Genomic DNA, 57,671 nt, shown 5'->3' with positions numbered 1-57,671 from the left:
GATCCTGGAATGCCAGAGGGCTTCCTTTCTACCTTAGAAGAAATGGAAAGTATTGTAAAGGATATAGACTTTATAATAAACACCCATTGCCACTACGATCATACAGGAGGAGATTATCTCTACGAGGATCACTTCCATGTACCTGTTATAATTCATAATGCAGAGGTAGAGGTCTTAAGGAGAGGTAGTGATATTACACTTGCTCCACTCTTCAACAGTAAGATGGTTCCTCCAAGGGAGGTTATACCCTTAGAGGAGGTTTTAGAGGAGTTAAGGAGGTGCAATATCGAGGTTGTAGAAACTCCTGGCCATACCAAAGGCAGTATATCTTTAATATGTGGCAACTATCTGATAACTGGAGATACCCTATTTGCCCATGGTGTAGGTAGGTGGGATTTTCCCACTGGAAACTTAGAAGAGTTAAAATCTTCAATTTTAAAACTCCAGAGGATAATTGAGGAGAGAGGTATATCTAAAATACTACCTGGACATGGAGAGGATGCCTATACTCACAACCTAGATATAAAATCTTTACTACTGGGATTGTAGTTTTAAAGGTAGAGAAAACCTCTCCCTATGAGATGAGACACCCTTAAACATTCAGGAACTTTACTTTTCAATCTCGTTTTTTTAATAATCAACTCTAAGGTTTTTCTCTCTATTCCTACGTACTGGAGATATATATCATCAAATTTTTCAGGCTTTGGTAAGGAACGTAATATAGATATCCTGCTTTCATAGTCTTTAAAGTATTTCATCAGAGCCCTCTCTATTTTTTCATAGTCTGGCAGGTTGTTCATTACAGCAACCACTGGAATATTAGTTTTCTCATATATCTTGTGAATATCTGCAATATTAAAGCCTCCAAAGGTTATACCATCTAAAAATATTACATTTATCTTTTTTTCATGCTTTCCCTTTACAATCTCAACGATCTTTTCTGTAGAATCCATACCGTCCTTTTCAATTCTTTTAAAATAAACACCATCCAATATTCTATTACCCCTGTAGTAGGTACCTATTAGGAGTACCTCTTTACTCTCCTTACTGAAGGGCCCATCATCTATTCCTAGTACTCCTATTTCATCCTTAATATGGATCATAACTTTAACCTTAAAAGTGTTGTCGATATATCTTAAGTGATTGATGTTTAAAAATAATATTCAAAAACTTTTAATAAAAATAAAAATTTCAATAATTTATAAAGGAGTAAACCATAGGTGAAAATAAATCACCATGTTCTTTCTGGAATATCTGGGATATATGGAGATAAACTTGCTAATCCTTTTTTTTTTACTTAGAAAGATTTTATTGGCTCTATTATCATGTAAAAATCATGGCCAGCAAAAAATTGACGCTTTCTAGATGTCGAGGAATTCTAATAAGAAAATAGGAGTTATAATTTTTTAATTTTTATTTTATTTTTAAAAATAATATTAATAATCTTAATTTCATTAAAATAATAATATAGTAATTAAAAATTCTCAACTTAATAGTAATAGTAAAAAACAGAATGTAATAAAAACAAAAAGTAATAAAATAAAGAAAAATAAAATATCCTAAGAAGAAGGGTTGATAAAAATCATACTTTGCTTTTCTAGTGCTCAAGATATCCCAAAGAGATATAAACAATTTTATTTATTAGCACTAACTCTTTTTTATTGATATTATTATTAGATTAAATTTTAATTGAAAAAACATTAACTAAACACATAAAAAAGGAAGTGAGTTATTAACTATATCTATCTCTAAAATGTTTTTTCTTGAACATAAGATAAGATTAGAAAATTCTACCATGATATAAATAATATTTACCGTTGTAGTTAAAGGATAGTGTTAATCATGGTGGGAGGATTATATTCCTTCCTCAATAACTAGGAGAGTAGAAAGTAAAATCGATTTTGAAATATATAGAGGTATTTTATTTTAAAAACAGTTTCTCATTAATTTTTTATAAATATATTATTATTTTTTATTTTATTCAGAATTTTTAGATAGGAACTAACATCTACTATTGTTCTGTTAAACAAACTCTCCTAACTCCTCCAACTTTACACCTACCTGTTCTCCAGTTCTCATATCTCTTACTAACACCATCCCCTTCTCCAACTCCCTCTCACCCACAATTACAACCTTTTTAATCCCAAGGGCGTTGGCGTAGTTAAGTGCCTTGTTCAACCTCCTGTTCATCAGATCTACCTCTACAACCTTCCCCTTTCTCCTAAGTTCATCTGCAATCTGTAAAGATCTCTTCAATAAACCCCTATCCTTCTTAACAGGTACTATCAGTATAACCTCCTCCTCTACCTCAAAATCAGGGATATTCAACATTATCCTGTCAAACCCATAGGCAAAACCAACTGCAGGTGTAGGCTCCCCTCCAAAGAGTTCTATGAGGTTGTCGTATCTACCCCCACCACATACCTGCTTAGCCCCCTCCCTCTTCCCGTATATCTCAAATACCATACCTGTGTAGTAATCCAATCCCCTCGCTATCCCGAAATTTATAACTACATCCTCCTTCTTTACAAACTCTAGTATCTCCTCTAAGTTCTCTAAAGCCTGGAGTGATAGAGGATAGTCTTTTAATACCTCCTTTACCTCTCCCAGTATCTCCCTATCTCCCTTAAATTTCAATAAGGTGAATACTGTATCTTTTAACTCCTGGGAGGTCTCTATACTCTCCAAGTAATCCCCAAGTCCCCTGTAATCCTCCTTATCTATTAATCTCCTTATATTCAACTCCTCCTCCTCCGAGATGTTAAACCTCTCAAATACTCCCTTAAGTACCCCTAAATGTCCTATATGAGTCTCGTACTCCAAACCTACAGCATCTAAGCCGTCCATGGCAAGGTTTATAACCTCCCCATCTGCTATGGGATACTTACTACCTATCAACTCACAGCCCATCTGCCAAAACTCCCTGTACCTCCCAGCCTGAGGGTTCTCGTATCTAAAGCAGTTTGCAAAGTAGTAGAGTTTTAAAGGTTTAGGGTAGTTTTTAAGTTCATTTAGATAGAGTCTAACAACAGATGATGTGATCTCAGGCCTAAGGCCCATCTCCCTACCTCCATGATCCTTAAATACAAAGAGTTGTCTCCTTATCTCCTCCCCAGTCTTCTTAGACAGTAGTTGAAAACTCTCAAAGGTAGGTGTAAGTATCTCCTTGAAGTTATAACTCTCAAAAACCTTCCTAAGTTTTTCCTCTACGATCCTCCTCTTCTTCATCTCCTTAGGTAAAAAATCCCTCGTCCCCTTGGGCCTACTAAACATCCTTCCACCTTAAAAAAAGAAAAATAGTTATCATTTACTGTTATTTACGATCTTGTTAATGTCCTCCTCCATTATATGCCCCTTTACAACAACCTTAACATCCTTTACCCCATCTATCTTCTTAACCTCCTCCTTTGCCCCCAACGCCATTCCCATTACACTCATACATGCAGGGTTTGTAGGTATCAACTCAAAGGAGACGTTGTTCTCCTCGTCTATCTCTACGTTCTTTACCAACCCCATATCTACAATACTTATCCCCATATGAGGGTCTATAACCTTTTTTAGAGCATTTATTATATCCTCTTTAGATACCATAATTTTCACCTAAATTTTATTATAATAATGATTATTATTTTTATTTTAATATTTATTACTTTAAGGTGTAAGTCTATGTCTATCCCTTGGGAAGAGAACACACTCCCTGATGTTCTTCTGTCCCCCCAACACCATCATAAACCTATCTGCACCTAACCCCCAACCTGCATGAGGTGGCATCCCGTATCTAAAAGCCTGAAGATAACTCTCGAAACTCTCAGGATTCAAACCCATCCTCTTAATACTATCCACCAAGAGATCGTATATGTGGTTTCTCTGGGCACCTGAGGCGATCTCCAGATCTTTATACATAAGATCGAATGCCTTACAGAGTTTTGGATCTTCCTCCTTTGGTAAGGTATAGAAGGGCCTAATGTCTCTGGGCCAATCAGTTATAAAGTAGAACCCCTCCATATACTCCCCTAACGCCTTCTCCCCTGCCCTTGAAAGATCCTCTCCCCATTCCATCTCCACACCTTTGGCGTTTATAATATCAACAGCCTCGTCGTATGTAAGTCTTGGGAATGGAATATCTGGTATCTTTAGATCTATATCCAATACCTCCATTTCCCTCTTACAGTGATCCTTTAAATGAACAAGGGTGTTGTATACCACCTTCTCGAGCATTTCCATGGCACCCTTATCATCTGAGAAAGACATCTCACAGTCTATAGATACCGCCTCGTTTAGGTGTCTCCTTGTGTTGTGCTCCTCAGCCCTAAATATAGGTCCTATCTCAAATACTCTATCAAAGCCTGCAGCCATCAACATCTGTTTGTACAACTGGGGACTCTGACTTAAGAATGCCTCCCTCTCAAAGTAGGATATTGGAAAGAGTTCTGTACCTCCCTCTGTAGCACTTGCCACAAGTTTCGGTGTATTAACCTCTATAAAACCCTCCTGATAGAAGGTGTTTCTTACAACTCTCAACATCTCAGATCTTAGTTTAAAGAGTGCAGTTATCTTAGGTCTTCTAAGATCCAAAAATCTGTTATCAAGTCTTGTATCTAAATCTGCAGGTACCTTCTCTGAGGGATCCAGTGGGAGGGGAGACTTAGCCCTGTTCAGCACCTTGATCTCTATAGGTATTATCTCACATCCCCCAGGAGCCTTCTCGTTTGCCACCACCTTACCCTTAATAGCAACTACATCCTCCCTTCCAAGGGATTTTCCTATCTTGAATACCTCCTCAGGAACCTTCTGCTTTGGAATGACTACCTGTATCATCCCCTCCCTGTCTCTCAGTATTATAAATACCAACTTACCTAACTTCCTTATGGAATTTACCCATCCCATTACTATTACTTCCTCTCCATCCATCTCTCCATCTATCTCACTTGTATAGTGTGTCCTCCTCCAGGTGCCTAAACTATCCACATTCACATCCATGTTATTCCTCCTTACAGGTATCTTATCATATCCTTGTTAAACTTCAACTTTGGGATCCTCAGAGAGCCTGATTTGTTTATTCTCTTGGAAAGTTTGCTACATAACATATTTACAGGACTCCCTAACTTCCCATAATACTTAAAACCATTCTTGTTGTTTTTCTTAAGTACCTTTAAAAACTCCTTGGGGTTATCCCTGTCAAATTCTTCAACTATTAGATATGCGTTGCCCAATTCCCAGGGAAAATGGGAATCACTTCCTACACCCATGAGCATGTTGTTTATTTTGGCGTATTCGTAGGCCAGTTCGTTAGGCCTGTTGTCTTCACATCTGCTGTTAAAGACCTCTACAATATCTACCCTTTTTTTAAAATCTTTATCGTTAAGTATGTTGTATCTACAGAGGGACCTAACCCTCTTTTCATCAAATGGATGGGGCAGATATATCAACCCTCCCTGCTCCTTTACCTTATCCATGGCCTCAAAGATATCTCTGTCTTTTACAGTTTCATTTAAAAATAGGCCTATAAATTCACCTCTATCTGTAGATATCTCCTCTCCAGGTATTCCAAAATCTGTTTTTGTAAGTTTGTTGTGATCACATATCATAGGGAGTATTCCCATCTTTGAGCATAACTTCTTCAGCAATCTTATGGGATTCAGGGAACAACTGGAGTTTATAGTGTGGACATGCATATCTACTTTCATTTAATTTTCACCGTTTAATCCCTATTAATGTTTTTAACTTTTATATAAGATTATAAAAAGTTGATTATTACAAAAGATTAAATTTTTATTATTTTAATTTAACCTTAGAAGGGATGTGTTGATGAAAAACTTAATAGGATATTAATATTAAAATATTTTTATGGACTGTATGATTTCTGTATATTATTCTTTATTTTCATAAGCCTGTTGTAAATCAAAAATAAATTAAAGAGAACAACTGACTAAAAATGAAGTATAATTTAACATATAAATCTATCTCTCTGTTTTTTTAAATGTGGGATCTTCAAAAGGTATAACGGTGAGATTTTACTTTTTTACCGTATTAACTCTTTACTGTAGCCATGAATATAATAATTTTAAAATTTATAAAAATATAATAAAAAATAAAAAAAGTAAATTTCTTAAGAAGAATTAATAAAATTCTACACATTTTCTGTTGTTCTAAGGATAGTTGAAGAGGTGAAAATAGATTTTGTTTTTTTTACCTGTATTAATTTCTTTATTAGGTTTTATTCTTATTATATTATATTCCTTATTAAGGTTCTCAATGGTGTTGTCTAGTAATAAATAATTTTTGTTAAATCTTTTTCTCCTTTTTTAATAAATTTTAATAAAACCAGAGTTTTATTCAAACTTTTTTACTATCTTATCTACCTTACTATAGATATCCCTTAGATCTTTATCGTCCATTCTCAGGAATTTTTTATCCTCCAGTAGCACCTCTCCATCTACAATTACAGTATCTACGTCATTCCCATTTGCAGAATATACTATATTGGATTTTATATTATGTACAGGCCTAAGATGAGGACTCGTAAGATCTAAAAGCACCACATCTCTATTTTCAAACCCTATAGATTCACTGTTAAATGCCATACGTAGGACAGTATCTACATCCCCCACTCTAGGATCCCATCTGTGTGCCTTATGGAGTAGTGCACAGATCTTCATTTCCTCCAACATATCTAAGTTGTTGTTGCTAGCAGGTCCATCTGTCCCAAGGGATAGAGATACACCCTCTCTTAACATCTCCACAAGGGGCATAACCCCTCCACTGGCAAGTTTCATATTACTCCCTGGACAGTGGACTACCTTTACCTTATACTTCCCAAGTCTCTTTACCTCCTCCTTTGTAACCCATACACAGTGGGCAGTTATAAGATTGTCTCCCAAAATCCCTATACTCTCCAGGTACTCCACAGGCCTCATTCCCATCTTATTCTCCATCTCTACAACTTCATACCTTGTTTCAGATAGATGGGTATGTATAGGGACGTTGTACTCCTGGGATATCTCTTTACACCGAATATATGTATCCTTTGAACATGTGTAAGGAGCGTGAGGAGCTACAACTGGTTTAATCTTCTTCTCTTCAATATATTCTCTTATAAATTTTTCACAGTTACTTAGAAGTTTATCCAAGTCCTTACATTGAGGTGTGCCAAAGTCTATTATGGGAAAGCCTATAGATCCCTTTATACCTACCTCCTTAGTAGCCCTAACTATCTCCTCAGGAAAAAAGTACATATCGTTAAATGAGGTTACACCAAATCTTAACATCTCTAAACATCCAAGTAGCGCCCCATAGTACACATCCTCCCCTGTTAGTTTAGCCTCATTAGGCCATATCTTCTCCCTTAACCAGTTTTGTAATATCATATCATCTGCTATTCCCCTTAGGAGAGTCATAGGTATATGGGTGTGATTATTGCTTAATCCAGGTATTGCACATTTCTTATCTCCGTTAATTATTTTTAGATCTTTTTCATTTAAGTTGAATTTCTCTAGGAGGTTCCTGCCTCTATGTAATGTTATCTTTCTACCATCTTCATCTCTTCTGATAAGTATATCTATATCTTTATAGACGTTTAAATTAGTGTCTACAGCGTAATCTAGGTCTTTAATAAGTATGTCCATTGTTATCACCGCTATACTCTTACTAAAATAATTTTTTGAGAAGAATGGGGGATACGTAATCTTATTAATCGTAATTATAATTTTCAGTTCTCAAAAAATATCTAATAAAAATTAATTTATAAAATAATTACAAATAAATATTTATTTCAGTTGTATAAATCTGGATAATTTCCCATTCTCTACCACTAAACATTAAAAGGAGAGAAAAATTTTCTATTTCTTTCCAACTATAACTCTTAATGTCCTAAATATCACGAGAAAATTCTCACATCTTATCCTGTTTTTAGGATTGTCCCACAAAAGTTTTAAAGTTCTTTTTTACTAAATTAATTTTTAATCTTTATAATAATTTTAATTTTATTATCTTTTTTAATAACTCTTTTAATGGGAACAAAATTAAACTATCTCTAATATCTTGGACATATTCATTTAAAATTATTTATTAAAAACATCTTAAAACAGTACCAACTTTAGAGAGGCAATTTATTATAATATTATTAAAATTAATATCAATATCCAGCGATAAGTGGGATAAATATGGAATCTTTTCTAACAGATACTCAGATAAAAGTACTTAAACTACGGAGAAAAGGTTTGACCTTAGAAGAGATAGCCAATTTAATGAACACCACTAAGGCAAATATATGTATGATAGAGAAGAGGGCAAGGGAAAATATCGAAAAGGCAAAAAATACCTTAAAAATATATGAGAGTATAATTGCTCCTTTACGACTGACTGTTAAAGAGAATACTGACGTATTTCAAATTCCTAAAATGATATATGAAGAATGTAATAAGTTGAATATACATGTAAAGTATAACTCCTTGGAATTGGTAGATCTCATATATAGAAATATGAAAGATAATATAGAGAGAAGAATAGTTAAAAAACCTTTTATTGTAAGTGTCTCGGAAGATGGGGATATATTTTTCTTAGACTGTAAAACTCTACAGGAAGAATGAGGTGATAGTATAATAGGAATAATAGGAGGGACGGGGATATCTTCAGTTCTAAGGAGGGGTAAAGAAGAGGTAATAAACACCAAGTACGGGAAGGTAAAGGTGTTGATAGATAGGGAAGACAGTGTAGTACTCCTATTTAGGCATGGTTTAAACCACAGTATTCCACCTCATAGGATTAACTACAGGGCAAATATCTACGCACTTAAGATGTTAGGAGTAGAGAGGATATTAAGTATAAACTCTGTTGGCTCTTTAAAGGAGCATATTAAACCTGGGACGTTTTTCATACCTCAGGACTTTATGGAGTTTACTAAAAATAGAATATCCACATATTACGACGGTGAGGATGGCAAGGTAGTTCATATAGATCTTTCAGAACCTTACTGTCCAGAGGTTATGAACATTTTAAGGGATGTACTGGATAGGAGAGGTTATCCCTACAATGAAGGGGTATATATCTGTACAGAGGGACCAAGATTTGAGACGAAATCTGAGATAAGATTCTACAGGACCCTTGGGGATGTAGTAGGTATGACAGGCTATCCTGAGGTAGCACTGGCAAAGGAGTTGGGATTATGCTACGCCTCACTTTGTACAGTGACAAACTACGCTGCAGGGATATCTAAGGATAAACTAACAGTGGATGAAGTTTTTGAAGTTATAAGAAAGGTGGAGGAGAAGTTAATAGGGATAGTGGAGGACTTTATAGAACACGCTCTTAGTAGGGAAAAAAACTGTCAATGTGCAAAGGTTTTGGAGTATTGTACTGTGAAATAAAATTTTTATTATTTTTATCTTATTTTAATTATTATAATTATTTTTATAAGATTTAAAAACTAAGGTAATAGGATGAAACTGGGAAAATTTAAAGTTGATGAAATATACTGTGGAGATGCCTTAAAGTTAATGAAAGATCTGCCATCCGATTCCATAGATTTAATAGTAACTGATCCACCTTTTGCCATTGATTTTAAAGCAAGACGTAGTAATTACAACAGAAGTGAGGAAAATGTCTTAGAGGGTTATAACGAGATCCCTAAGGAAAAATACTACGAATTTACACGAACTTGGATGGAGGAGGCGTACCGTGTTTTGAAGAGAAGTGGAAGTATGTATGTTTTCTCTGGATGGACTAATTTAAAAGATGTTCTAAATGCATTGGATGATGTAGGTTTTATAACAATAAATCATATTATATGGAAGTATCAATTTGGAGTATTTACAAAGAGAAAATACGTAACAAGTCATTACCATATACTTTTTGTAGTTAAAGATGAGAAAAGATACAAATTCAATAAAATCGAGCATTATCCAGAGGATGTATGGATCATCAACAGGGAGTACTGGACTGGAAAGATAAAAACACCTACAAAACTACCGATAGAACTTGTAAAAAAGATAATTCTGTTCAGTAGTGATGAGGGAGATATAGTTTTAGATCCCTTCCTAGGTTCAGGTACTGTGGCAGTGGTATCTAAAATGTTGGGAAGACACTACATTGGATTTGAGATAGTACCGGAGTACTACGAATTTGCCAAAAAAAGACTATCCAATGTCCAGATAAATCTATTTAAATGGATAAATGGTGAAGGACGGGAGGATAGAGATGGTTAATTGGGATTTTCTTTTAGATATTACAAAGAGATTAGTTGAGATTGGAAGGGAAAAAAGGGAAACACCACCTGTTTATGAAGTGGAACCCTTTAAACACTACTTTGACAGGGAGGGGAATTTAAAATACGATGAGTTAGATGAGTACGACGGTAAATTTACAAGACGAGAGATTTTAACTAGGTATTTGTTGGTAAATGTTGTACTGGATCAGGGACCTGATATAGTTGGAGTTAGGGAACTACTTAAGGAGGTAACTACATCCCTTTATCGAAAAGAAATAAGAATATTTCATAGACCTACAGATTTTTTCAACGAATTAAATATCTCTATAGATGAGATGATATCTAAACATAACTCTATTAAAGAGATTCGGGCAGAAAAATGGGCCTTGGAAAATAAATCATCACCTAGTAAGTACAATCTATTTTTTACCCAGTCTATGCGTGGTATAGTATCCACTAAACAGGTATTGGACTATGCTATACATAGATGGGGAGTACCTTTAGCTATGTTCTTACTGTTAGAGAAGGATTTGAATTCAAAGTGTGAAAGTTCTCCACAGGTATTAGTTGATCATCTAGAATCCCATTCCTCTGCTGAAATTATGTCCCAACAACTAAAAGATAACGAGAGATACGGCCTCGGTAGTGCAATTGGTTATAAAGGTTGCCATCTATTTGCTAAGTTATACGTAAGTACTTTTGGACTTGTGAAACATAGAAAGGATGATAAGGGGTGGACAGGTATCTCATACGAGGTACCTTTAGATAGTAATGCAGGGCGAGTCCTCTTTAGAACAGGTTTTCTTTTGGAGTTAGCCACTTTGAAGGATTATGAAAAGTGGAATGTAATTCAGAAGGGGAAGGGCAAAGGTGGAGTTAATTATATTCGGGTAACTAATATCCGTGGTAAAAAGGTAAAGGGAATCTCAACTGATTCAGAGTTTTTCCATGATTACTTGGTTGTAGTTCGAGAATATTTGAAAATGGGGAAACCTCGATCTATGGAGATACAAAGAGTGCCAAATCTCCTTATTTATAAACTGAATAAAGATGGATATGACTTCTCTGTGGGAGACTTCGATGACGGACTGATGTACATAGGTACTAAATACTGTTATAACCATGATGAGCCAAAATGTGAAGATTGTCCCCTTAATGATGTATGTCAGGGGTATAATAAAGATAACACCCTTATTAAAAATTACAGAACATAAGAAATAACTCTTAAAACGTATTAAACACTAGGAGGTATATATTCGAAATTTTTCATTTATAGTCATAAAATAAAATTAATTTATACTGAAAAACAGTATAGAAAACTTTCAATAAAAAAATAATATAATAAACCCACTTCCCATTAAAATTGTTAATTAGAAGAATAATAAAAATAATAATCACTATAAAAATAATTAAAATTAGGAAAAAATAATAACAATAAAATAATTCTGAAGGGATAGAAATAAAAAAGAAGTGAATAACCTTAATTCCCATCAAAGTAATGATTTAAATAATAAAAAATAATAAAAAAGACTGGGAAAATATTAAAATTTATATCTTATAATATTTAATACCTTATAAAAATTAATAATAACAATCTATTAGAAAGAATCTGCTCCACTTCTATAGCGTCTTAGAGTATCCCAGGAGAGACTATTTATCTCTTATTCTTTTATTATATTTATTACTTTTATTATAATTACTATTATTTTTATCAGGATTTTTTGATGGGAAGTAGGGTAAATATTATAATAATAAGAATAATTAAAATCATAAAATAATGAAACTAAATAAAAGTAAAATAAGTTCATATCTCCCGGCATATACTAGATACTAAAGAACTAAGGTGATCTCTGATAATCTTTTTTTAATAGTTTTTATCTCTTAATTATTTTTATTCTAATTATTATTACAATTAAGATTAAAATAAGGTGAAAAAATGGTAAAAATACTAAAAATAAAAACACTCGATGAGTTAAAAAAGCACTTCGACTATATTAAAAAGATTATACTAGAGGGCAAGGTATTCGTCTGTGGAACAGACACACTATACGGTTTATGTGCAAATGCCTTAGATGAGTCTGCCCTTGAGAGAGTGTATAGTATAAAGGAGAGGGAGAGGGGCAAACCTGTGTCTATCTTTTTGAGGGACATCAAAGATATTGAAAGGTATGCCTACCTAGATGATGTAAGTAGGAAGATTGTAGAGAGGTTCCTCCCTGGTCCTCTAACGATAGTATTGAAGAAGAAGGATACTATTCCCGATACTCTATCAAAGGAATACATCGGTATAAGGGTGCCAAAGAGCGATATAATAAGGGAACTCTCTATAGTACCACTAACTGCCACAAGTGCAAATATAAGTGGAGAGAAGCCACCTACATCTGTTGGGGAGATAGATGATAGAATAAGGGAGAGGGTGGATTTAATAATAGATACAGGGGCATGTCCCTATAGGAAGCCCTCCACTGTGATCAAAGTTGTTGATGGTAAGGTGGAACTTATAAGGGAGGGTGCAGTGGATTTTAGGGAGATAGAGAGGGTTGTAAAGGAGGAATAAAAATAAGGAGGTAATACTATGGGAAGAAAGGATAAAAGATGGCTACTTCAAAGAAAGAAAGATCTATACTATAACCTTGCGAAGAAAAACAACTACCGTTCCAGGGCTGTATATAAACTAATGCAGTTAAATGAGAAATTCAGGATTATAAAGGAGGGAAATGTTGTTGTAGATCTAGGATGTGCTCCAGGAGGATGGCTACAGGCTGTAAGATCTATAGTAGGAGAGAAGGGATTTGTTGTAGGTGTAGATCTCCAGAGTGTTAAACCTCTAGGCTATGAGAATGTAATTACCATTAAGGGAGATATGACTAAGAGGGAAACCTTAGAGAAAATACTCTCCTATCTGCCCTCCAAGGCGGATGTTGTGGTATCAGATGCCTCTCCAAATATAACTGGAGTCTGGGATGTGGATCACAGTAGATCTGTAGAACTTACCACAGTGGCTCTTATAGTGGCTACTAAACTTTTAAAGGAGGGTGGCAACTTCCTAGTTAAGGTATTTCAGGGTAGTTTATTTAACGATTACGTGGATCTTGTTAGGAATTACTTTAAAAAGGTCTATATCAGTAAGCCTAAGGCATCAAGGGGCAGTAGTGCAGAGGTGTACGTGATTGGTAAGAGATTCCTAGGAAAGACCTTCGACATGAATGTAGATTCTCCTATATTGACCTTAGTTAAAGAATGTCCACTTTGTAATAACGATGGAGAGGAGAAGAAGGAAGAAGATGGATGTAAAAGAAAGGGTGTAAAACTTACGTTGGAGGGTGGAAAGGGATCCTTGATAAAGAAGATAAAGGAGATGAGAAAGAGCAATCCATCATAACTATACTATAATTCTTTTTTCCAGTAATATAAATTAAAAATATAGGGAACTTCACTACTAAACTGTAATAACCGCTTAATCCTTTTTCCAGAGTTCCATGCTTCTTCTCTTTATCTCCCTCCTATGGCTCTCTAGGAATTTGTACATTTTTGAATGGGAAGAACCTCTTAGGATCATATATACAGCCTCTTTGGCTACCTGAACAGGTTCGTACTCTCCTAATATCGCCACAGTCTTCCCATAAACTGATACATAGGTCTCTGTCAGATCCTCGATATACCTTCTAGACTTTCCACCACTGCCTATAATTCTACCTTTAAGCCTCCTTAGGGCATTGGGAGTATTTGCATAATCAGATATATCTATAATCTCGAGGACGTAATCATCTGAAACTAATTTTAAAGCCTTTTCTGGATTAAAACCTCTTCCTATTGCCCTTACAATATCCCTTCCCTTCCACAGGGCCAGTGGATCCTTAGTATCCTTGGTTGAAAAGATGGTTACCTCTCCCTCCTGGTTAATTTTGAGTTGTACTCCCAGTTCCTTCTCAATTCTCTTCTTCACTCCACCCTCTTTCCCAATTAATACTCCAATCCTTTCTTTCGGTATCTTTACAACCTCTACATTTCCTTCCATCATCATACTTCCACTTTTTATTTTTTAGTATTTATTGTTATAATTTTAATATTTAAATATAATTCATAATGTAATAACCATGGTATAAAATGAGTTATAATCATTATTGGTGATAATAATAACACTATATTAGTATTGAAAAGAATTCCTGTCTTTTTAGTCTCTTAGGTCTTGAAGGAGGTTATCTATCTTTTTTAAGTATTTTTCAATAATGTTTAATAATTTTATTATAATTTTATATTATAATAACAAAAAGAGAAAAGAGATGTAAAAACATATTCACCTATTTTCTCCTTTAAAGATAATTTAATAATTTAAAATTCCAAATTGTAAACTATTAATCCATGTCTCCCATTATCCTATAGAAACTCTTTTCATAAACATCCACCATCTCCCTTACACCTAAGTTGATGATCTCCCTATCTTGGTTATACACCTTCAACGAATTCCCTCCAACCTTTCCAATAGTATATCCATTCTCACCTAAGGCACTAAGAACCCTCTCCACATTCTCCTCCTTCACAACGAGTAATATTCTCCCTGAAGTCTCTGAGAACAGAAGTATATCATCCCTTAAGTTGTTTTTATTGTAATCTCCTAAATATACCTCTGCACCTATCCTATTCATAATACAGAGTCTCGCCAACCCTACACCTAAACCTCCCCTTGAACAGTCAGTTGCATAACTTATCAGTCCCTTACCTACGAGATCAACCACTGTATCGTATATCCTTTTCTCCTTCTCCAAGTTGCACCTTGGTACAATACCCTTCTCTATCTTATGGATGTATCTGAAGTACTCACTTCCCCCCATCTCATCCTTCGTTTCATTTGTTATTATAATAACATCCCCTTCCTCCACCTTACTGTGTATAGAGGGCACCATCTCCACGTTATCTATAATACCTACCAGGCATATAGTAGGTGTTGGATTTATAGGATACTCCCTACCATCTATTACAGTCTCGTTGTAGAGACTTACATTCCCCCCTACAACTGGGATGTTGAAAAACTCTGCACAGTTGGCCAATCCCTCAACACACTTCTTCAACTGATACATCCTCTCAGGTTTCTCTGGGTTTCCAAAGTTCAAGTTGTCCAACATCCCTATAGGTTTTGCCCCTACAGTTGCAAGGTTTCTAACACCTTCACATACTGTATATACACTACCTACGTAAGGATTTAACTTACAGAAGTTTGGATTACAGTCCGTTGTAAGTGCCAATGCCTTTGGAGGACACTCCATAAACCTAAGTACTGCAGAGTCCATTCCAGGTTTTACAACAGTTCTCAGTTGTACTTCGTGATCGTATCTCTCGTATATCCATCTCTTTGAGGCGATATTTGGACTTCCAAGTAGTTTTAACAGTACCTCTCCAAGATCTTCAGGCATCTTAACTTTATTACTGTCTATGTACTCCTCAAATATAGAGGGGTTCTCCCTCCTCTCTATAGGTGGTGCTCCACAGAGTAGATCTAGAGGTAGATCTACAACCTTCTTACCATGCATCTTAACTACGATCCTCTTAGTATCTGTAGTCCAACCTATAACAGATGCAGGAAGTTCGTACTTCTTAAATACCTCTATTACCTCCTCCTCCCCTCCTTTCTCTACTGCCAACAACATCCTCTCCTGGGATTCCGATACTAATATCTCGTAGGGAGTCATCCCCTCCTCCCTTAAGATAACCCTCTCTAAGTGTATCTCCGCACCAACACCTCCACCGTAGCACATCTCTGAACATGCAGAGGTAAGCCCTGCAGCCCCTAAATCCTTCATAGCCTTTACCTTTCCAGTTTTACAGGCCTCCAATACACTATCTATTAGACACTTCCCTACAAAGGCATCCCCTATCTGAACACTTGGCCTATCCTCCTCACTATCACTTGTGAGATCCTTAGAGGCGAAGGATGCCCCTCCTATTCCATCCCTTCCAGTACTCCCCACAAGTATAAGGGATAAATTTGGTTCCTTAGCCTTTCCCGTTATAACCTCTCCTTCCCTTACAATACCTACACAGACAACATTTACAAGGTTGTTGTAGTTGTAGGAACTGTGAAACTCACACTCTCCCCCTACAGTTGGCACACCGATCCTATTCCCGTAATCACTGATACCACTAACCACCCCCTCCACAAGCCACCTAACCTTATCCCCCATCTCTCCCTCGATATCACCAAACCTAAGAGAGTCTAAAAGTGCAATAGGTTTTGCATTCATGGAGATAATATCTCTAACTATTCCCCCAACACCTGTGGCAGCACCGTTGTAGGGATCTATATAAGAAGGGTGGTTATGACTCTCCATTGCCAATGCTATACATAGGCCAGTTTCTTTATCTACTCTTATCACAGCGGCGTCATCTCCAGGACCTATGACTATGTTCTGATCGTCCTTTATAGTTTTACTGAATAACTTAAGAATATTTTTTGTACTTCTATAGGAACAGTGCTCACTCCAGAGGTTTTCAAACATCCCAATTTCAACATCGTTAGGTTTTCTACCTAGTTTCTTCTCTATATACTTCAGATCCTCGATGTCCATATTACCCTCCAATAATAGTGTTGTTATTGAAATAATAATTTTATTCCATATTTTAATTTTTATTAATAATTATTATTTATAATTATAAATAGGTGAAACCTTGATAATAATGAGGAAGTTGAAAAAGAAGAAACAGAAACAAGAATTGGAGATCCTCGATATTAAAAATAACGTTAAATACCACTGTCTCCTTAGGGAGGTAGGTAAGAGGATAGATCTGTACAGATGTAGGGAAGAAAAGGAAGGAAATATAAAACCTATACAGCCCTCCAAGGTAGTGGATATCCTGAGGAACTGTGATAAGGTACTTCTAAGTAAGGAGGACTCCCTAAAGTTGGAGGAGTTTCTAAAAAGTAAAAATATAAAGTATGAACTTGTGGAGTTATGTCCTTACTGTCTAATAAAGGGAAGATACACCATACTAGAGGAGGATAGGTATCTCCACTATGATAGATATATATGTCTAGATTGTGCAGTTGAGGAGGTTAAAGAGGAGGTAAATATTGGGAAGAGGTTCATAGAGACGTTACTTAAGAGATTTAGGGACGTAAATAAGGTTTTAAATCTATTAACATCTAAGAACCCTGTAGGTAACCCTGAATTAACGAGATACGATGTTTTAACTGGAGGTGAAGAAGATAGTATTAGAAACTACAAAGTTGAGGAGTTGGATATCCCAGATGAATTAAAAAAGATAATAAAAAAGAGAGGTATAAAGGAACTACTACCTGTACAAACACTTACAGTTAAGGGAGGACTGTTGAAAGGTAGGGATCTCTTAGTAACCTCTGCTACCTCCTCTGGGAAGACACTTATAGGGGAGTTGGCAGGTATAAAGAACATACTTGAGGGTAAGGGGAAGTTCCTATACCTGGTGCCCTTAGTAGCCCTGGCAAATCAGAAGTATTTAGAGTTCAGGGAGCGCTACAGGGAAATAGGATTAAGTGTAAGTTTAAGAGTAGGTACTGGGAGGTTATACGAGGGGAGATGTGAGGATGTAAATACTGACTTAGATAGCGATATCATCGTTGGAACCTACGAGGGTATAGACTACCTTATAAGATCAGGTAGGTTAAAAGGTATTGGAACTGTTGTAATAGACGAGGTCCACTCTTTGAATATGGAGGAGAGGGGAGCCCGCTTAGATGGGCTTATAGGTAGGTTGAGGTTTCTCAAGAGGATGGGGGAGGATATGCAGATGATATACCTCTCTGCCACTGTAGGGAATCCGAGGGAACTCTCTAAACGCTTAGGTGCCCATCTTATAACCTACAGTGGCCGTCCAGTGCCCTTGGAGAGGCATATCCTATTTGCTAAAAACGAGTATCAAAAACTTAATACGATCAGGGAGATAGTAAAGAGGGAGTTTAACGTAAGATCTAAGTACGGTTATAGGGGGCAGAGTTTGATATTCACATACTCCAGGAAGAGGGCGGAATACATTTCAAGGTTTCTAAACTCTAAGGGTATAAAGTCCGAGTACTACCATGGAGGTATGGAGTACAGGAGGAGGAGGGTTGTAGAGGAGAAGTTCATAAATCAGGAGGTTATGTGTGTAGTTACAACTGCCGCCCTTGCGGCAGGGGTAGATTTTCCTGCGTCAACTGTCATCTTGGAGAGTTTAGCCATGGGGGGCGATTGGCTCACACCTTCAGAGTTCCAGCAGATATGTGGGAGGGCAGGTAGGAAGGGGATGCACGACATGGGAAAGGTGTATATGTTGATAGAGATAGGTAGGAGGTATCATGCAAAGATGGAGAGGAGTGAGGACGAGGTAGCATTCCAACTGTTAAGTTCTGAACCTGAGGATGTAGGTGTAATTTACGAGGAGAAGGAGGAGATGGAGCAGATATTAGCAAGTTTATGTGCCATCGAGAAATATGGAAGGTATTACGATAGTATTAAAAGGTATAGAAAGAGGGAACTACTGTCTAAGGTTCCCTTGATGGGAAGTAATTACAGTTTAGACTATATACTCAATAAACTTAAGGAGTACGGGATGGTGGAGGAGAGGGGAGATATAACTGTCACTAAGTACGGCTACTTTACAGGGATATCTTTCCTATACCCAGAGGATGCAGAGGTTATAAGGAAGAATTTAGATCTCCCAATTTTAGATCTAATATCCTTAGTCAATCCATTTGAGGGGGTATATATCCCAATGGGCCTTAAAAATAGGATAAGTAAGGTTATCAACGTCAATATACCTACGAAATTTATAGACGCCTTCGAGATAATAAAGGAGAACATGGATAAGATAACAGACAGGAACCTGAGAGATAGAGTACTGCCCTGGATAATGGAGTTCGAAGGTATGATAGAGGAGGACATTGTCAGGTACTTCTCTAAGTATATAGTTAATTTAAGGACAAGTGGGAAAACACCACTGCAGATATCTAAGCATATATACAATACATTGAACCTCCAGACCTATCCAGGAGATATATATAACTACTTGGAGAATACCATAAAAGTACTTGATGCCATAGAGAGGATAGGATCTATATATAACAGGAAGGTCTCTAAGGACGCAGAATACTATAAGAGAAAAATTTCTAACCCTTACGAGTCTAAAAAATATAAAAAACAATAATTTAAAATATTTTAATTTATCTTAATTCCCATCAAAGTAATGATTTAAATAATAAAAATAAATAAAAACTGAAAAAATATTAAAATATTATTAAAATATAATAACTTTTAACAAAATTAATAATAGCAACCTGCTAAGAAGGATCTGCTCCACTTCTATAGTATCTTAGAACATTCTAGGAGATTATCTTTTATTTATTCTGATTTTATATCATCCTTTTATACTTTTTATAATTATTGTTATTCTTATCAGGATTTTTTGATGGGAATTAGGGTTAAATATAATGTTAATTGTCTGATAATCTCAATTTGGAAACTCTTTATAACTATTAATGGTATTATATATTATAATAAGAGTAAAGTAGAGAAAAATATTCTTTTTTAATTTTTAATTTTTAACTACTTTTTATTTTTTAAATTCTCTTATCTTCTTATTTCTCATTTTTATTATTTTTTATCAGAATTTTAGTGGGAGTTATGGGGCTTAAATATCTTTATAATCATGATTTTAGTTATTATTTTTAGAATATAATAATTTTTATTATTATTTTTATATTTTATTCAAATTTTAATGAAATCGTGGTTATTATTAGTTATAGATCATTACGGGTTTAATAATATTTTTTATTTATTAAAAATCCTTATTTCTTTATAATATAATAAATGATATATTGTTATAAAAATAAAAAAATTATAAATAAAATTCTTATTATTTGTGTTTCATTACAATTTTTTCAATACATCGGGGTTATTGTTATACATTATATCTATGTACTTTTAATGGATTCTCCTTTCTTCCATTGTTTTTATTTTTACTATTCTTACTGTAGTAAAGACTAAATTAAAGCACGAAATATTTAAAACAATAAAAAGAGAAAAAGTCTCCCATTATCTATACTTTTTACCCTCAAGATATTTTTAAGTACTGGAGAAAAAAGAGTTAGAGTTCAGTTATTAAAAAATTTCATTAAATGTCTGGTCAGAGATCAGCATTTCTTTTTGGAAATTATCTATCTTATTAACATTCAACTTATATTAACCCTATTGTTCTAATCCTAAAAACAATACAACATTCTGTACGGTGTTATTTTATGCAAAGGAGTGATAACCTAAGTCGAGGACTTAGGTTGGATGTAAGCCTGCAACCAAGTGATACCTGGTAACGACCGGAAGTGACCGTACTCCATTTTAATTCCGGTTGATCCCGCCGGAGGCCACTGCTATTGGGGTCCGACTAAGCCATGCGAGTCGTGGGGCCTGCACCCTTCGGGGTGCAGGCACCGGCGGACGGCTCAGTAACACGTGGTCAACCTACCCTCAGGTGGGGGATAACCTCGGGAAACTGAGGCTAATACCCCATAGGGGAAGAGGTCTGGAAGGATCCTTCCCCGAAAGGGCGCATGCCCGCCTGAGGATGGGACTGCGGCCGATTAGGTAGTTGGTGGGGTAACGGCCCACCAAGCCTACGATCGGTACGGGCCTTGAGAGAGGGAGCCCGGAGATGGGGACTGAGACAAGGCCCCAGGCCCTACGGGGCGCAGCAGGCGCGAAACCTCCACAATGCACGAAAGTGCGATGGGGGGACCCCAAGTGCCGTGGCCTAGCCACGGCTTTTCCGGAGTGTAAAAAGCTCCGGGAATAAGGGCTGGGCAAGTCCGGTGCCAGCAGCCGCGGTAATACCGGCGGCCCGAGTGGTGGCCACTATTATTGGGCCTAAAGCGTCCGTAGCCGGTCCAGTAAGTCCCTGCTTAAATCCTACGGCTTAACCGTAGGACTGGCAGGGATACTGCTGGACTTGGGACCGGGAGAGGGCAGGGGTACTCCAGGGGTAGCGGTGAAATGCGTTGATCCCTGGAGGACCACCTATGGCGAAGGCACCTGCCTGGAACGGGTCCGACGGTGAGGGACGAAAGCCGGGGGCGCGAACCGGATTAGATACCCGGGTAGTCCCGGCCGTAAACGCTGCGGACTAGGTGTCGCCTGGGCTTCGGGCCCAGGCGGTGCCGAAGGGAAGCCGTTAAGTCCGCCGCCTGGGGAGTACGGTCGCAAGACTGAAACTTAAAGGAATTGGCGGGGGAGCACTACAACGGGTGGAGCCTGCGGTTTAATTGGATTCAACGCCGGGCACCTCACCAGGGGCGACGGCATGATGAAGGTCAGGTTGACGACCTTACCTGAAGAGCCGAGAGGTGGTGCATGGCCATCGTCAGCTCGTACCGTGAGGCGTCCTGTTAAGTCAGGTAACGAGCGAGACCCGCGCCCTATGTTGCCATCTCCCCCTCCGGGGGGAGGGCACTCATAGGGGACCGCTGGTGCCAAACCAGAGGAAGGTGCGGGCAACGATAGGTCCGTATGCCCCGAATCCCCTGGGCTACACGCGGGCTACAATGGTTGGGACAGTGGGATGCGACCCCGAAAGGGGGAGCTAATCCCCTAAACCCAACCGTAGTTCGGATCGTGGGCTGCAACTCGCCCACGTGAAGGCGGAATCCGTAGTAATCGCAGCTCACCATGCTGCGGTGAATGTGTCCCTGCTCCTTGCACACACCGCCCGTCACACCACCCGAGTTGGGTCCAGGTGAGGCCCTGGCCGCTGGCCAGGGTCGAACCTGGGCTCAGCGAGGGGGGTGAAGTCGTAACAAGGTAGCCGTAGGGGAACCTGCGGCTGGATCACCTCCTTGGAAAAAAGCCGGTCGTTACCAGGCACTAAATGGTTGCAGGCTTACATCATGGGCCCATAGCTCAGCTGGGAGAGCGCCGCCCTTGCAAGGCGGAGGCCGTGGGTTCAAATCCCACTGGGTCCACTTTTATTTTTTTCGATCCATGATCTTGGGGGTCATGGATCGATAGCCCGAAGGGAGATGAGGGCCCCATAAGCCCCCGTACCTGGTGATATCCAGGTACTCCTATATCCACCTATCCTACCTGGTGGATGGCTCGGCTTGGGCGCCGACGAAGGGCGTGGCAAGCTGCGATAAGCCTGGGGGAGGAGCAGGCATCCGTAGATCCCAGGATCCCCGAATGGGACTTCCTGCCCCATTTGGGGCGCTCCGTAAGGAGCGGGAACGCGGGGAATTGAAACATCTTAGTACCCGCAGGAAAAGAAACCAACAGGGATGCCGTGAGTAGGGGCGACCGAAAGCGGCAGAGGGCAAACTGAACCCTGGGTGGTAACATCCAGGGGATGTGGGGTTGCAGGGCCCCCGTAAAAAACCCAGGTCGGGAAGCCGAAGTTGCCTGGAATGGCATACCATAGAGGGTGAAAGTCCCGTAGGCGTAACCGACCTGGGTTTTGGGGTGTCCCTGAGTACCGTGGGTCGGATATCCCGCGGGAATCTGGGAGGCATCGGTCTTCCAACCCTAAATACGTCCCAAGACCGATAGCGAACTAGTACCGTGAGGGAAAGCTGAAAAGCACCCCTAGCGGGGGGTGAAAAGAGCCTGAAACCAGGTAGGGACAGTATGGCACGGCCCCAAAGGCAACTGTTCCGAAGGAAACCCTCGCGAGAGGGGAGTACGAGGAACAGTGTCCAGGGTCGTGCCGTCCGTTTCGAAAAACGGGCCGGGGAGTGTATGGCTGTGGCGAGCCTAAGACCTTAAAGGTCGGAGGCGTAGGGAAACCGACAGGTCCGCAGGCCTTTGCCGAGGGACGGGGTCTTAAGGGCCTGGAGTCACAGCCATACGACCCGAAACCGGGCGATCTAGGCCGGGGCAAGGTGAAGCCCCTCATCAGAGGGGTGGAGGCCTGCAGGGGTGTTACAATGCAAAGTGCTCCCCTGACCCCGGTCTAGGGGTGAAAGGCCAATCGAGCCCGGAGACAGCTGGTTCCCCCCGAAGTAGCTCGCAGGCTAGCCGGGGGTTAGGTAGTGGGCAGGGTAGAGCACTGATAGGGTGGATAGGGGGCGAAAGCCCTCGCCACCCTGTCAAACTCCGAACCTGTCCACGCCGTAGCCCCCGAGTGAGGGCATACGGGTAAGCCGTATGTCCGAGACGGGAATAACCGAGACCCGGGTTAAGGTCCCTAAGTGCCGGTTAAGTGTGAACAGGAAGGGCGTCCCTGGCCTAAGACAGCAGGGAGGTTGGCTTAGAAGCAGCCATCCTTTAAAGAGTGCGTAACAGCTCACCTGCCGAGGTCAGGGGCCCCGAAAATGGACGGGGCTAAACCGGCCACCGAGACCCGGGGGCACCGAAAGGTGATCCGGTAGGGGGGCGTTCTGCGGGGGTAGAAGCTCGGCCGTGAGGTCGAGTGGACCCCGTAGAAATGAGGATCCCGGCAGTAGTAACAGCAAAGTGGGGTGAGAATCCCCACCGCCGAAGGGGCCAGGTTTCCACAGCAATGATCGTCAGCTGTGGGTTAGCCGGTCCTAACCCCCAGGGTAACTCCCTTGGGGGGAAAGGGAAACAGGTTAATATTCCTGTGCCGCCAGGGTACGTGCGGCAACGCAAGGCCAGTTCCTGACGCTTCAGGGTAGGCCAACCACCCCCGTCGGGGTGGTCAAGGGTATAAGTCCGGGGAGAGTTGTAATAACGAGAACCGGATGAAAGCCTGATGAGCCGCCCGTTAGGGCGGTTTGGCCGAGCCCTGGAGCCCGTGAAAAGGGAACTGGCAAGGATCCCTGGCGACCGTACCTAGAACCGACACAGGTGCCCCTAGGTGAGTAGCCTAAGGCGTGTCGGGAGAATCCAGCCGAGGGAAGTCGGCAAATTGGCCCCGTAACTTCGGGAGAAGGGGTGCCAGCGGCCTTCTCAAGGGGCTGCTGGTCGCAGTGACTAGGGGGGTCCGACTGTTTAATAAAAACACAGGTCTTAGCTAGCCCGAAAGGGTGTGTACTAAGGCCGACGCCTGCCCAGTGCTGGTACGTGAAACCCGGGTACAACCGGGCGAAGCGCCAGTAAACGGCGGGGGTAACTATAACCCTCTTAAGGTAGCGAAATTCCTTGTCGGGTAAGTTCCGACCCGCATGAATGGCGTAACGAGACCCCCACTGTCCCCGGCTGGAACCCGGTGAACCTACCTTTCCGGTGCAAAGGCCGGAGACCTCCAGTGGGAAGCGAAGACCCCGTGGAGCTTTACTGCAGCCTGCCGTTGGGGCATGGTCGTGGGTGTACAGCGTAGGTGGGAGCCGTCGAAGCCCCCTCGCCAGGGGGGGTGGAGGCGCCCATGGGACACCACCCACCCATGACCATGTCCCTTACCCCAGTAGGGGGACACCGGTAGGTGGGCAGTTTGGCTGGGGCGGCACCCTCCTGAAAAGGCATCGGGAGGGCCCAAAGGTCGGCTCAGGCGGGTCAGAACTCCGCCGTTGAGTGCAAGGGCAAAAGCCGGCCTGACTTGGTTGCCCACAATACGCAACCAAGAGGCGAAAGCCGGGCCTAGCGAACCCCTGTGCCTCACCGATGGGGGCCAGGGATGACAGAAAAGCTACCCCGGGGATAACAGAGTTGTCGCGGGCGAGAGCCCATATCGACCCCGCGGCTTGCTACATCGATGTCGGTTTTTCCCATCCTGGGTCTGCAGCAGGACCCAAGGGTGGGGCTGTTCGCCCATTAAAGGGGATCACGAGCTGGGTTTAAACCGTCGTGAGACAGGTTGGTTGCTATCTGCTGGAGGTGTGGGCTGCCTGAGGGGAAGGTGGTTCTAGTACGAGAGGAACGAACCACCGGCGCCTCTAGTCTATCGGCTGTCCGACAGGGCATGCCGAGCAGCCACGCGCTAAGGGTTAAGGGCTGAAAGCATCTAAGCCCGAAACCCACCCCGAAAATAGGCAGCCGTTCCCTTTGGGGACGAGGGCACCCCTAGAAGAGGGGGTTGATAGGCTAGGGATGTAAGCACCGAGGGGTTTCCCCCCGAGGTGTTAAGTCCGCTAGTACTAATCGCCCGAGGGGATATAGGAGTACCTGGACACCTAAAGGTACGGGGGCTTATGGGGCCAAAATACGTGGTGAATGATATTTTTTATAGATTACAATATCAATATATTTAAATGTGTTATAAATAGTAAAAAGTACTACCAGAGTATTGTATCCTTACTATCTATTCTATCCAAGAGAAAGATCATTAAAGAGGCTGCAACTATATCTGCAGTAGTACCTGGGTTTAACCTATTTCCATCTTTCGATAGATAACTATCAAATTTTTCAATATCTTCCTTTTTGTATCCATTATTCCGTATCTCCATTGCAATTTTGGAAACCTCCTTAGATATCTCTAAGTTATTCTTCCTTGCAATCAAAGTATCAGGGTACTTAGATAGAAGATGAATATACGTCTTAGTTATTGCCCAATTTATATCCCTCTCTTCCAGGTAGTAATTCTTCAACAATTCATAGCCTTCAAATGAAATTTTAAACCCTTCAGTCCACTCCTTAGATATATTATCCCACTCAGAGGATATCTTAAATACATGATAGAGTGTCATGTTCTCCTCGATTAATCTCTTCTTGGCATCTTCTTCTTTAACATCTGGACCTCTTTTTGGAGGGTTCAAATTTGGCATGGCTATACTTATGGCATCGTAAACATTTAAACTATCTTCTACAGTTGTGTTCTTCGATAGACGTATCATCTCTTTCCTCAATTTACTACTGTCAAAGTTATCTATATTTCCTGCACCCATTGCAATGGGAACATGTAACATGATTATTCCTAAGTTGGCATTGGAAGGAGACCACCTCCTTGATTGAATAACTGCCATCTTTATATATTTTCCAATATTTTTACTATCCTGAGCAGCCTTATATATTACATCACCAAAGGCTATACCTGAAGTGAGAAAGTGGTGATACTTTATATCTGAAAAATCCCTGTATCTATGTACATTTCCAGGTTTAAAACTACTGACCTCGAGGACACAGGCTATTTGAGAACTTTTCATTATATCCCATGGATCCATAACACCACCAAAAATACTAAAGGTTTAAATATCAATCTAAAAATTTATATAAAGATTAAAATTATACTTAGTATTAAAGAATTATAATATTAAAAATTATATGAAAGATTAAAGAGTGTGGTTTTCATGGCAAGGACCTCTTCTAAAGAAGTTGCAAAATTTGAAGGTAAAGGAATTATAATAAACCCCTACACTCTAAGAGACCCTTTTACCAAATGGAGCAAAATTAAAATAACTTTATATACTGATAGAATTTTATTTGAATTTGAAAATAAATCTATTGAAGCAGAATTAAAATATGTGGTAGATGTAGGTGCAGAATTACCTAGAAGGGCTATAGAGATTGCAAAGAGTACATTAGATGACATAAGGTATTACTCTTCTATAACTATACAGTTGCCAGATAGTGATAAGGATATTATAGGATTCGCCCCTGAAACCTCTCTCTATGGTAAAACACTAATAAATTCTTTTTTGAAAAAAGTATTTTATGTGTTGTTGAATAAAAAAGAGGTTAAAGTACAGTATGAGGTAATTAAGGGAGGTTCTGTAGATCCCTCGGCAAAGTGGGAAGATGGTATGTTAGTATTTGCCCAAAGACCTGTAAAGAAAGGATTAAAAGTAGTTAATGAGTTAGTTCTAGCGGTAGCAGTGACTTCTGGAGGAAAGCCAAAAGTATATAATTTATTTAGTAATTTAGAGTCTATTTCACTTGAAAAGAAAACAGTTGAAAATGAAGAACTAACTGTATTGGAGATAAAACAGTTGAAAGGTGGTGAATCTGTAACTTCATATCTTTATATACCTGAAAGGGAAAGATTGTTTGTCCTTAGATACATCGCTACGTTAACAAAATATGGAAAATTAGTCAAAGATTTACTTCCTAAAACAGAGGATGAACTAGTATCTCAGTTGGCATCTGAAACTTGGAGTGGAGATAAAATAAAGAGTGAAGTGGAACAGTTAGAACCTGAAGAACAGGAGATACTAACTGCATTATATACAGGTATCTCCTCCCTTGAATTGCCCAATGTGATGGGATTAGATGTTGATGAGGTGGAACGAATATTGGATAAATTAATTGATAAAGGATACCTCAAATTAGTAAGAATAAGAAAAGAAACTGAATTAACAGAAAAAGGTAGGGCAATTACCAATTATATTATATCTAACTTCTAATCCTCTTAAAATATATATTTGCTGAACATTAATTAATCAGGGTATAAAAATAAATCAGGTGAAAAAATGACTAAAATTGTACGTACATTGGTAGTAGATGACTCGGCCTTTATGAGAAACATTTTAAAGAAGATCCTTTCATCTACAAATAAATACGTAGTAGTAGGTGAAGCATCAAACGGAAAAGAGGCTATTGAAAAAGCTAGGGAGTTAAAACCTGATCTAATAACTATGGACATAGTAATGCCAGAAATGGACGGTATAGAGGCTACAAGGAGAATAAAAAAAGAATTCCCTGACATAAAAATAGTTATGTGTACCTCTGTAGATCAGGAAAAAAAGATGATCGAAGCCATCGAAGCAGGTGCAGATGGGTACATTGTAAAACCTTTCCAGGCTCCAAAGATTTTGGAACAACTTAACAAATTATTCCCAGATTAAGAACGATACTTTTATATTACTATTTTTTATAATATAATTAATGTAAATTTAAAAAATCTTTAATAGGGTTTTATATGAAAAGAGGGAATGTATTCATCTCACCAAAATCTTGGGAAATTATAATGGAAAGTATAATCAACGAGGAAATAATGGGTGAAAATAATTCAAATAATGATAAGAGATCTAATTTTGTCAGAAACTTTTATCTCTTGGGGTTGGGTAAAATTGAGAAAATCGGTAAATGTGCTGCTAAAAAGGCTGCTGATTTTATAACAAATCTAACTGGCAACCCTGTTGAGATAGGGGTAGTAAGTGTTATGCTTATCACTCCTTATGAGATTAAAAAGGAGTTAAAAGATGAAGAAAAGATATTTACAGGTATAAACTTTAGTGGTGAAATTGAAGGAGTAGGAATTTTAATATTCTCTGAAGAGTCTGCACTAAAACTTTCAAAATCTATGTTGGCAGAGATTGGTATGGATGATGGTAGTGATGATAATGTTCTCGATGATATGAAAATCTCTGCAATAAATGAGGCATGTAATTTAATAATATCTGCCTATGTGGATACCTTAGCTAATTTTATGAAGACGTCATTAACTATGTCTCCTCCATTCTTTATCAAAGGATCGGAAAGGGAGATCATAGAGAAGATTTTTAAAGATCATAATACTGGCGACAACGACATAATTCTAACCTTCAAGTCTAAGTTATACTCCCAGGGAATAGGTTCTGGTTTTGAAGTTTTAATAATAATGCCTCCAGATTCTCTGAATACTCTGTTCCAAAAGATATAAATTCTCCGGTACTATCGAGGGAGAGTATGGGAATTTTAGAATCTATGAGAAAACTTATAAATATTGGTAGAGAAGCCTCAGAGAATATTGCCAAATCCTTCACAGAATTGACAGGAGAAACAACAGATGTCCAATTTTTAGGTGTAAGATTCACTCCCTTGGAGTTTCTCGTTGAGCAGTTTGATGACAGGGTATACAAAGTTGTTCGTATTGATTTTGAGGGTATACTTAGTGGTAAATCCTTGATGTTACTTCCTGAAGAGGATGCTGTAAAGTTGGAGAAGATGTTACTTATAGATATACTATGGGACAGTTTAGTGAATAAATCTGAACTACCTGATTACAAAGAGATGGAAGTTTCTGTAATGAATGAAGTAGCAAATATAGTTGTAGCCTCTTTTTTAAATGTTTTTGCAAATGCCCTCAAGAGTGAGATAAATATAACAACACCTGAATTTATTAAAGACAGTGGGTTTTCAGTGGTTGAGTCATTAGTCGTAGAAATGGCAGAACAAATAGATATAGCCCTAATTTTTGATAATAAAATACACATTTTAGGAAAATATCCTATAAACTGTAATATACTAATTCTAATAGATCCAACCACTATAGAACAGCTAGATAATCTATAATTACCTTTTTTTATTATTTATTTTTTTGTTAATTTTTTATATCAAGGTGTATTCCAATGGTTGTAGAGGTGTTAAGGTTAGGGCATAGAGGGGAAAGGGACAGGAGAACATCCACCCATGTGGCATTAACTGCTAGGGCATTGGGGGCAGATAAGATCCTATTTACCTCGGAGGACGACCATGTAAAGGAGAGTATAAGTAAGGTTGTGGAAAACTGGGGTGGTAATTTTAAATTTGAGGTAGTTGAATCTTGGAAAGGGTATGTAAGAAGTTTTAAAAAGAGAGGGATTGTAATACATCTAACTATGTACGGTGAAAGTGTAAATGAGAGAATAGACACTATAAGAGAGCTTCTTAAAGAGGGAAAGGATATTTTAGTGGTAGTTGGAGGAGAAAAGGTACCAAAGGAGATCTATGAGTTAGCAGATTACAACATTTCTATAGGTAATCAGCCCCATTCAGAGATCGCAGCCCTTGCTATATTTCTAGATAGGTTGTTTGAAGGAAAAACTCTTTACAGAGATTACCCTGATGCAAAGATAAAAGTTATACCGTCGGAAAGAAAGAAGGTTGTAGTTAGAAAATAGCAACTTTTTTGTAGAATATAATAAAAATAAAATATTTTAACTGTCTAGGTAATTCTAAAAAAAATAAGAAGATAGTTCTTTTTCAATATACTTAACTTAACTGTTATTTAACTATTTTTTGTGATTTTAACTATTTTTATTAAAATTTTTACCCTAGTTCCCATCAAAAGGATAGTTTAAAGAATAATTAAAATAATTATAAAAATTAATAATAAAAATAAAAAATAAAGAATAATGTTTAAAATAAAAACTTCTATAATCTCAGATATAAAATTTTAAAAAGAAGATTGGAAGGGAATGGTTCTCTGTATACCTTCCAATATAATTGGATATCAGAGTAAGGTTTTCTATCTTAACTAAGTGATTAAAAAGATCCTAGAATATTTAATAGTTTTTATATTGATTGTTTTCATTATTCTTTTAATCACTACTTGGTGGGAACTAAGGTTAAAATTTTTTTATTATTATAAATTTTTTATTCTCATGATGAGTAGTTATTTAAGCTATAGGTTTAAATTTAATATTGTTATATTTTAGTTCTCATTAAAATAGTAAATAAGAAACTCATAGGGATATTTAAATTTATATTATAACCCTACTTCCCATCAAAAGGATAATTTAGAGAATAATAAAAATAAAAATTATTATAAAAATAATAAAATTAAAGATTAAAGAAAATATTTAAAAAACAGAAACTTCTATTATCCCAGATGTAGAAAAAATTTTAAAAAGAAGATTGAAGGAGAATGATCCTCTGTAAACCTTCTAGTAGTGAATATCAGAGTAAGATCTCCTATCTTACCTAAGTGTTCAGAAAGATCCTAGAATGTTTAATAGTTTTTATATAGTTTTATACTGATTATTTTAATCATGATTTTTATTATTATAACAATTATTATTATTTTTCATTTTTTCATAGTTCTTTTAATCACTACTTGGTAGGGACTAAGGTTATATTATAATTTTTTGGATACTGGGAATAGGATTGGGAAGTTCTTTTTTTGATAAAGATAACCAACAGTTGCATACTCGGTATGTAGAAAATTTAGAGGTAGAGTAGAATATCCATATATTTCAGTATTTAACATTTAAATAAGGTAGGTAGAGGTTTTTTATTTTAAACACTTCTTTGTTATTTTTTATTTAATTGTTATAATATTTTATAAAATTATTACTTTATTATCTTTTTTAATTCTAATGAGAACTAAGAGATACAGCATATAACCATAATAATTTTAATAGTGAAATAATTTAATTTAACTATCATTTTTACAGTACAAGTAATCTCTTATTGGTGGAAGTTATGATACTAAGTGACAGAGACATTCTCCACTATATGGAGTTGGGAGAGATATCTATAGAACCTTTTAATCCAGATTTCCTTGGACCTTGCTCCTACGATGTTACCCTTGGAGATGAGTTTATCGTATATAAGGACGAAGTCTACGACCTAAGAAGAGAACTGGATCATGAAAAATTTAAGATAAAAAGGGCTATAATGGTATGTCCCCTATGTCATAGGTTAGATGAAGATAAAATAGAGTACTACAAAGAGAAATACAACGTAGATGTAGTGGTAAACAGGGGGATACTGGGTACTACTACAGAGTATATAAAACTTTCAAATAACATATGTGCACAATATCAGGGGAGGAGTTCCTTTGGTAGGGTATTTTTACAGTCCCATCAAACTGCTGGATGGATAGACGCAGGGTTTAGGGGAAGGATAACCTTAGAGATAGTTGCATACGATAAACCTGTTATTCTCTACAAGGGGCAGAGAATAGGGCAGTTGATATTCTCAAAGACCACCTCTCCTGTAAATATTGGCTACTGTGATAGAAAGAACTCCAAGTATAGTGAACAGAGATCTGTAACACCGTCTCTTATATTTAAAGAATATAAATAAAATGATTTGAGGGATAGGATGTACGTTCCAGAGGAGATACTTGAAACTATTAGGATGATAGAGTACGAGAATTTAGACATTAGAGCAGTTACAATGGGTATAAATCTGAGGGACTGTGTCTCCGAGGATATAGATAGATTGAGAGAAAATATATACGAGAAAATAGTATCAAAGGCTAAAGATCTTGTAAGTGTATCTGAGAGGGTATCAAAGAAGTACGGTATCCCAATAGTTACAAAGAGGGTTGCAGTTACTCCCATCAGTATAGTAGTGGGAGGTGCTATAAAGGGAATGGATAGGGAGGAGGCTATTAAAGAGTGTGTAAAGGTAGGGGAAACCTTAGACAGGGCTGCCAAGGATATAGGGGTGGATTTCATCGGGGGATACTCTGCACTTGTTCATAAGGATACAACCTGGGAGGAGGGAATACTTATAGACTCTATACCTCATATGATGAGTAAGACTAAGAGAGTATGTTCCTCGGTGAATGTTGCAAGTACTAAAAGTGGAATAAACATGACCGCCATAAAGAGGATGGGGGAGATCATAAAGGAGACTGCAGAGAGGACAGAGAAGGCCATCGGATGTGCCAAGTTGGTGGTATTTGCAAATGCACCTGAGGACAATCCCTTTATGGCAGGTGCCTTCCATGGAGTTGGAGAGGGGGATGTGGTGATAAACGTAGGGGTGTCGGGACCTGGAGTTGTAAGGGCTGTTGTCGAGAAGTTGAAAGGGAAAGATATAGGCACCTTATACAACGAGATTAAAAAAACTGCCTTTAAGATAACGAGAGTCGGAGAACTTATAGGTAGGGAGGTATCCAAGGAGTTAAATGTTCCCTTTGGAATTGTAGATCTCTCCCTCGCTCCAACACCTGCAAGGGGAGACAGTGTGGCAAACATATTAGAGGCTATGGGGTTAGAGAGATGTGGAGCCCATGGGAGTACTGCGGCACTTGCAATATTAAACGATGCAGTTAAGAAGGGGGGTGCCATGGCGGCAAGTTATGTTGGAGGTTTAAGTGGTTCCTTTATTCCAGTAAGTGAAGATGCAGGTATGATAAGGGCTGTAGAGGAGGGGGCGTTGAGTTTGGAGAAGTTGGAAGCTATGACCTCTGTATGTTCAGTGGGACTGGATATGATAGCAATACCTGGGAAGACACCTGCCTCTACAATATCTGCAATAATAGCAGATGAGATGGCAATAGGCGTGATAAATAAAAAGACTACTGCAGTTAGAATAATACCTGTACCAGGTAAGGACGTTGGTGACTACGTAGATTACGGTGGGTTGTTAGGTAGGGCACCTATAATGGCTGTAAATGAATATTCTTCCGAGGAGTTTATAAAGAGAGGTGGTAGAGTACCTTCGCCTATACACTCTTTGACGAATTAATTAATTGGTTAAAAAAGAATGAATACCTAAAAGAGGAAGTAAAATCGCTTCCTTAAGATGCATATAAATAACTCTTCTTTTTTATTATTTTTATTATTATCAATATAACCCCAGTTCCCATCAAGATTGTGTTAGAAGAATAATAATAAAAATGATTATTATAATAAAAAAAATAATAAAAGTTTCTAAGAGAAATAATAAAATGAATAAAATTCTGATAGAGGTAAATATTATTAATATTCTTATTTTATTATTATTTTTTATATAATCACTTTGGTGGGAACTAGGGTATCAATATATTATTTTAATTTAAATTTAATTATATCGATATAGGATTGATGAATCAAACTAGACTATACTATTATGGAGGGTAATCATGGTCAAGGTATGTGTCTTAAGTGGAGGTTTAGACTCTACAGTAGCCACCTTAGTAGCAAAATCAAAGGATGACGATATATATACTATAACCTTCGATTATGGGCAGAGGGCAGTACTTAGGGAGATAAACTCTGCAAGAAAGATATCAGAGGTATTAGGTGCAAAGCATAAAGTAATTAAACTTCCCTTCCTGAGGGAGTTTGGAGGAAGTGCTTTAACAGAGCGGGATAAAACTGTTCCCAAATTAAATGAGGAAGATCTAGATAACTTGGAAAAAACCAGAGAAACTATGAGATCTGTATGGGTGCCTGGACGTAATATAGTCATGTTCTCGATAGCCTCCAGTTTTGCAGAGTCCCTTGGAGGGGGTGAAGTATATACAGGATTGAATAAAGAGGAGGGCACTACATTTCCAGATAACACCTTAGAGTTTGTAGATAGATTTAACAGTCTCTTGGAGTACGGTACAATAAGGGAAGTTAAACTGGTAGCACCACTCTACAACTTAGATAAAACTGAAATCGTAAAATATGGTAGGGAACTTGAGGAGAAACTTGGGGTGGAGGTTCTAAAGTACAGTTATTCCTGCTACCATGACAACGGAGAGGATTTCCTACACTGTGGAACCTGTGAGAGTTGCGTCAGAAGGAAGAGGGCATTTAAGGAGGCAGGTATTGAAGATCCTACTAAGTACTTGAGGTGATACTATCTACATAGGTAGATTTTTAGTTATGGGAAAGACAGAGAACGGGAAACCATTTATCTCCTACAGAGTATCCAGTAGAAGTTTTCCAAATAGGAGGGCAGTATTAAAGAATAATACAGTTACTATAGTACCGGAGAGTATAGAGGACATCCTCAAAAATCCCTATATTATGTACAATGCCCTAAAGGTTATAGGGAACTATGTAGTTGCAACTAATGGCTCCCATACCGATGTTATAGGGGATAAGATAGAGATGGGATTTCCAGTGAGGGATGCCCTCATATATCCTCTTGCTACAATGGATTACGAGAAGGATGAGTATAAAACTCCCAGAATAGCAGGGATTTTATATAGAGAGGGTGGATACCTGGGATACGTTTCAGATAGAGATATACGAGTGTGTGAAGTTCCTCTAAAAGATGGAATAGGATACTACTTAGGTACATATGGAGTTTGTAGTATTTCAGAGGATCAGAAGATACCTGTAGTAGGAGAGACACCAAGGGAAATCTGTAAATATATTCTCGAATATAAGGAGTTTGAACATCCAGTATGTTGTGCAACTGCTCTTATAGATGGGGATAAAATAGAGATGGAGGTTCTGAATTTGAGGTAATAGGAAAGTCCTATAAATAAAAATTTATTTTAATTTTAATAATTATAATTTATACTGCATGAACAAAATAAATTAAAATAACTACAACTATCGAGGATTCTGACTAAAAAATAATAAAAATATAATAAGAGTAATTAAAATCAAAAAATAAAAATACTAAAACCTATACTTAGTTAAAAAAATAATAATATGTGAAAAGTAAAATATAGTGTCTCTATTCCCTGATTACAACCTTTATCAGAGAAGCAGGGTTTATTTTTATTAATCCTTTTTCTTAGAAATTTTTTAACCTCTTTTTAAAATTTATTAATTTTTATTTTAAATATTTTTAATATTAATTTTAATCTTTTTTAAATCTAATTTATCATTCCCTCTAACTAAAAAAGTACTAAACTACCTAACTATTATAATCCCAACTACAAAGTTCAGAACAACAGTAATATATTTTTAATATAGCGACTATAAACCTATTTTTATAACAATCAAAACAGTGAGAAGTATGGTAACCTATAGAGATGCTGGAGTAGATATATACAAAGAGGATAGGATTATAAGAGCGTTAATATCCCAGATAACCTTCAAGAGAACAGATAGGTTCAAACCCTGTGAAGAACTTATAGGACACTATGCAGGTGCCATTGAATTTGGAGATTACTATCTTGTGCTCTGTACAGATGGAGTTGGAAGTAAGATGGTTGTTGCAAAAATGGCCAATAGATACGACACTGTACCTATAGATATGATAGCTATGAACGTCAACGACGCCATCTCTATAGGGGCGGAACCTGTTGCACTTGTGGACTATATAGCAGTTGAGGATATAGATGAAGAGATAGCGAGACAGATAGGTAAGGGATTAAATGAGGGGTTGAAGGAGGCGAATATAAGTCTCATTGGAGGAGAAACTGCCACACTTCCAGATATTGTAAAGGGAATAGACATTGCAGGAACAGTTTTAGCAGTTGTGAGAAAGGATAAGGTAATAACTGGAAGGGATATTAAGGAGGGAGATGTTATAGTAGGTCTTAGAAGTAGTGGGATACACAGTAACGGGTTGTCCCTGGCTAGGAAGGTGTTCTTTGAAATTGGAGGTATGGATATCCACCATAAACTACCACATGGTAAAACTGTTGGAGAGGAGTTATTGACACCTACGAGGATATACGTAAAACCAGTATTGGAGATGATAGAAAAGGTGAAGGTTAAGGGACTAGCCCATATTACAGGGGGAGGATTTAGAAAGTTGAGGAGATTAAAAAAAGATGTTGTCTATCTCATAGATAACCTACCTGAGCCCCATCCTGTATTCAAGGAGATCCAAAGGATAGGAAACGTCCCAGATGAGGAGATGTTTAGAACCTTCAACATGGGTATAGGTTTCTGTGTGATAGTAGATAAAAAAGATAGTGAGAAGGTTATAGAGATTGCAGAGAAATACCATATTCCCGCCTACGTTATAGGTAGGATTGTGAAAGAGGTAGAGATAGGAGGAGAAAAAATAAGGGATAAAGTGGTTGTTAGATATAAAAATAAAAGTATAATAGTAGAGTAAAATCTTAGTTTTTATCAGAGATGTCAAATAAAATAGAGTGGATCTTTATTTAATTTTTATAATATTTATTATAAAAATAAAAAATAAAAGAGTATAAAACCCATTAAGAGGTAAGGTTAAGATTCTCTATTTTTCAATTCTAACTATTTTTATTATAATTATTGTTTTTTATTTAAAATCTCTTCGATTAGTTGTTATAATTAATTTTGTTCACAACAGTTTATTTTAATGAAAATCATAGTTTAGAGTAATTACTCCTTACCTTCTATCTCAATGATCTTTACATATATAGGGTGTTCCTTCAACTGTTCATACACCTTCTCTACGGCCCTTCTAGATCTTGCAAGCATTACAAATGCAACGTCTCCTTTGTATCTACCCTCTGTAAATGATAGTATATCTCCCCTTGCAATACCTTCGCCAATGATCCTCCTTATAATATCTTCGTACTTAGGTGCATGTTTTTCAGGTATGTTTAACAGTATCCCATATATCATTACTATCACCTTAATCTACTTTTAATATACCAAGGGTTTGATTGACCTTCTTTGCAATTGTGAGATCGAATAGGGCTATTGTAGGAAGTAGCCAACTGTACCAGAATCTTGGTTCTCCATCTTTAGTCTCTCCATAGTATGCAATAGACAATCTACCAAATCCTGTCTCCTTTTCAACCTTCCTGACACTTCTAATAAATCTCCTAGGTGTGTTAGGTAACTCCTGGTATGAAAGTGGTTTTCCACCTACACCGTTCTGTTGGGAGAATTCAATACTTATTCCAACATTTCTTACGGCCTTTAATAGATTTCCTAATTTGTTCTTCTTAAAGAATGCATAGAGTAGAGAGGCTGCAGGAACCCTCAGCACCTCGGTATTTACTCCATCCTCGTCCCTTAACTCACATACTATATAGGCCCTTCCCATCTCCATCTCTATATGGGCGTACAACTCCACATTCTTAGGTAGTTCTTCCAGTACCTCTATTACCTCGTACTCTTTACCCTCTCTGGAGAATTTGTCTCCAGCCTTCTTTTCCTCCAACTCCGCTGTGAAGTAGGTCTCTCTACCATCTATCTTTCCAAATATCAAGTCAAAACCCCACTTCTTCAAAGACTTTAATTTAAATTCTCTCTCCTTCTCTGGATTTCCTAAGGTTTCAAATACTAAGGTGTTCTCCAGTTCAACCTCCTTAGATTCTACAGCCACGTTATCACCTTTTTTATAGTTTCCTAGTTTTGTGTATTTGAAGTTCTATATATACTTTTTGTATCTGTGTGTAATAAATCACAATGAAGTTTTTAAGTATTTTCCAAATTATAGAATATCAATCATCTTTTTAAGTAGCCATATACAGCGGAATAAGGACACAATAGCCCAGATGAAGATGACAATTAATAAAAATAGGAAGTAATATGATCTAAAAAATATCAGTATTTTTAAAATAAAACTTATTATTGATACGACGATATAAAGCATTATTGAGAGAATAAAAGCATAAAAAATATACTTATACCCTTTATGGTTCTTTATAAATTTTATTCTGCTATTCTCTGGAAAAACTAAAAGAATCGTTAAAGAAGTTATAAGAAAACCTGTTATTGTAATACTGATTGTTATTATAACCTCTAAACTATCATATATATTGTGAAAGATAAAGTGTAAATTAAAATAATAGATTATAATAAAAAATATTATACTAACTATGGTACTTATAATAAAATCATTTTTAAGTTCTTTTACTTTGAAAATATTCATAATAAATCACTTCTTTTATATATCTAACAGGGTTTAATATATTCCTCAAGTTCTTTCTTTAACGCTAAATAGGAGTTTATTATTTCTCTGTACATCGATTCAGAATCTACTGCTTTTGTTCTATTATCTAACTTTGGAACTCTTTTTTCAGTTAGCATCAATTCCTCTAAAATATTGATAGTTTCTATACTTTCACTATCTCCTAATCTTCCTCTTATGTCTAATCTATCAATGTTTTTCCTACTATCGTCTCTTGACAATAATTTTTTAACTAACATGAGTATTTTTTCAAATTTTATAGGACTTCCATCCTTTTTCCCTTTTCCTATAGAAAATATTACTTGAAGTTTCATATCATCTACCATTTCAGCAGCAGAGAATATTTGTCCATAACTGAAGGGATCTTCTTTTGCTAATAGTTTTGCATAGTTTGTAGCTATAGAAATTTTAATACTCCTGATCTCTTCAAATTTTTCAATTATATCATAAACTTCTTTTCTTAATATAGGCTTTATTTCGACTCTTTTAATATCTTCGATAGAGTTCTGTCTCAAATAATTATTGATGAGTTTCATTAACTTAGAGTTTATATTTCTCACTCCATAATGGTTATATTCTGCTCCAATTATCTTTCCTTCAAATATTACAAAATGAGATGGTTCAAATAATCCCTGATATTTATCTAAATCTAGTGGAGATGTAATCTTATCTTTTATATCAAAAATAAGTGGTAAGTTTTTGTTTCTTATTTTAGATATGCGATATAATAGTCTATCTGGATTAAAATTAGGACTCTCATAGCGTTCAAGATATAGTATATTCTCATCTATTTCTTGCTGTCCCTCTAAAAAAGTTCTAAATTTACTTTTTATCTGATTTGTAATGTTGTTCAGTATAGTTTGAATAAATTTTCCATCTTTTTGTACCTTTTCATCATCATTTTTTACCCATAATACTTGATAAAAATGTATCTTTCTTTTTATTGTTTCTGTTGTTTTCATTATAACCACACTAATTAATTTTTAAATGGTTTTATTGCTTTATTATATGTTAATTTTTAAAATATTTTAAATAATTGTTATATAACAATTAAGGTGAAACCTTATGATGAACATAATGTGTATAGACATTGGTAAAGGTACCCAAGATATCCTCTACTTGGACATGGAGAAAAGTAACATTGAGAACGCCATAAAATTGATACTTCCATCGCCTACAAGAATAATTGCAGATAAGATACTGAAGATGGAGAAAGATCTAAAGATAGATGGTAAAGTAATGGGAGGGGGCCCTGTTAACAGAGCCATATTTCAACATATAGAGAAAGGATACAAGGTTATAATGACTAAAAGATGTGCAAGGACTGTTAGAGACGACTTAGAGGAGGTATCAAAGAGAGGAATAATACTAAAAGATGCTGTAGACTGCCCAGATGTAATACTGAGGGATTTAGATTTTGAAATGTTTAAAAAGATATTTAGGGAGATAGGGGTGGAGTTTAGGCCAGATATAGTGGGTGTCGCATGTCAGGATCATGGATATATCAAAGGTCAAAGTGATAGGATCACAAGGTTCAACTACTTCAGGGAACAACTGAGAAGATCTTCCAACCCATTAGAGTATATAATAGTAGAGGAGGAAGGCATATTTTCAAGGTTTAAAAGTATACTGGAAACCTTGAGGGAGTCCAACTATAAGGGATTTGTAATGGACAGTAAGATGGCCTCTATATGTGGTATATTGGACTATGCTATAGAGGAAGGAATAGAAGAATTTATAGGTTTAGATATTGGCAACGGTCATACATTGGGAGTTTCTATAAAAGATGGAAAGATAAAGGGCATATTTGAACATCATACTGGGATGCTCACACCTGAGAAGTTAAAGGATATCGTTGATAGACTTGCAGAGGGCTCATTGAGAAACGAAGATATATATGAAGATGGAGGTCATGGTGCTGTAGTGTTAGAGGGGATTGAACCTCAGGAGATACTAATTACAGGACCAAATAGAGAGATGTTTAAGAGGTATGGAAGGTACGCCTATCCAGGTGGAGATGTTATGATTACAGGATGTGTAGGGTTGTTGGGGGCTTTTGAGTACAATAGAGAAAAATTATTGAGATAGATATTTCAAAAATAAAATAGTAAAAGGAATAAAAACACCATATCCATCTTATAAGTTAAGGAATTAATTAGTATTAAGATACCAATTTGTTATTTAAGTTGTATTTATCCTTTTAGAAGAGTTTCTAGAGAGAAAAATAGTTATAAGGTGTTATAAAATACAAAAGAGTGTTTCTATACTCTTTAATTCAACCTATAAACTATTTTTTATTATTTAAATATCTTAGTTCCCACCAAAATAGTAGTTAAAGAATAATGAATAATGATAATCATTATAATAAAAATCATAATGAAAATAATCAATATAAAAATATTTGATATTCTAAGATCTTTATAAAAATAAGATACTCTAAGATCTTTCCGAACCCTTAGATAAGATAGAAAATCCTATTCTGAATCCCTTGTATTAGAAGGTATTCAGAGGATCATTTTCCTTCAATATTATTTTTAAAATTTTTTGTATCTGGGGTGATAGAGGTTTTTATTTTAAAATATTATTATTTTTGTAATTATTTTTATTTTTATTACCTTAGTTCCCATCAAAGTAACGATTTAAATAATAAAAATAAGAATAATAAAAAGACTGAGAAAATATTTAAACTTTATAATAAAAATTAATAATAGCCAGCCTGTTAGCAAGGATCTACTCCACTCCATAGAGTATCTTAGAGCACCCTAGGAGATTATCTTTTATTTATTCTGATTTTATACCTTCCCTTTTACACTTTTATTTTTATAATTATTGTTATCCTTATCAGGATTTTTTGATGGGAATTAGGGTTTATTTTTATTATTCTCTAAATTATCCTTTTGATGGGAAGTAGGGTATTTTACTAATTATTTTTTTATATTATTTTTATTATTATTATAAAATTTATTTACATTTTTAAAAAGTAAAAAAAGAATAATTCAATATTATTAATTTTATTATTTGAATAGAAACTAGGAATAATAAATATAAATAAAGTTTATGATACTATGGAAGAAAATAGTAGATCCCTAAAAATCAGTAATGAAGAAGAATTAAAATGCGAAATCTGCCTCAACACCAGTAAAACTTCTAAGATAATAAACTATCAGGGAAAAAACATCTGTATGGAATGCTACTACTCCATCAAATATCCTAGAGACCCACAAAAGATGAAAAAAGAGATAGAAGATATACTAAAAAATACAAAAAAGAAAAATAAATACCACTGTATAATGGCCCTCTCTGGAGGAAAGGATAGCATTGTAGCACTTTACCTTTTAGTTAAAGAGTTCAAGGTAAATCCTCTATGTGTTACAGTAGACAACAACTATATCTCAGATGAAGCCATTGAAAACTGCCGTAATATCACAAGGTATTTAAATGTAGACTGGATAGTCCTAAATAGAGATTTTACAGAACTGTTCAAAGATACTATTTCAAGGGGGGAGTCTCCCTGTAGAAAATGCTCTGAACGTATAATGAGGGAAGTATGGAGAGTTGCAAAGATGCTAAATATCGATGTAATAGTTACAGGCCATGAATTACCCTTTGGAACCTCCTCCCTTAAGAGGTTAGAGGGAGGGATAACTGTTGTAAGACTACTGGCAGGTTATAAGTTAACAGATGAGGAGAGGCGCAAAATCTTAAAGGAACTCCCTTGGAAGGATCCTAAGTTGGGAGGATATACCACCAACTGTTTAGTCCTTGCACCTGCAATAAAGGAGTTTTATAAGAAGTATGGATATAGTTTTGAATTTAGAAGAATCTGTGCCATGGTTAGGTATGGATTGATAGATAAGGATAAAGCCCTTCAGTTGTTGAAGTGCCCAGAGGTCCCTGAAAAGATATACGAAGAATTAAAAAGGAGAGGATTGGATATAAAACATTGAAGGAGGTATTATGCTGTCATTTAGAATAGCCAAGGTTATGAATATACCTATAGAACTTCATATAACATTTATACTACTTCTCATACTTGTATACTACTTCTGGGGTTTAGATGGTCTCATACTCTATATATTTCTCTTTGCATCTGTAGTAGTACATGAGTTGGCCCACTCCTATGTGGCTAAAAGATATGGAGTATATATAGAAAAAATACTCCTCCTCCCCATTGGAGGCATGGCAATGATGGATAAGATTCCTAAGAGGGGGGAGTTAAAAATAGCTATTGCAGGTCCAATAGTTAGTATCCTTTTAGGTATAATCTTAATATCCCTTTCAAATTTTATAAAAGGTCCTATATTAAATATAGGGGGCATGAACTACCCCCTACTTACTACTGTAGGTATTTTAAATATTTTTTTAGGAGCCTTTAACCTCCTTCCAGCCTTTCCAATGGATGGTGGTAGAATACTCAGAGCCCTTCTAGCCTCAAAGATGGATTATATAGAGGCCACCAAGATAGCATCGGTAGTAGGTCAGTATTTCTCCTTTCTCCTCCTTCTCTTCGGTATTCTTTCTTTTAATATCATTCTCATTCTCATAGCCCTCTTTATATACTACGGGGCAACTCAAGAGTACCACGCACTGGTTACAGAGGAGATCTTCAACAAGATAAAGGCAAAGGATATTATGAATCCTCGAATAGTATCTGTATCTCCCAAGGATACTGTTAAAGATTTGGTATATCTGATATTCAAATACAGATATATGGGTTATCCAGTTGTAGAGGATGGAAAACTTGTGGGAACTGTATCCTTTAACGACATCACCACTGTAAGTGACAAAATACTTATAAAAGATATTATGAAACAACCTGTAACAGTACCAGAGGATGCTACTTTAAACGATATAATATTTAAATTAGGTAATGACGATAGGGTTTACGTTCTGGATAAAAACAACAGACTGAAAGGCATTATATCTAAAACAGACGTATTAAGAATACTTAGATTATTGAAATTAAAGGATCATAATATATTTAAAAAGTTATTATTAAATAAAAAATAATTTTTTAATTTAAATAATTATAATCTATATTATACTGAGGGATTTTAAATGGAAATCCCAAATCTATTTCTTCATAGTACCTTATATCAGTATTTGGTATTTGTCCTCTTTATCATCCTTGGGGTTCTATTGACGAAGATATATAGATATATTATTAAGAGATATCTAAGAGATCTGGTAAACAAATCCAGGATCAAATTTGACGATATCCTTTTAGACGCCGCCGAATTTCCAGGGACGATATTTATATTTACGGTATGTATATACTTTGGTTTAAAGTTTCTGACACTTCCATACAATCTCCATATACTGTTAGATAACTCTATCAAAGTTGTAGTTATATTATGTTTTACATGGTTTGCACTGAATCTATTAGACGATATAGTAGAGTACTATATTCAACCTATAGTAGAGGAATCAGAGACTAAATTCGACGATCAGTTGTTATCTCCCCTTAAGAAGTTGTTAAAGATACTAATTGTGATACTGGGAATACTTACTGCCTTAAAAACAATAGGTTATGACATAACAGCACTTCTCGCAGGTTTAGGTATTGGAGGTTTGGCAGTTGCATTGGCAGCCCAGGATACTATTAGAAACTTTATAGCAGGTATTCTCATATTTGTAGATAAACCCTTCAAGATAAAGGACTGGATAAAGTTTGAAGGTGGAGAGGGGATAGTTGAAGATATAGGGGTGAGAAGTACAAAGATAAGAACCTTCGACGATTCCCTTATAGTGGTCCCTAACACCTCCCTTGTAAATGCGAACATTGAAAATTTCTCTGAGATGAGGAAGAGGAGGGTACTTGTATATATTGGATTAACCTATGATACACCTGTAGAGAAGATAAAGAGGGCCAAGGAGATCATTAAGGAAATAATAGAGGCACATCCTGGTACATTACCTCCAATAAGGATAACTTTCTATAAGTTTAACACATACTCTTTAGATATCAGAGTTGAATACTTCATAAGAAACTTTGGATTTGATTACTATCTAAATACCATAGATGAGATAAATCTTAAGATCAAGGAGGCCTTTGACAGAGAAGGTATCGAGATGGCATTCCCAACTGAGACTATATACCTTAAGAGAGATAATTAAAAAATAAAAAATAATTATAAAAAATTTTTAATCTATCTTTCAAAATATTATTGACAGTACTTCTGTTTTTTAAAATCTCTTCTTTTATTTTTTATTTTTTTTATTAGTATTTTTATGATAGGAATTGTAGTAATAGTCTAAATAAAATTATTTCCTTTCAATATCCTTTGTATTGCCATCACTTTTAACCATTCTTTTAAGTCTTCTTTTTAACTTTTTCTCCCTTACCATAGGGATCTTAATAACGTTGCCACAGTTCAAACACTTTATAGATACATGAGGGCAGTTCTTATCACTCACTGTCCTAACCTTACAGTTTTCACCGTAGATGAGTATTGTAAGACACTTCTTACATATTCTTCTCTTCCACTTCTTTGGAAAACGCACCCTTACCTTCATTGCAATCCTTCTACTTAGTTCTATATACCTCCTCATTCTGTCCAGTCGTCCCTTCCTGTAGGCCTCTTCAGCGAGGTTCATAAGAATATCTATTCTCTCCAGGGCTATCTTCTTTATCTTTTTTATCTTCCTTTTACTGTATCCCATAGTTTCACTTTTGATAATCCTCTAACAACTTAGCCACTGCAAAACTAGGAGTACTTAGAGATACCTCTTTTCCGTACTTCTCTCCTATAGAAACAATATTATAACCCTCTAAAGCCTCCTTTAGTATCCTCTCTCCAAGACCTGTAATTACAACGTCTTTAATATTATATCTCTCAGAGATAGAATCTACATTGTACCTAATCATATCTAGGAGTTTTTTATAGAGTTGATAGGATATATCCAAGATCTCCTCCTCGTCCACCTCCTCTAAATCACTACAGAGAATCCTAGCCACCCTCCTCATACAACTCTCCCTGTCCACTGGAGCACCGTCTGGTGTATCACAGGTGTAATCCTCCCTCTCTATCTTATTAAGTATAAAGTTTATATCTCCAGTTATGGAGAAATACTCCGAAGATATATTAGTTTCACGATCTCTAAAGATTACAGTACTAGTTAGGAAGGAAAGTGGTGTCCTAAGTGCCCCCACATACACCAACTGGTTATTCATCAGTCTCTTTAGATCTGTCTTTTCAGTTAGTATCTCTCCATTTTTTATAGGTATAATATCTGTTGTTGTAGAGCCCATATCTACAAGTATACAGTTGTCGCAGATATTCTTTATCACAAAGTAGGCAGTGGCAGTCCAATTTGAGGCAGAGACTTTATTATAGTTCCTCTTGGCAACGTCTATCTCTAAAAAGTTTCCATCTACATCAAAAACGTAGATATCTTTTTCAGGAAAAGCCCTCTCCACAGCATTTAGTATATCCTCCACCCCTTCCCTCTTACTTTTGTATGCATCAACAAGTTCAGCCGTCATAACTATACCAACCTTTTCCACATCTTCCCTGTTATACTTCCTTAGAAGCTCTACAAGTTTTTTATGTTCCTTCCACATTGGGAAGTATATGTGATGTATCCTGTAATACCCTCCCTCTAACTCAGTTATCTTTGTATTTGCTCCTCCTATATCCATTCCAAGGATCACTGTCTCACCGTTGAACTATAGATATATAAAAATCTCATTATCATTAAAATAAAAACTATATTATATTATAATGATTTAGTAGAAATTGAGGTTGATACCATGAAACTCTTTGGAACTTCAGGTATAAGGATGAAGGACCTAGATCCTAAGATTGCCTATAAGGTAGGTCTTGCTATATCTCAAAAGGTGAAAGATGTAGTTGTCGCCAGAGATAACAGAACTACTGGGGAGATGATAAAGAGTGCCCTAATATCAGGACTCTTAAGTGGAGGATCCACAGTAACAGATATAGGTATTGCACCTACCCCAACATTAGGTTTTTCTACAAGGAACCATGACGTAGGTATTATGATAACTGCCTCTCATAACCCTCCAGAGTACAACGGTATAAAACTTTTCAAAAGGGATGGTACTTCCTACAGTCCTGAGGAAGAGAAGGAGATCGAGGAGATAATATTTAAGAACAACTTTAAAAGGGCAGATTGGAAATCTGTTGGAGAGGTATTGAGAGATGAGAATGCACTGAGGAAATATAGGGAACATATTCTTAAACATCTATCTATAAGTAGGGAGTTCCATGTTGTTGTAGACTGTGCCAATGCAGCAAGTTCTGTAGTATCTCCCTATCTATTTACAGATGTTGGATCCCATGTCATTTCCCTAAATGCCCATATAGATGGAAGATTTATAGGTAGAATGCCTGAACCAAATGGGGCGAACCTTCAGAACACTATGAGGGTGGTTAAAGGGTTGAATGAAGGAGGAGGAGATTACATAGGGATAGCCCATGATGGAGATGGAGACAGGATGGTGGCTATAGATGAGAGAGGAAGGATGGCAGATTTTGACAAATTACTTGCAGTGTTCTCTAAATATATAGTGGAAAAAACAGGATGTAATGTAGTAATAACTACAGTGGATGCCTCTATGTCCCTAGATGAATACCTAGGAGATAAAGTTAAAGTTGTTAGAACCAAGGTTGGAGATGTGGCAGTCTCCCAGGCACTGTCTAAGTACAACGCCCTCTTTGGAGGAGAGCCCTCTGGTACCTGGATCCATGGAGATGTACATCTAACTCCAGATGGAATACTATCTGGTTTAAGGGTTTTGGAGATGATGGAGTACTTCGACAATAAACTGTGCAACCTATTAGATGATGTGCCCTCCTATGTAAATCTAAGGGAAAAAATACCCTGTGAAGAGAGTAAGAAATCCTCTGTTATGAAGTATGTGATAGAGTACGGAGAGAAGGTATTCCAAAAAACTCCTGAGACTGTAGATGGAGCTAGGTTTAACTTAGAAGATGGATGGGTACTTATAAGGCCCTCTGGAACTGAACCATGTATAAGGATAAGGGTTGAGGGTAAGAGCAGCACTATTGCAAAGGATCTCCTAGAGAGAGGTATTAAGTTGGTAAGAGAGGCTCTAAGGAATTGTAGTTATTAAATAAAGACTGTATTATAATAATCTCTTGAGAATCTAGTAAAAATAATTAATTAAATTAAAATAACAGATTAAAATAAAAATTAGAGAAAATCCTAATCTTTATTCTAATTTTCTTCGAGATCTTAAACAAGTATTCAGAGACAGATTAAAGAGATTTTAAATGCTATTTTGGAATGTCTTTAAACTTTATGGAAGTTGGAATAAATCCTTCTATCAGGGCTGTTGGTTACTAATTTTCATATTCTCATTTATTTAATTTATTTAATTATTATTGTTTAATTATTATGATATTATAATTAGAATTAAGATTTTAAAATTAAAAAATTTATTTTAAAACATCTTAATCTCGGAAGTTCTTGACACTAGGAAGAGAGAAAAAATACCCTGATATCTTTTTAAATTTAAATATATATTAAATTATTAGGAATATTTTTTTTCTTTTTCACTATTTAAAATTTTTAATCGTTATCGTTCTCAAAAGACGATCCTCTCCACTCTCTTTTTTCTGACTTAGGTCTGTATATAACTTCCATATGTGGGTAGGCTATCTCTACATCCTTTTCTTTCCTGATCTTCTCGATTATCTTACTTAAGATCTTGGTCTTTACCTCTGCCCATTCGAAGGCATTTACTAAGTATCTAACCTTCAACTCAATACCTCTCTCTAAAAAATTTACTCTGAGAATAGGCCTATCGTAGACTTTTGCATTTGTGAAGGGCCTAGGTTTATTTCTCCAGATCTCTGCCAACTCCTTCATAAGATCTCCAACTACCTCCTCACAGGCTTCTAAAACCAACTTCTTCGCCTTCTCAAAGTCGCTCTCGTAGGTAACTACTACCTTTACGTTATCCCAGATATATGGAGATCCTCTGGTATAGTTTGTTATGGAGTTGGTTAGTACGTAGGCGTTTGGTATTATAAGGGTTCTTCCAGTAGGTTCTCCTACAACTTCCCTCAGATATATATGCATGGTGTCAATTTTGTATACATCTCCCATCCCTATGTCCTTTATATATACCCTGTCGTTTATCTTGAAGGGCCGAGTTATAACTATATTTATCCATCCTGCAAAGTTCATAATAGGTCTCTGTAGTGCAAAGGTAAGGGCTGCACCTATAATACCAAGGGACATTAAAAGGGAACCTATGTCGTTGTAGATAAGTGAGAGCCCAATTAACCCAGCAACAAACCATGTTGTATATTTAAAAACTGATGCGAAAATTGGATAATCCCTCAACTCTCCTCTCTTTTCAAAGAATTCCTTTATTAACTCAAGGGAGATATCTAAAAATATCAAGGTGCCAAGTATCAAGACTACACTTATAATTATCTCGTTGATATACATCTCTAAGAAAGAGAGGTACTCATATATGTTTAACTTAATACCTAAGTAGTAAAGAATTATAATGAGGGCTAAAACCTTTATTAGAAATTTACCTCGAAATAGAACTTTTCTATCTATCATAACCTTCCCAAATACGAAGTTTAATTTGATATATTTAACTATTTTATTATTGTATTGCTCTTATCTCATTAAAAAATAAATCTTTTATCAAATAATTATTATAATAATTACAATAAAATAAAGATTATTGAAATTAGATAAAAATCTTAAACACTTATGAAATGATTATAAACAAATGACATTCTTCTTTAAATATCTATGAAATATTAAAGGAGTGGAGCAAATCTTCTTTAATAAAATATTCTTATTTTCTTAGTATCTATTTTTTTAAGTTTTAAATTATTTTTTTGATAAGAGTTAAAAATAATTCTTTAATAAAATATTGTATGTAAATTAAAATAGAGTTTTTTATTTTTACTTATTATTTTTACTCTAGTTGGTTTTTATCAAAAACCAATATTACGAAGTACCTTCTGTAGTTTATCCTTATATAATTTTTTATTAATAATTACATCAAACAATTCCTATACCTAAATATCAACCTTGTAATATTCCTTATATCTTCTCCCTGTCTCTTAGTTTCATTTAAATACAGTAAAAACTTCTTCTTTGTAATAACAGAGGGCTTAGGTTTCCACTGCTCACCATGAAGCATAAGATCTAAACATCTCGCCTCACTCTCTGTTAGATTAAAACGTCTATAACCTCCCATATGAGGTTTAAATGTTAGATTCTCCTCAAGGGGAGTTTTAAGTACTAAGTTGCACAACTCTGTTTTAGGTATAGGTTCAGCGATGGATACGAAGACATCGTCTAACTCAGCCTCTACTATAAAATCTTTAGTTAGTAGATAGTCAATCTCCCTCTCCCCAGGGTAACCTACTATGAAACTACCTCCCACCTTTACATCATTTTCTTTTGCCAGTTGTATAGCGTATAGGTTCTTCTCTCTATTAGTTCCCTTCCTCATGGATTTCAGTATCCTGTCACTTCCACTCTCTATACCGTAAAATACCCAACCGATGGTGTATCTCTTTATAGCATCTAGGATATCCTCATCAACGTAATCCACCCTCATATCAGGTACAGAGAGATTCTTACTTCCAACAATATTCCCTATACCTTCGAGGAGTTCAATAAATGCACTCTTATTTACATCCTTCTTGAAGTTGTAAAGACTCCCTGTACCTCCACTAACTGCTATCCTCTTAGCACCTTTCCTTTTAAACTCCTTTACCTCCTCCAATACAAGTTCTAAGGGCTTACTTCTTATCCTCCTCCCAAAGAACCTTGGAACTTGACAGAAGGTACAGTTACCTAAGCATCCTCTATGGGTTTCTATATATACATTCGCCCCCCTAATGTTTTGATTGCCTATATCCTTCGGTATAAGGGGTTTCGAAATCAACTCCGGTTTTTCCTTTAACTCATTTATTACCACCTCTCCATTTTCTAGATATGCTAAACCTTCTCTATCTCCCTCTATCACATTTGGTGTTGAGATCTCCCCCTCCCCCAATATTACCCCATCTACTTTCATCTCTCCCAGAATTACCTCCGGATATGCCGATACAGGACCTCCAACGTAAATTTTGATATTTTTATCTCTTTTTTTACTTTGCTTTCTTACAAATTCAATAACTTCCTTTAACTTATTGTCTAAAATATGTAAAGTAGAGTATAAACTTAATATAACAATATCAGATTTTAAAAAGAGGTTTAGGGTATTATTATCCAAATGTCTAACAAGTTTTATATCATACCTATCTTTAAATTTCTCTTTTAGCACCCCTCCAACAGTCATGGCGCCGTAGGTATAACAGTTAGGGGAGTATATTGTTATTCTCCTCATCTCTACCACATACTAACAATAACTGGAGTGTTGGTTACTTCAATATATGGGTTCCTCTTTACCATTAAAATAGCATCTGTACCATCTTCGTAGTACCTTGGTAGTAGTCTCTTATCCTTGTAGCCCCTCTTATAGTAGAACCTCCTTGCCTCCCTGTTGTTAAACCTCACCTCTAAGGCTATATACCCAACGTTGTATTTTTTAAATAGAATATCTTCCAGTTTCTTCAATAGTGCAGTGCCTATACCCCTCTTTCTATACTCTTTAGAGGTTGCAATCGATATTATATGTCCATGTCCCCACTCTATCAGTCCCATAATATAGCCCACTATCCTCTCGTTTCTCTCATCCTCTGCAACTAAAAATCCCTCTGGAAAGGAGGACAGTATCTGCATTATTAACAGTGGTGGATATGTATATTTAAAAGAATCTTCTTCTATCTTTATTACCTGGGGGATATCATTTTCCTTCATCCTTCTAATTCTAATATTTTCCATCATCTTCACATAGATTTTGTAATTTTTTATAATAGATCTTAATACATCTAAATATATAATAGAAAAATAAAAAATAAATAGTTATTTATTCTTTTCCAACTCCTCCAAGATCAGATTAGCAACTTTTTTACCAGAGAGGAACATACCTCCAAAGACTGCTCCCATCCTGTACCCTCCATGGACTGCATTTGCAGCCATACCACATACATATAGTCCTGGGAATATCTCTCTAGTATTTCTTAGTAATGAGTTTTCTCCCTTTTCCGCCCATAGAGACCTCTCTCCTGGAATCTCCAATCTTAACTCCTTATTCTTTCTTGCAAGGATATTTGAAACTGAAGCCTCATGTCCAGTTGCATCTACTACATATTTGGCATCTATCGTAAGGGGGTCTATATGGAGCCCTGCCTTCTCAATGGCGTAAGAGTTTATTACAACCCCAGATACCCTATTTTCCTTTAAGATGACATCCTCAACGACGATGCCAGTAAGGATTCTCGCTCCCCCATCTATAGCCCCGCAACCTAACTTTGCCGCAACTTCAACGGAGTTGGCAACGTACAATCCATCACCTGCCTCTTCCAACTTTACATTGAAATCCTTTAAAATTTTATGGGCAGGTTCCTGTACTGTAATGTAGGGGAATCCCATTCCTCCTCCCCAGATACCTCCTCCAAAGGATAGATGTCTCTCTAAAACTACAACCTTAACACCATTTTCTGCTAAGTACTTCGATGCTGTCAACCCACTGGGTCCTCCACCTACGATTACAACATCTGCCTCTAGTATATCTCTCCACATCTTAAAGGAGGTGTTTAGAATTGCCTTGGTGATTTCTCTTTCTTCTACTCTCTTTAATTTACTCTCCATACTATACCCCTAGATTTTTTATTTTTATATATTATTTTTATATACTAAATAATTTATACGATTATTCAATCATTAGTCCTTATTATACCAGAACACATATACAACAATTAATTTATAAAAGTTAGTCTTTTTATAATTTTTTATAAAAGCAAAAAGTTTTTGGTGATATCGTGGCAAATATAGTTGTTAAGAAGTTAGATATCACTCCTGTAGAGGAGAGAGACATTGAGATCGTAGAGAGAAAGGGTTTAGGTCATCCAGACAGTATCTGCGACGGTATAGCCGAAAGTGTAAGTGCTGCACTCTGTAAAATGTACAGGGAGAAGGTAGGTACCATACTTCACCACAACACAGATCAGGTGGAACTTGTTGGAGGTCATGCCTATCCAAAGTTTGGAGGAGGCCATATGGTAGCCCCTATCTACATCCTCATATCTGGAAGGGCTACCATGCAGATACTGGATAAGGAGAAAGGAGAGATCGTTAAATTACCCACTGCAACTGTAGCCATTAAGGCCGCAAGATCCTACCTAAAGAAGACTCTGAGAAATATAGATGTAGATAAAGACGTCATAGTAGACTGTAGGATGGGACAAGGTTCTACAGATCTAATTGAGGTATTTGAGAGGAAGAAATCTGAGATTCCTCTGGCAAACGACACCTCCTTCGGAGTGGGATACGCCCCACTTAGCACCACAGAGAGACTAGTCTTAGAGACGGAGAGATTCCTAAACAGTAAAGAGTTAAAGGAAGAGATCCCTGCAGTTGGAGAGGATATAAAGGTTATGGGTCTAAGGGAGGGAAAGAAAATCACCTTAACTATAGCCATGGCTGTAATAGACAGGTATGTAAAATCCCTTGAGGAGTACAGGGAGGTAAAAAGAAAGGTTAAGGAAAAAGTGGAGAAGTTGGCTAAGGAGATTGCAGGAGATTACGAAGTGGAGGTATGTATAAACACTGCAGATAGTGATAACAGTGTATATCTAACTGTAACTGGAACTTCCGCAGAGATGGGAGATGATGGATCAGTTGGAAGGGGTAACAGGGCAAATGGTCTAATAACACCATTTAGACCTATGAGTATGGAGGCAGCCAGTGGTAAGAATCCAGTAAACCATGTTGGGAAAATATACAACATACTTGCCAATATAATAGCCAATGACGTTGCTAAGATAGAGGGAGTTAAGGAGTGCCACGTTAGAATACTTAGTCAAATAGGAAGACCAATAAATGAACCGAAGATCTTGGATATAGAGGTTATAACTGAGGAGGGTTATAACTTAGAAGATATAGAACCAAAAGCAAAGGATATTGCTAAAAAATGGTTAGATAGAATTCCAGAAGTTATGGAGAGAGTAATAAGTGGAGAGATAAAGACATTTTAATTTTATTTTTTAATTATTATAAAAATAAAATAAATAATAAATTTTTAGAGATTTGTAAAATCTATTTAATGAACTCTCCACTGATGATTAATTTTTATTTAGAAGGATGATAGTTGTATATTAATTAACGGTGATATTTTGAGAGTTGTTGGAGTGATAGGACCTAAAAACTCCGGTAAAACTACCTTAATATGTGATGTACTAAAAGTCCTAAAAGAGAAGGGCATTAGTGTTGCTACAGTAAAACACAGTGGTCACCCTGTAGAGATAGACAGGGAGGGAACAGATACCTACAGATTTAAAGAGTACGCCGATGTATCAGTTTTTTCAGATGTTAGGGGCAAAACTACATTTTTCTATGGAACTATGGAGTTGGAAGAAATACTTTCGAAATTAGAAAGTGATTTGGTGATAGTAGAGGGGTTTAAAGAAAAGTTGAAGGAGTTAAATATACCAAAGATAGTTACAGTGAGAGACAGTGAGGGAAGGGAACTTGTAGACTCCCATACTATAATGGTAGTCGAAAATATGAAGTATAATGTGGAGAACGTTGTTAAAGAGATCCTAGATAAAAGTGTTGTTCCTACATACAACCTCAACTGTGGACACTGTGGTTACAACTGTAGGGAGTTTGTTGAGAGGTTAATTAAGGGAGAGTTAAGTTGGAAGGACTGTGTGTTGTCTACAGATGTGGAACTTGTAGTAGATGGAAGAAGGATACCTTTAAATCCCTTTGTTTCCAAGATTATTAAAAATACTGTTGTTGGACTTGTGTCTTCTCTAAAAGGAGTAGAGGATCCAGGGAGTATTTCTATAAAAATAAAGAAGTAGAGAAATCCAAAAAATAGACGTACTGATAAAGATAATAAATTTTTGACAGTTTTCCCCGACTGTTTTAATAATAGGATTTGAGAGTACTTTTGTGTTTATAGAGTTGTAGGGAAGATATACAAAAATATTTATATAGTAATATATAGAAATCTATATATAAGATTTCGTGTATTTTAAGATTATTATTTTAGGGTTTAGATATCTGCGGTGGTATTATGAATAAATTAGATGCAAGTAAGTATGAAACAATGGCTGAAATATTTAAAGCCTTTGCAGATCCCACTAGGTTGATGATACTGAAACTACTAAGTGAAAATGAGAGTATGTGTGTATGTAAGATAATAGATGAGTTAAAAAAACCACAACCTACTATTTCCCATCATCTGAATATACTGAAAAAATCTGGACTTATAAAGGCTAGGAAGGAGGGCACCTGGAATCACTACTACATCGTAAATCCAAAGGTAAAGAACATTATAGCCACTATGGACAGTATTATAAATGAAAATTAAACAGTATAATCTTTTTTATAATTTTTTCTAATAATAATTAATAATTTCTTTTTTAAAATATATTATATTATGCGGTGGTAGGGTGGAGTTAGACTATAAGAAGTTAGGTTTAAAGGTAGGTTTAGAGATACACCAACAGTTGGATACCAAGAGAAAACTTTTCTGCAACTGTCCAACAGTGTTAAGGGACGATGAACCTCATGGTGAAATTAAGAGATTACTAAGGATATCCCAAAGTGAGATGGGAGATGTAGATAGGGCTGCCCTTATAGAGTGGAAAAAGGGAAAGTACTATATATATCAGTACTACAACGACACCACCTGTTTAGTGGAGTTGGACGAGGAACCTCCTCATATACCATCCCAGGAGGCGTTAGAGGTTGCACTGCAGGTTGCCCTCCTGATGAATATGGATGTGGTAGATGAGATACATACCATGAGGAAGATCGTTATAGACGGTTCCAATACCTCAGGATTCCAAAGGACCATGTTCATAGGTAAGGATGGATACGTGGAGACAGAGTGCGGTAAGGTTAGGATTAGTAGTCTATGTTTAGAAGAGGATGCCTCTAGGAAGATAGAGGAGGGGAGAGATTATATAAAATATCGAGTAGATAGGTTGGGAATACCTCTTTTAGAGATCTCCACAGAGCCTGATATAGATTCACCTAAGATGGGAAGAGAAACTGCAAAGAGAATAGGAATGATACTGAGAGCCACTGGAAAGGTGAAGAGGGGACTTGGTACCATAAGACAGGATATCAACATATCTATAAGGGATGGTGCCAGGGTAGAGATAAAAGGAGTGCAGGATCTCGATCTCATAGAGAAGGTAATTGAGAGGGAGGTTGTAAGGCAGGTAAATCTCTTAGAGATATCTAAGACACTTAAGGAAAGAGGGGCTGAGGTAATAGATAAAGTGGTAGATATCACCGATGTATTAAGAAACACCAAATGTAAGGTACTGCAAAGAGTATTAAAGAAAGGTGGAAGAATAAAGGGAATTGTATTAAAGGGCTTTGGTGGTCTTGTCGGTAGAGAGATACAGGAAGGTAGAAGGTTGGGATCTGAGTTGTCAGATAGGGCTAAGGTTATCGCAGGGGTTGGAGGTCTCTTCCATACAGATGAACTTCCCAACTACGGTATTACTGAGGAGGAGGTAGAGGAAATAAAGAAGTATATTCAGGAGGAACTTGGGATAGAGATAACCCCCGAGGATGCTGTTATCTTTATAGGAGACGAGGAGGAAAAGGTAGATAGAGCACTTGAGGCAGTTATAGAGAGGGCTAAAGAGGCTATTAAGGGAGTACCTGAGGAGACGAGGAGGGCGCTTGAGAATGGAAATACCACATATCTAAGGCCATTACCTGGGGCTGCCAGGATGTATCCAGAGACAGATATACCACCTATTAAGGTGGAAAGGGAACTCCTAAAACGTATAAAGAACAACCTTCCTGAGATGCCAGAGGAGAAGTTAGAGAGGTTTATAAGAGAGTACAAACTTAACAGGGAGTTGGCAGAGATCCTTGTAACGTCTCCAAGGGTCCAACTTTTCGAGGAGTTGTGTAAGAGGTTTAAGGACAGTATAAAACCAACTCTTATTGCAACAACCTTGGAGAATACGTTGAGGGAGATTAAAAGGGAGGGATACAATATAGATAATCTTACTAGGGATCACTTTGTGATGGTATTTGAGGGATTGACTGAAGGTAAGATGTCCAAGGAGGCTATAGTTGAGGTACTTAAGGGATTTGCTGAATACCCAGATAAGAGTTTAGATGAAATACTGGAGATGAAGGGCCTTAAGTCTCTCTCTAAGGAGGAGGCTGAGAGAATAATTGGGGATATAGTTGATAAAAATATGGAGATTGTTAAGAGCAAAGGTATGGGATCCATGGGAGCCCTTATGGGTAAGTGTATGGCAGTTTTAAGAGGTAGAATAGACGGTAAAACTGTAAGTGAGATATTGAGATCTAAGATAATGGAGAGATTAAAGAAGTAAAGGTTAGTTGGATAAAAAAAGATAGTTAATGACTTAAAAAGTAGAGAATCCTGGTATATTTTATTTTCTTTTTTATATTAGTTATTAGATTTATGACTAAAAAAATATTAAATATTAAAAATAATAAAAAAATAAAAATAATTATTAGAAAGAGAATAAAAACCCTATTAACTAGTATAAAAATAACAAAACAGTATAAAAAAGAGTACAATGTTTTTTTCAGTATTTAACAGTTCTTTTATTTTAGGATCTCTTATTTTTTCTAAGAAGGAATTCGGGCTATAGGGAAGATCTTTTATTAAGTATTTTACTTATTTCTAATACTAACCCTCTATACTTTTAATTTTTAATATAGTTTTAATTTTTAAAATTATAACATACATAACTACAAATTGAAATATTAACCTCGATTCTCATTCTTTAAGGTGACAATATGAACGATTCTCCAATCAACAACTCTAAAAATCTCCTTTTAAAGGGTTTAGAGAAATATGGAATAAACTTGGAAGACATGGTAGATACTGCTATGGAGTTATGTATCTCAGAAAATAAGGAGGATGTAAGGCTGAAACTTAAGGAGATAATGTTAAGGAAATTGGAAGACCCTAACCTGTTGATATTGATGATATGTGCCTTAAAACTTGAAGAGGAGGGTATTAAGGGAAATCTGCCTTTTAACTATCATGAGGATCCAAACTATATATACATAGATGAGGTAATTGGTATGGCTATTGCCAACGAGATATCTGGAACTAAGGGGATATTTAATTTTCGATGGTACGATGCAAAAAAACCTGGTGTAATCGGAATACTTGATAAAAAAGGCTGTGTCTTTTTAGACGATGCTGTAGCAGGGTTTATTGCAGGGTGTATGTCCAAGGTTTTTGAATAGTAATATAATACTGTCTTGTGTTATCATTAAGGTGTAATTAGATAAAATAATAAAAATATTTTTATAAATAATATTATTAACAAAAA

At 36.6% G+C, this 57,671-nt stretch carries 46 protein-coding genes, 1 tRNA gene and 2 rRNA genes (1 of these 49 running past the window's edge); 31 read left to right on the top strand and 18 right to left on the bottom strand.

Going from position 1 to position 57,671, the window contains the following annotated elements:
- Nucleotides 1-549 carry the 3' portion of an MBL fold metallo-hydrolase gene (locus CFE53_RS00250; protein WP_148119909.1) on the top strand. Its footprint begins 78 nt before the window's first position, so 549 of the gene's 627 nt are visible here — the last part of the coding sequence; its start codon lies beyond the left edge, outside the window; its stop codon occupies nt 547-549.
- A gap of 2 nt (nt 550-551) precedes the next feature.
- Here the strand turns inward: CFE53_RS00250 and CFE53_RS00245 are convergent, their stop codons facing one another.
- From CFE53_RS00245 to CFE53_RS00220, 6 genes are all read right to left on the bottom strand, one after another.
- On the bottom strand, nt 552-1,103 hold the full coding sequence (locus tag CFE53_RS00245) for a DUF99 family protein (protein ID WP_172456333.1): 552 nt from the start codon (nt 1,101-1,103) through the stop codon (nt 552-554).
- 919 nt (nt 1,104-2,022) lie between these two features.
- Nucleotides 2,023-3,273, bottom strand: coding sequence for a histidine--tRNA ligase (gene hisS / locus CFE53_RS00240; RefSeq protein ID WP_148119908.1), 1,251 nt, complete (start codon nt 3,271-3,273; stop codon nt 2,023-2,025).
- A 30-nt stretch (nt 3,274-3,303) separates the two neighbouring features.
- Nucleotides 3,304-3,591, bottom strand: coding sequence for a metal-sulfur cluster assembly factor (locus CFE53_RS00235; RefSeq protein WP_148119907.1), 288 nt, complete (start codon nt 3,589-3,591; stop codon nt 3,304-3,306).
- Between the two features lie 60 nt (nt 3,592-3,651).
- Nucleotides 3,652-4,980, bottom strand: coding sequence for an aspartate--tRNA(Asn) ligase (gene aspS / locus CFE53_RS00230; protein ID WP_148119906.1), 1,329 nt, complete (start codon nt 4,978-4,980; stop codon nt 3,652-3,654).
- Nucleotides 4,981-4,991: 11 nt separating this feature from the next.
- Complete coding sequence (locus tag CFE53_RS00225; RefSeq protein ID WP_148119905.1) at nt 4,992-5,687, bottom strand: PHP domain-containing protein; 696 nt, start codon at nt 5,685-5,687, stop codon at nt 4,992-4,994.
- Between the two features lie 645 nt (nt 5,688-6,332).
- On the bottom strand, nt 6,333-7,625 hold the full coding sequence (locus tag CFE53_RS00220) for an amidohydrolase (protein WP_148119904.1): 1,293 nt from the start codon (nt 7,623-7,625) through the stop codon (nt 6,333-6,335).
- Between the two features lie 537 nt (nt 7,626-8,162).
- Between CFE53_RS00220 and CFE53_RS00215 the strand changes: the two genes are divergently transcribed.
- The 6 genes from CFE53_RS00215 (at nt 8,163) to CFE53_RS00190 (ending at nt 13,586) form a co-directional block, all read left to right on the top strand.
- Nucleotides 8,163-8,588 carry a Tfx family DNA-binding protein gene (locus CFE53_RS00215; protein WP_148119903.1) on the top strand — a complete coding sequence of 142 codons (426 nt, stop codon included), beginning with the start codon at nt 8,163-8,165 and terminating at the stop codon, nt 8,586-8,588.
- Nucleotides 8,589-8,597: 9 nt separating this feature from the next.
- Nucleotides 8,598-9,365, top strand: a complete 768-nt coding sequence (locus CFE53_RS00210; protein ID WP_148119902.1) for an S-methyl-5'-thioinosine phosphorylase — start codon at nt 8,598-8,600, stop codon at nt 9,363-9,365.
- Between the two features lie 72 nt (nt 9,366-9,437).
- Nucleotides 9,438-10,202, top strand: a complete 765-nt coding sequence (locus CFE53_RS00205) for a site-specific DNA-methyltransferase (RefSeq protein ID WP_148119901.1) — start codon at nt 9,438-9,440, stop codon at nt 10,200-10,202.
- Nucleotides 10,171-11,418, top strand: coding sequence for a hypothetical protein (locus CFE53_RS00200; RefSeq protein WP_150131691.1), 1,248 nt, complete (start codon nt 10,171-10,173; stop codon nt 11,416-11,418). The genes CFE53_RS00205 and CFE53_RS00200 overlap by 32 nt, the downstream gene beginning before the upstream one ends.
- 722 nt (nt 11,419-12,140) lie before the next feature.
- Nucleotides 12,141-12,761, top strand: coding sequence for an L-threonylcarbamoyladenylate synthase (locus tag CFE53_RS00195; protein ID WP_148119899.1), 621 nt, complete (start codon nt 12,141-12,143; stop codon nt 12,759-12,761).
- A gap of 18 nt (nt 12,762-12,779) precedes the next feature.
- Nucleotides 12,780-13,586 carry an RlmE family RNA methyltransferase gene (locus CFE53_RS00190; protein WP_148119898.1) on the top strand — a complete coding sequence of 269 codons (807 nt, stop codon included), beginning with the start codon at nt 12,780-12,782 and terminating at the stop codon, nt 13,584-13,586.
- Between the two features lie 75 nt (nt 13,587-13,661).
- Here the strand turns inward: CFE53_RS00190 and CFE53_RS00185 are convergent, their stop codons facing one another.
- Both CFE53_RS00185 and purL read right to left on the bottom strand, forming a co-directional pair.
- Entirely contained in the window at nt 13,662-14,222 is a 561-nt protein-coding gene (locus CFE53_RS00185) for a KH domain-containing protein (protein WP_148121097.1), read from the bottom strand.
- A gap of 337 nt (nt 14,223-14,559) precedes the next feature.
- Nucleotides 14,560-16,767, bottom strand: a complete 2,208-nt coding sequence (purL, locus tag CFE53_RS00180; RefSeq protein WP_148119897.1) for a phosphoribosylformylglycinamidine synthase subunit PurL — start codon at nt 16,765-16,767, stop codon at nt 14,560-14,562.
- Between the two features lie 100 nt (nt 16,768-16,867).
- Between purL and CFE53_RS00175 the strand changes: the two genes are divergently transcribed.
- From CFE53_RS00175 to CFE53_RS00160, 4 genes are all read left to right on the top strand, one after another.
- Nucleotides 16,868-19,360: a DUF5814 domain-containing protein gene (locus tag CFE53_RS00175; protein WP_148119896.1), complete on the top strand. Its 2,493-nt coding sequence runs from the start codon at nt 16,868-16,870 to the stop codon at nt 19,358-19,360.
- A 1,190-nt stretch (nt 19,361-20,550) separates the two neighbouring features.
- Nucleotides 20,551-22,038: ribosomal RNA gene (locus tag CFE53_RS00170) — 16S ribosomal RNA — on the top strand.
- Nucleotides 22,039-22,090: 52 nt separating this feature from the next.
- A tRNA-Ala gene (locus CFE53_RS00165) sits at nt 22,091-22,163 on the top strand.
- A gap of 100 nt (nt 22,164-22,263) precedes the next feature.
- Nucleotides 22,264-25,253: ribosomal RNA gene (locus CFE53_RS00160) — 23S ribosomal RNA — on the top strand.
- Together the 16S and 23S rRNA genes with 1 tRNA gene alongside form the textbook arrangement of a ribosomal RNA operon.
- 114 nt (nt 25,254-25,367) lie before the next feature.
- Here the strand turns inward: CFE53_RS00160 and CFE53_RS00155 are convergent.
- Nucleotides 25,368-26,252 carry a triphosphoribosyl-dephospho-CoA synthase gene (locus CFE53_RS00155; protein WP_148119895.1) on the bottom strand — a complete coding sequence of 295 codons (885 nt, stop codon included), beginning with the start codon at nt 26,250-26,252 and terminating at the stop codon, nt 25,368-25,370.
- 126 nt (nt 26,253-26,378) lie between these two features.
- Between CFE53_RS00155 and CFE53_RS00150 the strand changes: the two genes are divergently transcribed.
- The 10 genes from CFE53_RS00150 to purM all read left to right on the top strand — a co-directional run bounded on the left by CFE53_RS00150 (nt 26,379) and on the right by purM (nt 36,444).
- On the top strand, nt 26,379-27,431 hold the full coding sequence (locus CFE53_RS00150) for a CheF family chemotaxis protein (protein WP_148119894.1): 1,053 nt from the start codon (nt 26,379-26,381) through the stop codon (nt 27,429-27,431).
- A 66-nt stretch (nt 27,432-27,497) separates the two neighbouring features.
- On the top strand, nt 27,498-27,872 hold the full coding sequence (locus CFE53_RS00145; protein WP_148119893.1) for a response regulator: 375 nt from the start codon (nt 27,498-27,500) through the stop codon (nt 27,870-27,872).
- Between the two features lie 74 nt (nt 27,873-27,946).
- Nucleotides 27,947-28,669: a chemotaxis protein CheC gene (locus CFE53_RS00140; RefSeq protein ID WP_148119892.1), complete on the top strand. Its 723-nt coding sequence runs from the start codon at nt 27,947-27,949 to the stop codon at nt 28,667-28,669.
- A 26-nt stretch (nt 28,670-28,695) separates the two neighbouring features.
- Complete coding sequence (locus CFE53_RS00135) at nt 28,696-29,301, top strand: chemotaxis protein CheC (protein ID WP_148119891.1); 606 nt, start codon at nt 28,696-28,698, stop codon at nt 29,299-29,301.
- Nucleotides 29,302-29,357: 56 nt separating this feature from the next.
- Complete coding sequence (locus CFE53_RS00130) at nt 29,358-29,888, top strand: tRNA (cytidine(56)-2'-O)-methyltransferase (protein WP_148119890.1); 531 nt, start codon at nt 29,358-29,360, stop codon at nt 29,886-29,888.
- A gap of 1,303 nt (nt 29,889-31,191) precedes the next feature.
- Nucleotides 31,192-31,797, top strand: coding sequence for a dCTP deaminase (gene dcd / locus CFE53_RS00125; RefSeq protein WP_148119889.1), 606 nt, complete (start codon nt 31,192-31,194; stop codon nt 31,795-31,797).
- An 18-nt stretch (nt 31,798-31,815) separates the two neighbouring features.
- Complete coding sequence (locus CFE53_RS00120) at nt 31,816-33,192, top strand: PFL family protein (RefSeq protein WP_148119888.1); 1,377 nt, start codon at nt 31,816-31,818, stop codon at nt 33,190-33,192.
- A 376-nt stretch (nt 33,193-33,568) separates the two neighbouring features.
- Nucleotides 33,569-34,273: a 7-cyano-7-deazaguanine synthase QueC gene (queC, locus tag CFE53_RS00115; RefSeq protein WP_148119887.1), complete on the top strand. Its 705-nt coding sequence runs from the start codon at nt 33,569-33,571 to the stop codon at nt 34,271-34,273.
- Between the two features lie 4 nt (nt 34,274-34,277).
- Nucleotides 34,278-34,892 (top strand): IMP cyclohydrolase, encoded by a 615-nt coding sequence (locus tag CFE53_RS00110; RefSeq protein WP_148119886.1) that lies wholly within the window; start codon nt 34,278-34,280, stop codon nt 34,890-34,892.
- Between the two features lie 499 nt (nt 34,893-35,391).
- The gene (purM, locus tag CFE53_RS00105; protein ID WP_148119885.1) at nt 35,392-36,444 is read left to right on the top strand and encodes a phosphoribosylformylglycinamidine cyclo-ligase; all 1,053 of its coding nucleotides are present in this window, start codon (nt 35,392-35,394) and stop codon (nt 36,442-36,444) included.
- A gap of 251 nt (nt 36,445-36,695) precedes the next feature.
- On the opposite strand, the gene CFE53_RS00100 is transcribed toward purM, so the two are convergent.
- The 3 genes from CFE53_RS00100 to CFE53_RS00085 form a co-directional block, all read right to left on the bottom strand.
- On the bottom strand, nt 36,696-36,941 hold the full coding sequence (locus CFE53_RS00100) for a hypothetical protein (protein WP_148119884.1): 246 nt from the start codon (nt 36,939-36,941) through the stop codon (nt 36,696-36,698).
- A 10-nt stretch (nt 36,942-36,951) separates the two neighbouring features.
- Nucleotides 36,952-37,650: a TIGR00703 family protein gene (locus CFE53_RS00095; protein ID WP_148119883.1), complete on the bottom strand. Its 699-nt coding sequence runs from the start codon at nt 37,648-37,650 to the stop codon at nt 36,952-36,954.
- Between the two features lie 572 nt (nt 37,651-38,222).
- The gene (locus tag CFE53_RS00085; RefSeq protein ID WP_148119881.1) at nt 38,223-39,200 is read right to left on the bottom strand and encodes a DUF6731 family protein; all 978 of its coding nucleotides are present in this window, start codon (nt 39,198-39,200) and stop codon (nt 38,223-38,225) included.
- A 106-nt stretch (nt 39,201-39,306) separates the two neighbouring features.
- Between CFE53_RS00085 and CFE53_RS00080 the strand changes: the two genes are divergently transcribed.
- From CFE53_RS00080 to CFE53_RS00065, 4 genes are all read left to right on the top strand, one after another.
- A complete protein-coding gene (locus CFE53_RS00080) occupies nt 39,307-40,326 on the top strand; it encodes a DUF1786 domain-containing protein (protein ID WP_148121096.1) in 1,020 nt (339 codons plus the stop codon).
- A 977-nt stretch (nt 40,327-41,303) separates the two neighbouring features.
- Nucleotides 41,304-42,185, top strand: coding sequence for a phosphoadenosine phosphosulfate reductase family protein (locus CFE53_RS00075; protein WP_148119880.1), 882 nt, complete (start codon nt 41,304-41,306; stop codon nt 42,183-42,185).
- Nucleotides 42,186-42,195: 10 nt separating this feature from the next.
- Nucleotides 42,196-43,248 (top strand): site-2 protease family protein, encoded by a 1,053-nt coding sequence (locus CFE53_RS00070; RefSeq protein ID WP_148119879.1) that lies wholly within the window; start codon nt 42,196-42,198, stop codon nt 43,246-43,248.
- Nucleotides 43,249-43,296: 48 nt separating this feature from the next.
- Entirely contained in the window at nt 43,297-44,355 is a 1,059-nt protein-coding gene (locus CFE53_RS00065; RefSeq protein WP_148119878.1) for a mechanosensitive ion channel family protein, read from the top strand.
- A gap of 147 nt (nt 44,356-44,502) precedes the next feature.
- Here the strand turns inward: CFE53_RS00065 and CFE53_RS00060 are convergent, their stop codons facing one another.
- The gene (locus CFE53_RS00060; RefSeq protein ID WP_148119877.1) at nt 44,503-44,901 is read right to left on the bottom strand and encodes a ribonuclease P protein component 4; all 399 of its coding nucleotides are present in this window, start codon (nt 44,899-44,901) and stop codon (nt 44,503-44,505) included.
- 4 nt (nt 44,902-44,905) lie between these two features.
- Nucleotides 44,906-45,892 (bottom strand): (4-{4-[2-(gamma-L-glutamylamino)ethyl]phenoxymethyl}furan-2-yl)methanamine synthase, encoded by a 987-nt coding sequence (gene mfnF, locus CFE53_RS00055; RefSeq protein ID WP_253254752.1) that lies wholly within the window; start codon nt 45,890-45,892, stop codon nt 44,906-44,908.
- 99 nt (nt 45,893-45,991) lie between these two features.
- Between mfnF and glmM the strand changes: the two genes are divergently transcribed.
- Nucleotides 45,992-47,338 carry a phosphoglucosamine mutase gene (gene glmM / locus CFE53_RS00050; protein WP_148119876.1) on the top strand — a complete coding sequence of 449 codons (1,347 nt, stop codon included), beginning with the start codon at nt 45,992-45,994 and terminating at the stop codon, nt 47,336-47,338.
- 458 nt (nt 47,339-47,796) lie between these two features.
- On the opposite strand, the gene CFE53_RS00045 is transcribed toward glmM, so the two are convergent.
- From CFE53_RS00045 to CFE53_RS00030, 4 genes are all read right to left on the bottom strand, one after another.
- Nucleotides 47,797-48,804, bottom strand: coding sequence for a mechanosensitive ion channel family protein (locus CFE53_RS00045; protein WP_148119875.1), 1,008 nt, complete (start codon nt 48,802-48,804; stop codon nt 47,797-47,799).
- 448 nt (nt 48,805-49,252) lie between these two features.
- On the bottom strand, nt 49,253-50,596 hold the full coding sequence (locus CFE53_RS00040; protein ID WP_172456332.1) for a methyl-coenzyme M reductase glutamine C-methyltransferase: 1,344 nt from the start codon (nt 50,594-50,596) through the stop codon (nt 49,253-49,255).
- Between the two features lie 2 nt (nt 50,597-50,598).
- Nucleotides 50,599-51,093, bottom strand: coding sequence for a ribosomal protein S18-alanine N-acetyltransferase (gene rimI / locus CFE53_RS00035; protein WP_148119873.1), 495 nt, complete (start codon nt 51,091-51,093; stop codon nt 50,599-50,601).
- 81 nt (nt 51,094-51,174) lie between these two features.
- Nucleotides 51,175-51,963 carry a sulfide-dependent adenosine diphosphate thiazole synthase gene (locus CFE53_RS00030; protein WP_148119872.1) on the bottom strand — a complete coding sequence of 263 codons (789 nt, stop codon included), beginning with the start codon at nt 51,961-51,963 and terminating at the stop codon, nt 51,175-51,177.
- Nucleotides 51,964-52,133: 170 nt separating this feature from the next.
- Between CFE53_RS00030 and CFE53_RS00025 the strand changes: the two genes are divergently transcribed.
- From CFE53_RS00025 to CFE53_RS00005, 5 genes are all read left to right on the top strand, one after another.
- Nucleotides 52,134-53,348: a methionine adenosyltransferase gene (locus tag CFE53_RS00025; protein WP_148119871.1), complete on the top strand. Its 1,215-nt coding sequence runs from the start codon at nt 52,134-52,136 to the stop codon at nt 53,346-53,348.
- 135 nt (nt 53,349-53,483) lie between these two features.
- Nucleotides 53,484-54,179 (top strand): molybdopterin-guanine dinucleotide biosynthesis protein B, encoded by a 696-nt coding sequence (gene mobB, locus CFE53_RS00020; RefSeq protein WP_148119870.1) that lies wholly within the window; start codon nt 53,484-53,486, stop codon nt 54,177-54,179.
- Between the two features lie 215 nt (nt 54,180-54,394).
- On the top strand, nt 54,395-54,691 hold the full coding sequence (locus tag CFE53_RS00015) for a helix-turn-helix transcriptional regulator (protein WP_148119869.1): 297 nt from the start codon (nt 54,395-54,397) through the stop codon (nt 54,689-54,691).
- A gap of 82 nt (nt 54,692-54,773) precedes the next feature.
- On the top strand, nt 54,774-56,693 hold the full coding sequence (gene gatE / locus CFE53_RS00010) for a Glu-tRNA(Gln) amidotransferase subunit GatE (RefSeq protein ID WP_148119868.1): 1,920 nt from the start codon (nt 54,774-54,776) through the stop codon (nt 56,691-56,693).
- Nucleotides 56,694-57,126: 433 nt separating this feature from the next.
- Nucleotides 57,127-57,585, top strand: a complete 459-nt coding sequence (locus CFE53_RS00005) for a phosphatidylglycerophosphatase A (protein ID WP_148119867.1) — start codon at nt 57,127-57,129, stop codon at nt 57,583-57,585.
- Nucleotides 57,586-57,671 lie beyond the last annotated feature (86 nt).

This window comes from Methanofervidicoccus sp. A16, assembly GCF_003351865.1.
Taxonomy (GTDB): domain Archaea; phylum AGJL01; class Methanococci; order Methanococcales; family Methanococcaceae; genus Methanofervidicoccus.
The sequence above is the reverse complement of the archived record's forward strand: the minus strand, read 5'-3'. Positions and strand labels throughout refer to the sequence as shown.

Bases quoted from the DNA above. Each gene is read 5' to 3' on its own strand.
- CFE53_RS00245 (WP_172456333.1), bottom strand. From the start codon at position 1,103: ATGATCCATATTAAGGATGAAATAGGAGTACTAGGAATAGATGATGGG.
- hisS (WP_148119908.1), bottom strand. From the start codon at position 3,273: ATGTTTAGTAGGCCCAAGGGGACGAGGGATTTTTTACCTAAGGAGATG.
- CFE53_RS00235 (WP_148119907.1), bottom strand. From the start codon at position 3,591: ATGGTATCTAAAGAGGATATAATAAATGCTCTAAAAAAGGTTATAGAC.
- aspS (WP_148119906.1), bottom strand. From the start codon at position 4,980: ATGGATGTGAATGTGGATAGTTTAGGCACCTGGAGGAGGACACACTAT.
- CFE53_RS00225 (WP_148119905.1), bottom strand. From the start codon at position 5,687: ATGAAAGTAGATATGCATGTCCACACTATAAACTCCAGTTGTTCCCTG.
- CFE53_RS00220 (WP_148119904.1), bottom strand. From the start codon at position 7,625: ATGGACATACTTATTAAAGACCTAGATTACGCTGTAGACACTAATTTA.
- CFE53_RS00215 (WP_148119903.1), top strand. From the start codon at position 8,163: ATGGAATCTTTTCTAACAGATACTCAGATAAAAGTACTTAAACTACGG.
- CFE53_RS00205 (WP_148119901.1), top strand. From the start codon at position 9,438: ATGAAACTGGGAAAATTTAAAGTTGATGAAATATACTGTGGAGATGCC.
- CFE53_RS00200 (WP_150131691.1), top strand. From the start codon at position 10,171: ATGGTGAAGGACGGGAGGATAGAGATGGTTAATTGGGATTTTCTTTTA.
- CFE53_RS00195 (WP_148119899.1), top strand. From the start codon at position 12,141: ATGGTAAAAATACTAAAAATAAAAACACTCGATGAGTTAAAAAAGCAC.
- CFE53_RS00190 (WP_148119898.1), top strand. From the start codon at position 12,780: ATGGGAAGAAAGGATAAAAGATGGCTACTTCAAAGAAAGAAAGATCTA.
- CFE53_RS00185 (WP_148121097.1), bottom strand. From the start codon at position 14,222: ATGGAAGGAAATGTAGAGGTTGTAAAGATACCGAAAGAAAGGATTGGA.
- purL (WP_148119897.1), bottom strand. From the start codon at position 16,767: ATGGACATCGAGGATCTGAAGTATATAGAGAAGAAACTAGGTAGAAAA.
- CFE53_RS00155 (WP_148119895.1), bottom strand. From the start codon at position 26,252: ATGGATCCATGGGATATAATGAAAAGTTCTCAAATAGCCTGTGTCCTC.
- CFE53_RS00150 (WP_148119894.1), top strand. From the start codon at position 26,379: ATGGCAAGGACCTCTTCTAAAGAAGTTGCAAAATTTGAAGGTAAAGGA.
- CFE53_RS00145 (WP_148119893.1), top strand. From the start codon at position 27,498: ATGACTAAAATTGTACGTACATTGGTAGTAGATGACTCGGCCTTTATG.
- CFE53_RS00140 (WP_148119892.1), top strand. From the start codon at position 27,947: ATGAAAAGAGGGAATGTATTCATCTCACCAAAATCTTGGGAAATTATA.
- CFE53_RS00135 (WP_148119891.1), top strand. From the start codon at position 28,696: ATGGGAATTTTAGAATCTATGAGAAAACTTATAAATATTGGTAGAGAA.
- CFE53_RS00130 (WP_148119890.1), top strand. From the start codon at position 29,358: ATGGTTGTAGAGGTGTTAAGGTTAGGGCATAGAGGGGAAAGGGACAGG.
- dcd (WP_148119889.1), top strand. From the start codon at position 31,192: ATGATACTAAGTGACAGAGACATTCTCCACTATATGGAGTTGGGAGAG.
- CFE53_RS00120 (WP_148119888.1), top strand. From the start codon at position 31,816: ATGTACGTTCCAGAGGAGATACTTGAAACTATTAGGATGATAGAGTAC.
- queC (WP_148119887.1), top strand. From the start codon at position 33,569: ATGGTCAAGGTATGTGTCTTAAGTGGAGGTTTAGACTCTACAGTAGCC.
- purM (WP_148119885.1), top strand. From the start codon at position 35,392: ATGGTAACCTATAGAGATGCTGGAGTAGATATATACAAAGAGGATAGG.
- CFE53_RS00100 (WP_148119884.1), bottom strand. From the start codon at position 36,941: ATGATATATGGGATACTGTTAAACATACCTGAAAAACATGCACCTAAG.
- CFE53_RS00085 (WP_148119881.1), bottom strand. From the start codon at position 39,200: ATGAAAACAACAGAAACAATAAAAAGAAAGATACATTTTTATCAAGTA.
- CFE53_RS00080 (WP_148121096.1), top strand. From the start codon at position 39,307: ATGAACATAATGTGTATAGACATTGGTAAAGGTACCCAAGATATCCTC.
- CFE53_RS00075 (WP_148119880.1), top strand. From the start codon at position 41,304: ATGGAAGAAAATAGTAGATCCCTAAAAATCAGTAATGAAGAAGAATTA.
- CFE53_RS00070 (WP_148119879.1), top strand. From the start codon at position 42,196: ATGCTGTCATTTAGAATAGCCAAGGTTATGAATATACCTATAGAACTT.
- CFE53_RS00065 (WP_148119878.1), top strand. From the start codon at position 43,297: ATGGAAATCCCAAATCTATTTCTTCATAGTACCTTATATCAGTATTTG.
- CFE53_RS00060 (WP_148119877.1), bottom strand. From the start codon at position 44,901: ATGGGATACAGTAAAAGGAAGATAAAAAAGATAAAGAAGATAGCCCTG.
- glmM (WP_148119876.1), top strand. From the start codon at position 45,992: ATGAAACTCTTTGGAACTTCAGGTATAAGGATGAAGGACCTAGATCCT.
- CFE53_RS00045 (WP_148119875.1), bottom strand. From the start codon at position 48,804: ATGATAGATAGAAAAGTTCTATTTCGAGGTAAATTTCTAATAAAGGTT.
- CFE53_RS00040 (WP_172456332.1), bottom strand. From the start codon at position 50,596: ATGAGGAGAATAACAATATACTCCCCTAACTGTTATACCTACGGCGCC.
- rimI (WP_148119873.1), bottom strand. From the start codon at position 51,093: ATGGAAAATATTAGAATTAGAAGGATGAAGGAAAATGATATCCCCCAG.
- CFE53_RS00030 (WP_148119872.1), bottom strand. From the start codon at position 51,963: ATGGAGAGTAAATTAAAGAGAGTAGAAGAAAGAGAAATCACCAAGGCA.
- CFE53_RS00015 (WP_148119869.1), top strand. From the start codon at position 54,395: ATGAATAAATTAGATGCAAGTAAGTATGAAACAATGGCTGAAATATTT.
- CFE53_RS00005 (WP_148119867.1), top strand. From the start codon at position 57,127: ATGAACGATTCTCCAATCAACAACTCTAAAAATCTCCTTTTAAAGGGT.